This window comes from Leifsonia sp. Ger2509 (assembly GCF_055231915.1).
In genome coordinates this window covers 1,188,848-1,244,880 of record NZ_JBUYVB010000003.1, presented here as the reverse complement: position 1 = coordinate 1,244,880, position 56,033 = coordinate 1,188,848, and the positions used below count along the sequence as shown (strand labels likewise).

The 56,033-nt window shown below is 68.1% G+C and carries 53 protein-coding genes, 1 tRNA gene, 1 pseudogene and 1 riboswitch (2 of these 56 running past the window's edge); of the genes and pseudogenes, 34 read left to right on the top strand and 21 right to left on the bottom strand.

The features are described from left to right. A protein-coding gene (gene acs, locus ACV7NN_RS06245; protein WP_463348711.1) for an acetate--CoA ligase crosses the window boundary here: on the bottom strand, window positions 1–634 show its start. Its footprint begins 1,316 nt before the window's first position; 634 of the gene's 1,950 nt are visible here — the first part of the coding sequence; it begins with the start codon at window positions 632–634; the stop codon falls past the left edge of the window. A 346-nt stretch (window positions 635–980) separates the two neighbouring features. Between acs and ACV7NN_RS06240 the strand changes: the two genes are divergently transcribed. From ACV7NN_RS06240 to ACV7NN_RS06220, 5 genes and pseudogenes are all read left to right on the top strand, one after another. Continuing rightward, window positions 981–2,009, top strand: a complete 1,029-nt coding sequence (locus ACV7NN_RS06240) for a TadA family conjugal transfer-associated ATPase (RefSeq protein WP_463348710.1) — start codon at window positions 981–983, stop codon at window positions 2,007–2,009. Further along, window positions 1,996–2,928, top strand: coding sequence for a type II secretion system F family protein (locus tag ACV7NN_RS06235; RefSeq protein WP_463348709.1), 933 nt, complete (start codon window positions 1,996–1,998; stop codon window positions 2,926–2,928). The genes ACV7NN_RS06240 and ACV7NN_RS06235 overlap by 14 nt, the downstream gene beginning before the upstream one ends. 99 nt (window positions 2,929–3,027) lie before the next feature. Next, entirely contained in the window at window positions 3,028–3,219 is a 192-nt protein-coding gene (locus ACV7NN_RS06230) for a DUF4244 domain-containing protein (RefSeq protein ID WP_463348708.1), read from the top strand. Continuing rightward, window positions 3,212–3,568 (top strand): TadE family type IV pilus minor pilin, encoded by a 357-nt coding sequence (locus ACV7NN_RS06225; RefSeq protein WP_463348707.1) that lies wholly within the window; start codon window positions 3,212–3,214, stop codon window positions 3,566–3,568. The genes ACV7NN_RS06230 and ACV7NN_RS06225 overlap by 8 nt, the downstream gene beginning before the upstream one ends. A 1-nt stretch (window position 3,569) precedes the next feature. Continuing rightward, window positions 3,570–3,938, top strand: a pseudogene (locus ACV7NN_RS06220) (Rv3654c family TadE-like protein); the annotation flags it as partial. Between the two features lie 33 nt (window positions 3,939–3,971). Here the strand turns inward: ACV7NN_RS06220 and ACV7NN_RS06215 are convergent. Next, a complete protein-coding gene (locus ACV7NN_RS06215; protein WP_463348706.1) occupies window positions 3,972–4,217 on the bottom strand; it encodes a hypothetical protein in 246 nt (81 codons plus the stop codon). Window positions 4,218–4,429: 212 nt separating this feature from the next. Between ACV7NN_RS06215 and topA the strand changes: the two genes are divergently transcribed. From topA to ACV7NN_RS06185, 6 genes are all read left to right on the top strand, one after another. Beyond that, window positions 4,430–7,264 (top strand): type I DNA topoisomerase, encoded by a 2,835-nt coding sequence (gene topA, locus ACV7NN_RS06210; protein WP_463348705.1) that lies wholly within the window; start codon window positions 4,430–4,432, stop codon window positions 7,262–7,264. Continuing rightward, entirely contained in the window at window positions 7,261–7,893 is a 633-nt protein-coding gene (tmk, locus tag ACV7NN_RS06205; RefSeq protein WP_463348704.1) for a dTMP kinase, read from the top strand. Before topA ends, tmk begins: the two co-directional genes overlap by 4 nt. Before the next feature lie 52 nt (window positions 7,894–7,945). Next, window positions 7,946–9,097 carry a DNA polymerase III subunit delta' gene (locus ACV7NN_RS06200; RefSeq protein ID WP_463348703.1) on the top strand — a complete coding sequence of 384 codons (1,152 nt, stop codon included), beginning with the start codon at window positions 7,946–7,948 and terminating at the stop codon, window positions 9,095–9,097. Window positions 9,098–9,122: 25 nt separating this feature from the next. Then, a complete protein-coding gene (locus ACV7NN_RS06195; RefSeq protein ID WP_463348702.1) occupies window positions 9,123–10,679 on the top strand; it encodes an alpha/beta hydrolase in 1,557 nt (518 codons plus the stop codon). A gap of 64 nt (window positions 10,680–10,743) precedes the next feature. Further along, the gene (locus ACV7NN_RS06190) at window positions 10,744–11,424 is read left to right on the top strand and encodes a TetR family transcriptional regulator (RefSeq protein WP_463348701.1); all 681 of its coding nucleotides are present in this window, start codon (window positions 10,744–10,746) and stop codon (window positions 11,422–11,424) included. Window positions 11,425–11,517: 93 nt separating this feature from the next. Then, window positions 11,518–11,590 (top strand) — tRNA-Thr (locus ACV7NN_RS06185). Between the two features lie 37 nt (window positions 11,591–11,627). Here ACV7NN_RS06185 and ACV7NN_RS06180 read toward each other — a convergent pair. Together ACV7NN_RS06180 and ACV7NN_RS06175 are read right to left on the bottom strand one after the other, a co-directional pair. Beyond that, entirely contained in the window at window positions 11,628–13,223 is a 1,596-nt protein-coding gene (locus ACV7NN_RS06180; protein ID WP_463348700.1) for a hypothetical protein, read from the bottom strand. Further along, the gene (locus ACV7NN_RS06175; RefSeq protein WP_463348699.1) at window positions 13,220–13,807 is read right to left on the bottom strand and encodes an RNA polymerase sigma factor; all 588 of its coding nucleotides are present in this window, start codon (window positions 13,805–13,807) and stop codon (window positions 13,220–13,222) included. Before ACV7NN_RS06175 ends, ACV7NN_RS06180 begins: the two co-directional genes overlap by 4 nt. A 172-nt stretch (window positions 13,808–13,979) precedes the next feature. On the opposite strand from ACV7NN_RS06175, the gene ACV7NN_RS06170 reads away from it, so the two are divergent. After that, complete coding sequence (locus ACV7NN_RS06170) at window positions 13,980–15,200, top strand: acyltransferase family protein (RefSeq protein ID WP_463348698.1); 1,221 nt, start codon at window positions 13,980–13,982, stop codon at window positions 15,198–15,200. A gap of 34 nt (window positions 15,201–15,234) precedes the next feature. Here ACV7NN_RS06170 and ACV7NN_RS06165 read toward each other — a convergent pair whose 3' ends face one another. Next, complete coding sequence (locus tag ACV7NN_RS06165) at window positions 15,235–15,942, bottom strand: alpha/beta fold hydrolase (RefSeq protein ID WP_463348697.1); 708 nt, start codon at window positions 15,940–15,942, stop codon at window positions 15,235–15,237. Window positions 15,943–16,082: 140 nt separating this feature from the next. Between ACV7NN_RS06165 and ACV7NN_RS06160 the strand changes: the two genes are divergently transcribed. The 9 genes from ACV7NN_RS06160 to ACV7NN_RS06120 all read left to right on the top strand — a co-directional run bounded on the left by ACV7NN_RS06160 (window position 16,083) and on the right by ACV7NN_RS06120 (window position 25,462). Then, window positions 16,083–17,078, top strand: coding sequence for a Gfo/Idh/MocA family protein (locus tag ACV7NN_RS06160; protein ID WP_463348696.1), 996 nt, complete (start codon window positions 16,083–16,085; stop codon window positions 17,076–17,078). Between the two features lie 58 nt (window positions 17,079–17,136). Continuing rightward, window positions 17,137–18,621, top strand: a complete 1,485-nt coding sequence (locus ACV7NN_RS06155) for a D-alanyl-D-alanine carboxypeptidase/D-alanyl-D-alanine-endopeptidase (protein ID WP_463348695.1) — start codon at window positions 17,137–17,139, stop codon at window positions 18,619–18,621. A gap of 32 nt (window positions 18,622–18,653) precedes the next feature. Continuing rightward, window positions 18,654–19,235 (top strand): isochorismatase family protein, encoded by a 582-nt coding sequence (locus ACV7NN_RS06150; RefSeq protein ID WP_463348694.1) that lies wholly within the window; start codon window positions 18,654–18,656, stop codon window positions 19,233–19,235. A gap of 59 nt (window positions 19,236–19,294) precedes the next feature. After that, a complete protein-coding gene (locus ACV7NN_RS06145) occupies window positions 19,295–21,478 on the top strand; it encodes an MMPL family transporter (protein ID WP_463348693.1) in 2,184 nt (727 codons plus the stop codon). Between the two features lie 337 nt (window positions 21,479–21,815). After that, window positions 21,816–22,859, top strand: a complete 1,044-nt coding sequence (locus ACV7NN_RS06140; RefSeq protein WP_463348692.1) for a thiamine pyrophosphate-dependent enzyme — start codon at window positions 21,816–21,818, stop codon at window positions 22,857–22,859. A 10-nt stretch (window positions 22,860–22,869) separates the two neighbouring features. Beyond that, window positions 22,870–23,844 carry an alpha-ketoacid dehydrogenase subunit beta gene (locus tag ACV7NN_RS06135; RefSeq protein ID WP_463351247.1) on the top strand — a complete coding sequence of 325 codons (975 nt, stop codon included), beginning with the start codon at window positions 22,870–22,872 and terminating at the stop codon, window positions 23,842–23,844. After that, window positions 23,837–24,160 carry a biotin/lipoyl-containing protein gene (locus tag ACV7NN_RS06130; RefSeq protein ID WP_463348691.1) on the top strand — a complete coding sequence of 108 codons (324 nt, stop codon included), beginning with the start codon at window positions 23,837–23,839 and terminating at the stop codon, window positions 24,158–24,160. The genes ACV7NN_RS06135 and ACV7NN_RS06130 overlap by 8 nt, the downstream gene beginning before the upstream one ends. After that, the gene (locus ACV7NN_RS06125) at window positions 24,160–24,936 is read left to right on the top strand and encodes an alpha/beta fold hydrolase (RefSeq protein WP_463348690.1); all 777 of its coding nucleotides are present in this window, start codon (window positions 24,160–24,162) and stop codon (window positions 24,934–24,936) included. The genes ACV7NN_RS06130 and ACV7NN_RS06125 overlap by 1 nt, the downstream gene beginning before the upstream one ends. Window positions 24,937–24,997: 61 nt before the next feature. Beyond that, complete coding sequence (locus tag ACV7NN_RS06120) at window positions 24,998–25,462, top strand: Lrp/AsnC family transcriptional regulator (protein ID WP_463348689.1); 465 nt, start codon at window positions 24,998–25,000, stop codon at window positions 25,460–25,462. Between the two features lie 18 nt (window positions 25,463–25,480). On the opposite strand, the gene hpaD is transcribed toward ACV7NN_RS06120, so the two are convergent. The 6 genes from hpaD to ACV7NN_RS06090 form a co-directional block, all read right to left on the bottom strand. Beyond that, window positions 25,481–26,536: a 3,4-dihydroxyphenylacetate 2,3-dioxygenase gene (hpaD, locus tag ACV7NN_RS06115; protein ID WP_463348688.1), complete on the bottom strand. Its 1,056-nt coding sequence runs from the start codon at window positions 26,534–26,536 to the stop codon at window positions 25,481–25,483. A gap of 31 nt (window positions 26,537–26,567) precedes the next feature. After that, entirely contained in the window at window positions 26,568–28,067 is a 1,500-nt protein-coding gene (gene hpaE, locus ACV7NN_RS06110; RefSeq protein WP_463348687.1) for a 5-carboxymethyl-2-hydroxymuconate semialdehyde dehydrogenase, read from the bottom strand. Further along, window positions 28,064–29,014, bottom strand: a complete 951-nt coding sequence (gene dapA / locus ACV7NN_RS06105; protein WP_463348686.1) for a 4-hydroxy-tetrahydrodipicolinate synthase — start codon at window positions 29,012–29,014, stop codon at window positions 28,064–28,066. The genes hpaE and dapA overlap by 4 nt, the downstream gene beginning before the upstream one ends. Next, entirely contained in the window at window positions 29,011–29,721 is a 711-nt protein-coding gene (locus ACV7NN_RS06100) for a GntR family transcriptional regulator (protein WP_463348685.1), read from the bottom strand. Before ACV7NN_RS06100 ends, dapA begins: the two co-directional genes overlap by 4 nt. Continuing rightward, on the bottom strand, window positions 29,718–31,187 hold the full coding sequence (locus ACV7NN_RS06095) for a fumarylacetoacetate hydrolase family protein (RefSeq protein ID WP_463348684.1): 1,470 nt from the start codon (window positions 31,185–31,187) through the stop codon (window positions 29,718–29,720). The genes ACV7NN_RS06100 and ACV7NN_RS06095 overlap by 4 nt, the downstream gene beginning before the upstream one ends. 94 nt (window positions 31,188–31,281) lie before the next feature. Beyond that, on the bottom strand, window positions 31,282–31,983 hold the full coding sequence (locus ACV7NN_RS06090) for an IclR family transcriptional regulator (RefSeq protein ID WP_463348683.1): 702 nt from the start codon (window positions 31,981–31,983) through the stop codon (window positions 31,282–31,284). A 94-nt stretch (window positions 31,984–32,077) separates the two neighbouring features. On the opposite strand from ACV7NN_RS06090, the gene ACV7NN_RS06085 reads away from it, so the two are divergent. From ACV7NN_RS06085 to ACV7NN_RS06065, 5 genes are all read left to right on the top strand, one after another. Then, window positions 32,078–32,632, top strand: a complete 555-nt coding sequence (locus tag ACV7NN_RS06085) for a flavin reductase family protein (RefSeq protein WP_463348682.1) — start codon at window positions 32,078–32,080, stop codon at window positions 32,630–32,632. Between the two features lie 56 nt (window positions 32,633–32,688). Further along, window positions 32,689–34,143, top strand: coding sequence for a 4-hydroxyphenylacetate 3-monooxygenase, oxygenase component (gene hpaB, locus ACV7NN_RS06080; RefSeq protein ID WP_463348681.1), 1,455 nt, complete (start codon window positions 32,689–32,691; stop codon window positions 34,141–34,143). Window positions 34,144–34,281: 138 nt separating this feature from the next. Further along, entirely contained in the window at window positions 34,282–35,757 is a 1,476-nt protein-coding gene (locus ACV7NN_RS06075) for an NAD-dependent succinate-semialdehyde dehydrogenase (RefSeq protein ID WP_463351246.1), read from the top strand. A 22-nt stretch (window positions 35,758–35,779) separates the two neighbouring features. Continuing rightward, window positions 35,780–36,964: a thiolase family protein gene (locus tag ACV7NN_RS06070; RefSeq protein WP_463348680.1), complete on the top strand. Its 1,185-nt coding sequence runs from the start codon at window positions 35,780–35,782 to the stop codon at window positions 36,962–36,964. A 62-nt stretch (window positions 36,965–37,026) separates the two neighbouring features. Then, a complete protein-coding gene (locus ACV7NN_RS06065) occupies window positions 37,027–37,788 on the top strand; it encodes a 3-hydroxyacyl-CoA dehydrogenase (RefSeq protein ID WP_463348679.1) in 762 nt (253 codons plus the stop codon). Between the two features lie 221 nt (window positions 37,789–38,009). Here ACV7NN_RS06065 and ACV7NN_RS06060 read toward each other — a convergent pair whose 3' ends face one another. After that, entirely contained in the window at window positions 38,010–39,452 is a 1,443-nt protein-coding gene (locus ACV7NN_RS06060; RefSeq protein ID WP_463348678.1) for a helix-turn-helix domain-containing protein, read from the bottom strand. A gap of 113 nt (window positions 39,453–39,565) precedes the next feature. Here ACV7NN_RS06060 and ACV7NN_RS06055 point away from each other — a divergent pair, with 113 nt between their 5' ends. Beyond that, entirely contained in the window at window positions 39,566–41,416 is a 1,851-nt protein-coding gene (locus ACV7NN_RS06055; protein ID WP_463348677.1) for a phosphoenolpyruvate carboxykinase (GTP), read from the top strand. A gap of 105 nt (window positions 41,417–41,521) precedes the next feature. Here ACV7NN_RS06055 and ACV7NN_RS06050 read toward each other — a convergent pair whose 3' ends face one another. Continuing rightward, entirely contained in the window at window positions 41,522–43,504 is a 1,983-nt protein-coding gene (locus tag ACV7NN_RS06050) for an ABC transporter ATP-binding protein (protein ID WP_463348676.1), read from the bottom strand. Between the two features lie 131 nt (window positions 43,505–43,635). On the opposite strand from ACV7NN_RS06050, the gene ACV7NN_RS06045 reads away from it, so the two are divergent. The 4 genes from ACV7NN_RS06045 to ACV7NN_RS06030 are packed head-to-tail and all read left to right on the top strand — an operon-like array spanning window position 43,636 to window position 46,956. Beyond that, a complete protein-coding gene (locus ACV7NN_RS06045; RefSeq protein ID WP_463348675.1) occupies window positions 43,636–44,307 on the top strand; it encodes a GAP family protein in 672 nt (223 codons plus the stop codon). Between the two features lie 53 nt (window positions 44,308–44,360). Next, on the top strand, window positions 44,361–45,287 hold the full coding sequence (locus tag ACV7NN_RS06040; RefSeq protein ID WP_463348674.1) for an ABC transporter ATP-binding protein: 927 nt from the start codon (window positions 44,361–44,363) through the stop codon (window positions 45,285–45,287). Continuing rightward, entirely contained in the window at window positions 45,284–46,129 is an 846-nt protein-coding gene (locus ACV7NN_RS06035) for an ABC transporter permease (protein WP_463348673.1), read from the top strand. Before ACV7NN_RS06040 ends, ACV7NN_RS06035 begins: the two co-directional genes overlap by 4 nt. Next, window positions 46,126–46,956, top strand: coding sequence for an ABC transporter permease (locus ACV7NN_RS06030; protein WP_463348672.1), 831 nt, complete (start codon window positions 46,126–46,128; stop codon window positions 46,954–46,956). The genes ACV7NN_RS06035 and ACV7NN_RS06030 overlap by 4 nt, the downstream gene beginning before the upstream one ends. On the opposite strand, the gene ACV7NN_RS06025 is transcribed toward ACV7NN_RS06030, so the two are convergent. Genes ACV7NN_RS06025 through ACV7NN_RS06015 form a run of 3 tightly spaced genes read right to left on the bottom strand, consistent with a single transcriptional unit; the run spans window position 46,919 to window position 48,089 of the window. After that, the gene (locus ACV7NN_RS06025) at window positions 46,919–47,239 is read right to left on the bottom strand and encodes a hypothetical protein (RefSeq protein ID WP_463348671.1); all 321 of its coding nucleotides are present in this window, start codon (window positions 47,237–47,239) and stop codon (window positions 46,919–46,921) included. The two genes, ACV7NN_RS06030 and ACV7NN_RS06025, sit on opposite strands and share 38 nt — an antisense overlap. Next, window positions 47,239–47,733 (bottom strand): SRPBCC domain-containing protein, encoded by a 495-nt coding sequence (locus ACV7NN_RS06020; RefSeq protein ID WP_463348670.1) that lies wholly within the window; start codon window positions 47,731–47,733, stop codon window positions 47,239–47,241. The genes ACV7NN_RS06025 and ACV7NN_RS06020 overlap by 1 nt, the downstream gene beginning before the upstream one ends. Continuing rightward, a complete protein-coding gene (locus ACV7NN_RS06015; RefSeq protein WP_463348669.1) occupies window positions 47,730–48,089 on the bottom strand; it encodes an ArsR/SmtB family transcription factor in 360 nt (119 codons plus the stop codon). Before ACV7NN_RS06015 ends, ACV7NN_RS06020 begins: the two co-directional genes overlap by 4 nt. Before the next feature lie 56 nt (window positions 48,090–48,145). Between ACV7NN_RS06015 and ACV7NN_RS06010 the strand changes: the two genes are divergently transcribed. Continuing rightward, the gene (locus ACV7NN_RS06010; protein WP_463348668.1) at window positions 48,146–48,616 is read left to right on the top strand and encodes a DUF2269 family protein; all 471 of its coding nucleotides are present in this window, start codon (window positions 48,146–48,148) and stop codon (window positions 48,614–48,616) included. Between the two features lie 97 nt (window positions 48,617–48,713). Here ACV7NN_RS06010 and ribH read toward each other — a convergent pair whose 3' ends face one another. From ribH to ACV7NN_RS05985, 5 genes are all read right to left on the bottom strand, one after another. Then, a complete protein-coding gene (ribH, locus tag ACV7NN_RS06005) occupies window positions 48,714–49,190 on the bottom strand; it encodes a 6,7-dimethyl-8-ribityllumazine synthase (protein WP_463348667.1) in 477 nt (158 codons plus the stop codon). Next, window positions 49,187–50,473, bottom strand: a complete 1,287-nt coding sequence (gene ribA / locus ACV7NN_RS06000) for a GTP cyclohydrolase II (RefSeq protein WP_463348666.1) — start codon at window positions 50,471–50,473, stop codon at window positions 49,187–49,189. Before ribA ends, ribH begins: the two co-directional genes overlap by 4 nt. After that, a complete protein-coding gene (locus ACV7NN_RS05995) occupies window positions 50,470–51,123 on the bottom strand; it encodes a riboflavin synthase (RefSeq protein WP_463348665.1) in 654 nt (217 codons plus the stop codon). Before ACV7NN_RS05995 ends, ribA begins: the two co-directional genes overlap by 4 nt. Continuing rightward, window positions 51,123–52,172, bottom strand: coding sequence for a bifunctional diaminohydroxyphosphoribosylaminopyrimidine deaminase/5-amino-6-(5-phosphoribosylamino)uracil reductase RibD (gene ribD, locus ACV7NN_RS05990; protein ID WP_463348664.1), 1,050 nt, complete (start codon window positions 52,170–52,172; stop codon window positions 51,123–51,125). The genes ACV7NN_RS05995 and ribD overlap by 1 nt, the downstream gene beginning before the upstream one ends. Before the next feature lie 88 nt (window positions 52,173–52,260). Beyond that, window positions 52,261–52,423, bottom strand: a riboswitch (FMN riboswitch). A gap of 88 nt (window positions 52,424–52,511) precedes the next feature. Continuing rightward, a complete protein-coding gene (locus ACV7NN_RS05985) occupies window positions 52,512–53,492 on the bottom strand; it encodes a sugar-binding transcriptional regulator (RefSeq protein ID WP_463348663.1) in 981 nt (326 codons plus the stop codon). 116 nt (window positions 53,493–53,608) lie between these two features. On the opposite strand from ACV7NN_RS05985, the gene ACV7NN_RS05980 reads away from it, so the two are divergent. Together ACV7NN_RS05980 and ACV7NN_RS05975 are read left to right on the top strand one after the other, a co-directional pair. After that, entirely contained in the window at window positions 53,609–55,354 is a 1,746-nt protein-coding gene (locus tag ACV7NN_RS05980) for a glycerol-3-phosphate dehydrogenase/oxidase (protein ID WP_463348662.1), read from the top strand. A 177-nt stretch (window positions 55,355–55,531) separates the two neighbouring features. Beyond that, window positions 55,532–56,033, top strand: partial view of an MIP/aquaporin family protein gene (locus ACV7NN_RS05975; RefSeq protein WP_463351245.1) — the 5' portion only. Its footprint extends 224 nt past the window's final position; 502 of the gene's 726 nt are visible here — the first part of the coding sequence; it begins with the start codon at window positions 55,532–55,534; its stop codon lies off the right edge, out of view.

Sequence of the window (56,033 nt, the reverse complement as noted above, 5' to 3'; positions counted from 1 at the left end):
CGCCTGCGGCCAGTGCCGCGTCGACCGCTGCCTTGAGCGGGAACACCTTGCCCTTGCGCCAGCCGCCGTCGGCCGTGATCACGAGTTTGGCGCTCGCGTCGTCGATGCGGGAACGCAGGCTTTCGGCGCTGAAGCCGCCGAAGACGACGGAATGGACGGCTCCGATGCGGGCGACGGCCAGCATGGCGACGACGGCCTCCGGGATCATCGGAAGGTAGATGGCCACCCGGTCACCGGCCTCGATCCCGAGGCTGGTGAGCAGGTTCGCGGCGCGCTTGACATCGGCGGTCAGCTCGGCGTAGGTGATCGAGCGGCTGTCGCCCGGCTCGCCTTCCCAGTGGATGGCGATGCGGTCGCCGTTGCCGGCCAGCACGTGACGGTCGAGGCAGTTGTATGCGACGTTCAGTTCGCCGTCGTCGAACCACTTCGCGAACGGCGGGTTCGACCAGTCGAGCGTCTTCGTGAACGGCTTGTGCCAGTGGAGGAGCTGCCGGGACTGGTCCGCCCAGAAGGCCGGCCGGTCTGACGCCGCTCGTTCATAGAGGTCGGCGCCGGCGACGGCCTGGGCAGCGAATTCCCCGGTGGGTGGAAAACGTCGATCCTCGTGCAGCAGGTTGTCGATTGTGTTGCTCATGGGGAGTGTTCTCGCTCCTTTGCGATGCTGGTTCTGCAGGTGTCGTGGCGCGACTTGTACAGACATTACCGTGCGCCGGTGACCCCGTAATCGGAGACTTGCGAAACCAGTTATTAGGCGTACACTAATACCCGGCCGAATGTAAATTCTGGCGTGCGGCGCGAACGATTCCCCCCAATCACGCGTCGCTGTGGCGGCACCTGTTCCCCCCAATAGGTGCCGCCCCCCTTTGTTTAACGGGTGGTGTCTGTGGGCCGCCTCTTTCACAACCGACGACGACCCGCAGCAGTCCACAACTCGGGCTTCGGGTCGTCGTGCGCGAGGAGCGCCCACCTAGCCTCGCTGCATGGGACCCAACACCTCGGAGAACTCCGCCCACGTTCCTTTCGTGCCCGTTCCGGTGCGCGCGAGTCCCGCTGCCGAGACGGCGCCCGTCGACTGGACCGTGTTCGGACCGCTTGCGCCGCACGTCGCACGCGCCGGCGTCACCGATGTCTTCGTGAACGGCGCGGAGCTCTGGTGCGATGGCGACAGCGGGGTGCATCGACTAGGGGGATGGTCCGCCGACGAGCGCGCCACCCGCGACCTCGCGGTTCGGCTCATCGGCCTGGGCGGGCGCCACATCGACGAAGCGACACCGTTCGTCGATGTGCGTCTGGCCGGGGGAGTCAGAGTGCATGCGGTGCTCCCTCCGGTCTCGACGACCGGCACGCTGCTGTCCATTCGCATCCCGCGGCGCGAACGCCTCACCATCGAGGGACTCGTCTCTGCGGGTTCCGCATCCGAGCAGCAGGCGGTCATCCTGAGGAGCGCGGTCGCGCAGCGCGTGAACCTCCTGGTGACGGGCGCGGCCGGAGCGGGGAAGACGACGTTGCTCGCCGCGATGCTCTCCGCGTCGGCCCATGACGAGCGGATCGTACTCATCGAGGATGTCGCGGAACTCCGGATCGACCATCCGCACGTCGTGGGTCTCCAGGCTCGCCAGTCCAACCTCGAGGGCGCAGGAGGAGTCGGACTGCCGCAGCTGGTCCGGGAGGCGCTTCGGATGCGGCCGGACCGACTCGTCCTGGGCGAGTGCCGAGGTGCCGAGGTGCAGGATCTGCTGAGCGCACTCAACACCGGTCACGACGGAGGCGCGGGAACGCTGCATGCCAACTCCCTCAGCGACGTTCCTGCGCGTCTCGAAGCGCTCGGAGCGCTGGCAGGGATGCCGGACCGCTCGATCGCTCGGCAGGCCGTGAGCGCGATCGGACTCGTCATCCACGTCGCGCACGTCCACGGCAATCGTCGCATCGTCGGCTTCGGGCGATTGCGGGTGGATGAACGGTTCCGGCTCACAATCGACGAGCTCGGGATGCCCGATGCGAGGAGGTAGGGCCGGCCGGTCATTCGAGATCGAACGGTTGGCCGCGCTGGCCGAATCACTCGCGACGCTTCTCGAGGCCGGGATCGCACCCGCGTCCGCGTGGTCATACCTCTCTGAGAGCACCGATGATCCCCTCGCTGCGCAGGTCGGCCGCGATGTGGCACGCGGAGGAGACGTCGTTTCAGCGATCATGCACGCTCGCGCTGGGCCCGCAGGCGCAGAGGGGGCGCTCGCCGCGCTCGCCGCATCGTGGTGGGTCGCATCCGAGTCCGGCGCGCCGCTCGCCGATTGTCTTCGGGCCTCTGCGGAGTCGTTCCGCAGGCAGGCGGACACCGAGCGTGACATCGCTGTGGCTCTCGCCGGTCCTGTCCTGACCGCCCGGCTGGTCTCATTCCTTCCCCTTGTCGGGCTGCTCTTCGGAGCGATGCTCGGTTTCGACACCGTCGGGGCGCTCGTGGGGAATCCGATCGGATGGGCCCTCCTCGCGGCCGGCGTGCTGCTCATGGCCGCGGGTGCGGCATGGAATCGCCGGCTCACGCGGCGCGCGACCCCGTCCGGATCAGCCGCGGCGATCGAGCTCGAACTCCTGTCGGTCGCGCTGTCCGGGGGTGCGGCGATACCGGTTGCGCGGAGCGTCGTCACGGATGCGCGTCGCCGCTTCCTCTCTGCGATCGGTGACGGCTCCGCGTCCGATGTCGAACGAATTCTCGCACTGTCTGCGCGTGCGGGGGTCCCTGCCGGCGGCCTGCTCCGCAGCGAGGCCGACCGTCGACGACGGGAATCGCGCAGTGCCGGGCAGGCGGCCGCTGCTTCGCTGGCCGTGCGGCTGATGCTCCCGCTCGGGATCTGCGTCCTGCCGTCCTTCATGCTCCTGGGGGTCGCGCCGCTCGTGCTTGTCATCGTCTCGTCCACATTCGCCGCTATGTAGCCCCTTTCCCCAGAAGCCGGCGAGGGCGCCCGAAGGGATGGGGGACCGCGAAGGATGGATGAAAGGGGCGCGTTGCTCCCGAAGCGAAAGGAACGAGATATGAATCGGATGAGGCGTACACGAATCGTGGCTTTGTTATCGGACGAGCGAGGATCGGCGACCGCCGAGTACGCCGTCGCGACGATGGCGGCGGTGGGATTCGCTGGGCTCCTCGTGGTGATCCTCCGCGGCGACGAGGTCAGGCAAGTGCTCACAGACCTCGTGCGTCGAGCGCTCTCCATCGATGTGTGACACGTCATCAGCGCTGTCCGAGCGCGGGAGCGTCACGGCGGAGTTCGCGGCGGTCGCGCCTGCGATCGTCCTCGTCCTCGCGCTCTGCGTGGGCGCGCTGCAGGCGGTGACGCACCAATTGCGGGTCACCGATGCAGCCGCCGACGCCGCCCGGGGGCTCGGACGAGGGGATGACATCGCAGCGGTCACGGCTCATGCAAGGACCGCGCTCGGCGACGTCGCACTCATCACGGACACCGAGGGCGACTTCATCTGCGCGCAGCTTCGTTCGCCGCTCCCGTCGGGGCCATTCGGCGCCCTCGGGCTTGCGGGCGCCGCGCGGTCCTGCGCTCTCGCGGGCGGGCTCTGAGATGCACGCGTTCAAGCGCACGCCCAGTCCCGGTGCCGACGATGTGAGAACGCGTGGGGGTAGCGGTGAACGCGGTTCGGTCTCCATCGTCGCCGTCGCGATGATGGCGGGAGTCCTCGCGCTGACCGGGTGCATTGCAGGACTGTCGGCGGCATTCGTCGCCAAGCAGCGCGTCGTGGGGGCTGCCGATGCCGCAGCGGTCGCTGCGGCCGACGTCGGATCGGGGGCGGTCTCCGGCTATCCCTGCACCCGGGCAGCAGACGCTGCACGTGTCAACGGTGCCGCACTCGTCGACTGCACGCTCGACGGCCCCGTGGCGTCCGTCCTCGTCGCGGCGCAGGTTCTCGCCATCGAGGTCCGTGCGCGTGCCAGAGCCGGACCGCCGCGTGCGGCGGGGCAGGGGTCAGTCGAAGACGGCTTCGAGGTAGCGGTATTCGACAGCGCTCGGCCTGCTGTCGAGGGCGTCCTCCGAGGCGTACTCGACGCCGCCGCTCCGAGTGTAGAGGTACCGCTTGCCGCCGGACTCCGCCTTGATCTCGATTCGCGGACGGGGGTCGCCGGACTCCAGGAACTCGGAAGTGATGGTCTTACCCTCGAGCGGGCCATCGGTCAGTTTGGCAGTGTACGTCCCCATTGATGTTGTAGCCATGAATGCCATTTTCCTCAGCCACAGCGCCACCGCAAGGGCTGCGCTGCAGGCGAACGAGCACGGAACGATTAGGTGTAAAAGCAGTAGAGGTGTGTATGGTGTGCCTTGATGAGCGGCGCTGCTCACAATCAGAGCTGAGGGAAGCGCCGGGGGAGCGCATCGACGGGGACCCAGCTGTTTCTTCACAGACGCGTATATATAAGAGGAGTCAGGTGCCAGACACGAAGAAGCTGGTCATCGTCGAGTCACCGACGAAGGTGAAGTCGATCGCCCAGTATCTGGGAGAAGGGTACGAGGTCATGGCCTCGGTGGGTCACATCCGTGATCTGATCGAGCCCAAGAACCTTCCGCCGGAGCTCAAGAAGGGCTCGCTCGGCAAGTTCTCCGTGGACGTCGAAAATGGTTTCGAGCCGTACTACGTCGTCTCCGACCAGAAGAAGAAGACGGTCGCCGACCTCAAACGGGCACTCAAAGACGCAGACGAACTCCTGCTCGCAACTGATGAAGACCGCGAAGGCGAAGCCATCGCGTGGCACCTCATCGAGGTTCTGAAGCCCAAAGTTCCGGTACGCCGCATGGTCTTCCACGAGATCACCCGCGAAGCCATCGAGCAGGCACGCGACAACACCCGCGAGATCGACAGTGCACTCGTCGACGCCCAGGAGACCAGGCGCATCCTCGACCGCCTCTACGGTTATGAAGTTTCGCCCGTGCTGTGGCGCAAGGTCGGTCCCGGTCTGTCCGCAGGACGCGTGCAGTCCGCCGCCACCCGACTCGTCGTCGACCGGGAGCGGGAGCGCCTCGCGTTCGTCGCGGCCGGCTACTGGGACCTCATCGCGCAGCTCGCGCCGAGTGCCGCGCCAGATTCCGCTGCCACCTCGTTCGAAGCGCGGCTGGTCAGGCTCTCGGGTGAGCGCATCGCCACCGGACGCGACTTCGACGACCGCGGCCAGCTGAAGAGCGGTGCACGCACCCTCGACGAAGCGGCCGCCTCGGCGTTGGCTGAAGCCATCGCCCGACCGAGCACGGTCGTCGCTGTGAGCAAGGTCGAGTCCAAGCCGTACTCGCGTCGTCCCGCAGCCCCGTTCACCACGTCGACACTCCAGCAGGAAGCCGCTCGCAAGCTGCGCTTCTCCGCGCGCCAGACGATGAGTGTGGCGCAGTCGCTCTACGAGAACGGCTACATCACCTATATGCGCACCGACTCGCCGTCGCTCTCGAAGCAGGCGACCGACGCGGCGCGCAAGCAGGCGGCCGACCTCTACGGCGCCGAGACGGTGCCCGACAAGCCGCGCACGTACGCAGGCAAGAACAAGAGCGCCCAGGAAGCCCACGAAGCCATCCGGCCATCGGGTGAGACGTTCCGAACCCCTGCCCAGCTGTCCTCCGTGCTCCGCGGAAACGACATGCGTCTCTACGACCTCATCTGGAAGCGCACCGTCGCATCCCAGATGGCCGATGCCAAGGGCCAGACCGCTTCGGTGACGATCGAAGCATCGGTCGCAGAAGGCGACAACGCCGGGTCTGTGGCCGAATTCTCGGCGAGCGGCACGGTCATCACGTTCCGTGGATTCCTCCAGGCCTACGAAGAAGGCCGTGACGAAGAACGCAACGCGTCGACGGAGCCTGCCGAAGCCAAGCTTCCCCCGCTCGAAGCGGGGCAGAAACTCGATGTGGTGGATGTCGAGGCCAAGGGGCACGAGACGACCCCACCGCCTCGATATACCGAAGCGAGCCTCGTCAAGACGCTCGAAGAGCTGGGAGTCGGCCGGCCTTCGACGTACGCGTCGATCATCTCCACGATCGTCGACCGCGGCTACGTCACGCCCCGCGGCCAGGCGCTCGTTCCCAGCTGGGTGGCGTTCTCGGTAGTGCGGCTGCTCGAGGACTACTTCGGAGATCTCGTCGAATACGACTTCACCGCCGAGATGGAAGACGACCTCGACCGCATCGCCGGCGGAGAAGCCGAGCGCAATGACTGGCTCAACAGCTTCTACTTCGGCAGCGAACGCCACAAAGGTCTCCGCCAGGTCATCGACAACCTCGGCGACATCGATGCGCGCACGATCAACTCGATCCGCATCGACGACGACATCACCCTGCGCATCGGCAAGTACGGCCCGTACCTCGAGGTCGTCGACCCGGATGCGGCCGAGGGTGCGACTCCGCGCCGTGTGAACATCCCGCAAGACCTGGCGCCCGACGAGCTCACCCCCGCGAGAGCGCTCGAGCTCATCGACGCGCCGGTGCAGACCGATCGAGTACTCGGCGTGAACCCGTCGAACGGGAAGCAGATCGTCGCTAAAGACGGCCGGTTCGGACCCTACGTCACCGAGCTCGAACCGGAAGAGCCGGAAGCACTGACCGTCGACGGCGCGAGCGTCGACCCCGAGACGGGCGAAATCGTCGAGGCGCCGGCAGCACCGTCTGCCACGGCGACCTCGGGAGCCAAAAAGGCCGCGTCGAAGAAGCCGGCTACAAAGAAGCCCGCGGCGCCCAAGCCGCGCACCGCCTCGCTCTTCAAATCGATGGACCTCGCGACCATCGACATGGACACGGCCATGCAGCTGCTCGACCTTCCCCGCGTCGTCGGCGCCGATCCGACCACCGGCGATGAGATCCAGGCACAGAACGGACGCTACGGCCCCTACCTGAAGAAGGGGACGGACACGCGCTCGCTCACCGCGGAAGACGAGATCTTCTCGATCGACCTCGCAGGCGCTCTCGACCTCTTCGCTCAGCCGAAGTACGGTGCGCGACGCGCGTCGAGCGCTCTCAAAGAGTTCGACGCGGACCCGGTGAGCGGAAAGCCGATCAAGATCAAAGACGGACGCTTCGGTCCGTACGTGACCGACGGTGTGACGAACGCCACGATCCCCAAGAGCGAAATGGTCGAAGAGGTCGACTTCGAGCGTGCGGTTCAACTGCTCGCGGACAAGCGTGCCAAGGGACCCGCGAAGAAGCCCGCCGCAAAGAAGGCGACCACGACGAGGAAAGCGCCGGCGAAGAAGGCGACAACGACGCGCAAGGCCCCGACGACCAAGTGAGCGAACGGAGCGACCAGGGCCTGTTCATCACACTCGAAGGCGGCGACGGCTCGGGCAAATCGACGCAGGCGGAACACCTCGCGAGCTGGCTGCGCGAACGCGGGCGGACGGTCGTCAGGACGCGCGAACCCGGCGGCACGGAAGTCGGCGTCGAGATCCGCGAGATCGTCCTGCACCACCGCGGCGACATCGCACCACGCGCCGAAGCGCTCCTCTACGCGGCCGATCGCGCCCACCACATCTCGACGTTGGTCCGCCCGGCACTCGCGCGCGGTGAGGTCGTCATCCAGGACCGCTACCTCGACTCATCCGTCGCCTACCAGGGCGTCGGCCGGGTGCTCGACCCGGGCGAGATCCGCAGCCTCTCCCTGTGGGCGGCCGAAGGGCTGCTGCCCGATCTCACGATCCTGCTCGACCTCGACGAGACCATCGCACGAACCCGTCTGGACAGCGCGCGGACCCGCTACGACCGCCTCGAAGCCGAGAAGGCCGAGTTCCACGCGCGCGTCCGCGCCGCCTACCTCGGGCTGGCGGCCGACGAGCCGGAGCGATTCCTCGTCCTCGACGCCGCACAGCCGGTCGAAACGATCTCGGCGTCGATCCGGGAACGCGTCGGCACCCTTCTCTGAACGGCCTGTGGACATCGTCAGCGACGTCGGCGGCAGACGATAGCCTTGGACAATGGCAGTGTGGGACGACCTGACAGGTCAGGCTGAAGCCATTGCCATCTTCGAGGCAGCGGCAAGCGCGCGCGACGGCGGCGCGATGACGCATTCGTGGCTCATCACAGGCCCCCCAGGGTCCGGGCGGTCCAACCTCGCGTTCGCGTTCGCCACCGCCCTGCTCAGCCCAGGAGACCCCGAAGGCGACCTGGCGACCCGCAGGCAGGTCGAAGCGCGAACGCACCCCGACCTCGCCGTGCTCAGCACCGAACGCGTGATCATCTCGATCGAAGAGGTGCGCAGCCTCGTCGCGAGCTCCCAGTTCTCCCCATCCGCAAGCCACTACCGGGTGATGATCATCGAAGACGCCGACCGCATGAGCGAACGCACCTCGAACGTCCTGCTCAAGGCGCTCGAAGAACCGCCGGAGCGGACGGTCTGGATCCTGTGCGCGCCCAGCGACGCCGACCTCATCCCCACGATCCGGTCGCGGGTGCGCACCGTCCGGCTTCGCGTCCCCAGCACCACAGACGTCGCCGAGCTGATCCAGCGCAGAGACGGCGTCGACCCGGTCGTCGCCGAGCGCGCCGCCCGCGAGGCCCAGAGCCACATCGGCATGGCCCACCGTCTGGCGACCAACGCAGAAGCCCGGCGACGACGCGAAGAGACCATCGAGATCGCCCTCGGAATCCGGTCCGTCTCCGACGCGGTGCTGGCAGCCGCGCGTCTGCTCGAGATCGCGGGCGCGGACGCGAAAGCGATCACCGAAGAACGCGACGCCGAAGAGCGAGAACACACGCTGCGGTCGCTCGGGATCGAACCGGGCGGAACCATCCCACCTGCGCTCCGCGGTCAGCTCAGGCAGCTCGAAGAAGACCAGAAGCGCCGGGCCACCCGCAGCCTCCGCGACGGCATCGATCGCATCCTCGTCGACCTGCTCTCCCTCTACCGCGACGTGATGATGCTGCAGTTGGGCAGCACGAGCGAACTGGTCAACAAAGAACGCCACGATCAGCTCGAGCTTCTCAGCACCCATTCGACTCCAGCAGATACCCTCGCTGCAATGGACTCGATCGCCACCGCGCGCGAGCGAATCGACGGCAACGTCGCTCCAGCGCTCGCGCTCGAGGCGATGCTCGTTTCGATCGTGCGCGGCTCGACGCGATCCTGAACACGATCGTCAACAAGGAGAAGGTGTGACAACAGGCACGACAGCACGCGGCAGACGTGGTGCGACCCGCTTGGCGCTGCTCGCCGCCGTCACCGCCGTGTCGCTCACGCTCAGCGGATGCGTCGGACTCTTCCTGCCGTCGAAGACGACCGCGACGTCGACGCCCGTCGCCGAGAACGTTGCAGCCGACCTCCAGCCGTTCTACCAGCAGAAGCTCGTGTGGACCAGTTGTGCGAGCGGGATGCAATGCACGACCGCCAAAGCGCCGCTCGACTGGTCGAACCCGTCCGCCGGCCAGATCAAGCTGGCGCTCATCCGTCACCAGGCCACGGGTACCCGGCTCGGGTCCCTCCTGGTCAACCCGGGCGGCCCGGGCGCGTCGGGCTACGACTTCATCAAAGACTCGCTCGACTTCGCGGTCGACAAGAAGCTGCAGGCCTCCTACGACATCGTGGGATTCGATCCGCGCGGTGTCGGCCGTTCCTCCGCCGTCACGTGCTACGCCCCGGCGCAGATGGATGCGTACCTGTACGACATCACTCCGGGCGTGCGCGGTTCAGATGAATGGATCGCCAACAATGTGAGGACCGCCAAAGACTTCGGGACGGCCTGCGCCAGCAACACCGGTGCGCTGCTCGACCACGTCGATACCGTGTCGGCCGCCCGCGACCTCGACCTCCTGCGTGCCACGCTCGGCGACGAGAAGCTCAACTATCTCGGCTACTCCTACGGGACGTATCTCGGCACGGTCTTCGCCGACATGTACCCCCAGAAGGCCGGACGACTCGTCCTCGACGGCGCACTCGATCCGGCTTCGGACAACAACGAGGTCACCACGATCCAGGCAAAGGGATTCGAAAGCGCCCTCCGTGCCTACCTCAGGGATTGCCTTGCTCACAGCCACTGCCCGTTCACGGGAACCGTCGCGGATGGAATGGCGACCATCACCGCTCTCCTCGCGTCGGTCGAGGCGAGTCCGATCCGAAACAACGACGGCCGCGAGCTCGGGGCCAACACTCTCGTCACGGCGATCATCTTCCCGCTCTACGACCGCGCCAGCTGGACCTACCTCAGCAAGATGTTCAGCTCGGTCATGCGAGGCTCTGCGGCGTTCGCCTTCCAGCTGGCAGACGCCTACAACAACAGGAATGACGACGGAACGTACGCTGACAACTCCATGGAGGCCTTCACGGCGGTCAACTGCCTCGACTTCAGCTACAACGCCGATCCGGCCGTCATGCGGCAGCAGGCGGCCGAACTCGCCAAAGCGGCACCGGTGATCGGGCCCTACCTCTCGTACGGCGACGTCGGATGCGCGAACTGGCCATACAAGTCGACTCTGAAGCGTGGCCCGATCGCTGCGGCGGGGTCCGCGCCGATCATGGTGGTGGGAACGACCAACGACCCCGCGACCCCGTACGTCTGGGCGCAGAACCTCTCCCGCGAACTCGAGAACGGTCACCTCGTCACGTACAAGGGCGAGGGGCACACGGCATACAACAAGTCGAATTCCTGTGTGAACAATACGGTCGACGACTTCCTGGTTCACGGAACCGTGCCGAGCGCAGACCCGAAATGCTGAATTCCTCGCAGGAAAGATGAAACGAAAAGTGGTGCAAGTTTGCAGAGAACGCAATAATTAGCCCATGAGTGTGATTGAGGAAGAACTCGGCCTGCGCGAACGCAAGCGCCTGGCCACGCGTCGTGCGATCCAGCTTGCGGCAGTCGAGCTCGCGAGCGAGCGAGGCTTCGACAAAGTCACAATCGACGAGATCAGCCATCTGGCGAACGTCTCGCCGCGAACATTCTTCAACTACTTCCCGTCGAAAGAGTCGGCGATCATCGGAGAGCTGCCCCTCATGCCCGACGCGCTCACCGTCCAGGACTTCGTCGAAGCCGGACCGGGTGAGCCCATCCTCGAGGGCATCCGCAGGCTACTCGTCGCCGCGATCGACATGGGCGAACTCGACACCGGCGGTCCCGCGGCCGACGCGGGGGAAGCGCGAACCGTTCACAACCTGCACAAGATGCGGCGCGCGCTTCTGAAAGACAATCCTGAACTGTTCGCGCAGCGCATGGCGAGCATGCACCAGTTCGAGGATGCGCTCAGCGCGGTCATCCAGCAGCGCCTGGCCCACGACACTCCAGCGCTCAGCGAAGACCCGGAGACGCTGCACCAGCGGGCGCGGCTCGTCACCTACGTCGCGTTCGCCGGGATGCGCCATGCCTGGTCGTGCTGGGCCGACCACGGCGGGGTCGAACCCCTCGCGGATCGCCTGCGGAGTTCGTTCGAGCAGCTTCAGACGCTCAGCAGCATCGTCCGCTGAACATCGCGCGGACAACGTCGGGAGTGTGCGAATGCGCCCGCGCCATCAGGTAAGCTATCTAGCTGTGCGTCGCGCTCGTAGAGCAAGGCCCACGCCGCCCTAGCTCAGTCGGCAGAGCATCTCACTCGTAATGAGAAGGTCAAGGGTTCGATTCCCTTGGGCGGCTCCGAAGAAGCGTCCGCACGCACGCGACAGACGGTGTTTCAGCCGATCGACTCGAGGTGGTTGCCCACCGTCCGCACGAGGTATCCGCCGGCGAACAGCCATTCCTCGCCTGACACCTTGGGCAGTGACCACAGGGGCCGGCCCGTCGCATTGTCGTATGCCGTGCCTTTGTGGCCGACGAGGGCGCCATCGTAGGTGTTCGTCACTCCCCAGAGGGCGAAGTCGTCGAAGGGGATGCCGACGCTTCCGAGTGGACTGCCCGTGTTCTTGTCGAACGAGCATGCCGTGTCCTGGGGGTATCGCACGGTCAGCGCGTTCCTGGCGACATCGGAGATCACCGTCGGAACCCCGAGGAAGTCCTTTGTCGCGCATCCCTTCGCCGTCCAGACGACCGCACCGGTGAGCTGATCGAGCACCGTGACCGTGTTCCGGTCGACGATGGCGAGCTGACCAGTGGATGGCCGCCCGAACCTCGTCCCCGGCCTCGTTCCGGGTGACACCACTTCGACGGCCGCGCTGCCAGGCATCGAGGGACGCGACCATAGCTGCGCCCCGGAACCGTCGATCCCGACGATCGACGATGAGCCGTCCGCCGCCTGCCGGCTCCACACGGTCACGAAATACATCGGCGTTTGATAGTTCGACGTGCCCGGGTATTTCGTCACAGCCCCGGTGGCGAGATCGACCGACGCGCGTGACGGGGTTCCAGGTGCGCCAGGAGCGACGAAGGAGGCCGGCAGCGTGGTGGGATCCGCGGTGCCGTCGAACACGTCGACGTAGTCGGCGGTGACCCGCGTCGTCCAGCCGGGGTGGTCGGGATCGCGGGGATCGACGCGGGTGATCGTAGCCATCCCGTTTCCCGACGGTGCCGACGTCAGCACGACGTCCCCGGACCCGCCCGGCACCGAGGTTGCGTTGACGTAGGTGCCGTGATCGAACTCCGCGACGGTCTTGCCAGTGGTCACATCGATCACGTCGTGGGGTCCCGACTGTCCGGCCCCGTAATCCAGCAGGGCGCGGCCGGACGTGCCGAGGAGCTGGAATTGATGGCGGGTCGATATGCCCGCGGGTGGGGTGAAGGCCCACGTGCGGCTCCAGAGTGCTTCGCCGCGCGAGGTGTCGACAAGAGTGAGTCCGATGTTCTCGTCGCGGTGCTGCCAGCAGGTTCCGCCGTCCTCATACTCCTTCGGTCGGGTGCCGGTCAGGAACACGGTGAGACCGTTCGCGAGGTCATAGCTGAGTGGGCGCATCCTGCACTCGTCGTCGGCGCCGGGCAGATCGAGCGACCAGCGAGTCCCCGCGCCCAGTGCGCTGACGTCGTGGGGGACCACCGGAAACGGTTGCACCTGCACCCCTGCGCCGCTCTGACTGGGCGTCGGTGTCGGTGTCGGAGTCGGTGTCACAGAGACGGTGGGCGACGGCGCGGGAGCCGGTGCCGGTGCGCCGAAATGGATGACGCCGGTGAGCGCGAGCGCTGCGGTGCCACCGGCGAGCGCCAGCGCGAGCGCGGTGAGCCCGGCGATGATCGCGAAATTGGTGCGCTGGGGGCGACGCCGGTCGGTCGCGACGGTCTCTGCGAGCAGTTCGCGGATGGCGGCGCTGCGTGCGGGGTCGAAGACGGGCTGGGTGGTCATTCTGCACCCCCTTCGAGGATATTGGGGAGGGCGGTCGTTGTGAGCTCGGCAAGTCGTTGCCTGGCCCGAGAGAGCCGGGACTTCACTGTTCCGACAGGCACACCGAGCAGTTCGGCCGCTTCGGAGAGCGGAAGCTCCTCGAGCACGCAGAGCGTGATGACGTCCTGGTCGCGCGGCGTGAGTCGGGCGAAGGCATCGCGGACCCGTTTGTTGTCTGCATCGTTGTCGATGGATGCGTCGATGTCGGGCGCGTGGTCATCCTGCTCAGTCGGCCGGGGGAGGCGCGCGAGCGCCAGGCGGTAGCGGCGGATGCTGCGGTCGTGGTTGCGGACCGTGTAATTGGTTGTGACCAGCAGCCACGGGATGATCGACCCGTTCACCAGGCGGACCGCGTCGCGGCGACGCCACGCCTCGAGAAAGACGATGGCTGTGACGTCCTCGGCGTCGTGGGAGTGCCGAAGGAGCCTTAGGGCTTGTCCGAAGACACGATCGCGGTGTACGTCGAAAAGGGAGGCGAACGCCGCCCCGTCGCCATCGCGCGCTTTCGACCAGGCCTCCGCCTCGTCGAACTCAGCTCTGCTCATATCCCCTAATGTCCGAACACGAGGAAAGGTTCCATCGTGTTCGGCACCCGGAGCCTATCGGGTCGAGGCGGAAGGAGACGCGCGTGCCTGCAGGAGTCGGCTCCGAAACGGCGCCTCGATCGGTGCCCGCACGGATGGTGGGATCCGCGTTCCCGATCTACCATTGACTAATATGAGGCAAACTCATCTTGCTTCGGAAGGTCAACGCTACGAATCCCTCGACGGGCTCCGCGGCGTCGCTGCGCTCACCGTCATCGGTTATCACGCGCTGCTGATCATTCCCAGCATCAGCAGCCTGTACATCGAGAAGACCCAACCCGCGCGGTTCAGCGTGGAATGGTGGCTGTTCGCGACACCCCTTCGCGCGTTCACGGCCGGCCACGAAGCCGTCCTCGTGTTCTTCGTGCTCTCTGGGTTCGTACTCACGCTCCCATTCCTCCACCGGGCGCCCACCCGCAAGAGCGTCCTCGCCTACTATCCCCGCCGCATCATCCGCCTGTACGCCCCGGTCTGGGGTGCTGTCGCTCTGGCCCTCGTCCTGGCGATCGTCGTGCCGAGGAACGGGCTGGGATCCTCATGGCTGCAGACACACCACAACCCCACGCCGACCGATGTGATCCACGATCTGCTGCTCATCGGCGGAACATCCAATCTCGACTCGCCACTGTGGTCACTGACCTGGGAGGTCTGGTTCTCCCTGCTCATGCCCGTCATGTTCCTGCTCATCCGGTTGCTGCGAGTCGACAAGTGGTGGATCGGTGGGGTCGCACTCCTCGCCGCCGTATCCGTCATCGCGCGCTTCCCCGCGGTCGAGCGCCATCTGCCGATGGCATGGTTGACCGCCGGAATGCTCCAGTATCTGCCCGTCTTCGGTATCGGCATGCTGCTCGCGTTCAACCGGGAACGACTGAGGGTCGCCCGCTGGGCATGGCCGCTGGCGGGTGCGCTCGTCTTCACTCTTGCACCGACACTGTTCGCTCCCAACGGCGCGTACGGCGTGCCGCAGGCGGTCACCTATTTGCTCTCGCTCATCGGCGTGACCGGCATCGTCACCCTGGCATTCGGGTCACCGCTGAAACGCCACCTCGAGACGAGGGTTCCGCAATGGGCGGGCAAGCGGTCGTTCAGCATCTACCTCGTGCACGAGCCGATCATCGTCGCGGTGGCCATTCTCACCGGGATCACGTCGTGGTGGTGGCTGCTCGTGTTCGCCGTCCTGGTACCGGTCATCCTCGGCGTCGCAGAGCTGTTCTACCGCTTCATCGAACGGCCCTCGATCCGCGCATCCCGCGCAGTAGGCAGGCGGATCAACCCCGCCCCGTCTCCCTCGGCGGCGCCGGTCGCGGAGCAAGCGGGCACTGCGCCGCTCCCCGGAATCGACTCGCTCGGCTAGACCCGGTCACCGGTCACCGGTCACCGGTCACCGGTCACCGGTCGTCGCGCGCGACCGCCGCGGCGATCGCGGCGCCGAGCTCTGCAGGACGAGTGAACTGGGGCCAGTGACCGGTCGGCAGGTCGACGAGCTCCACGTCGTGCATCCGCGACAGTTCTGCGACGAAGGGCGCGCCCCCGTCCATCCACTGCCGGAGCTGCTGGGTGGTGAACTCGCAGGCGATGACGGTCGACGGCACGTCGTAGCGGCGGTCGTCGTGGAGTTCCTGCGGGTCGGTCATCACCCGGTACGGCTCAGGTACCGCACGTGCCCGGAAGCCGGCGCGCAGGTCGTCTGTGAGGTCGACCAGATCCTCGGGCTCGAACCCGCCCCATTCGGGCAGTGGCACGCTGTCGCCGGTGGGCGGGTAGTCGTCGGTGATGAAGCCGCCTTCGCCGAGGGGGACGCTGTCGACGTAGATAGCCCGAGCGACCCGGCCGGGTCGCGCATCCGCCGCCGCATGGATCATCGCACCCGCGCCTGAGTGACCGACGAGCACGACAGGGGCGGTGGCCGCATCGATGGCGGCGGTGACGGCGTCGACGTGGTCGCGCAGGCCGATACCGCTGCGGTCGGCGTCGACGGCTTCGAGTCCGGGCAGCGTGAGTGCCTTCACATCGTGCCCTGCCTCCACGAGCGCGGGGGCCACCCCCGACCAGGACGATGCATCGAGCCAGAACCCGGGAACCAGGATGATGTTCATGCCCGCGATCGTACTCGCGCCCTCCGACACGCCCCTGACCACTGGACGGCCTCATCATCAGCGGCTCCCTCGCATCGGCGCACCCGTCCGCGCTAGCATCGCAGACGGCGCCCGGCGCGTGCCGGCCCGGAGGGAGACGCGTGTCCGCTGCATCCGAAAGCCCGATCCGGTGGGGAATTCTCGCGACAGGATGGATCGCTGCCGCGTTCACGAAAGACCTGGTCCTGACAGGGCACGACGTGCGCGCGGTCGGATCTCGGAGCCTCGAGAGCGCGCGGGCGTTCGCGGGTGAGTTCGGCATCCCGACCGCGCACGGCAGCTACGAAGAGCTCGCCGCCGATCCCGATGTCGACATCGTCTACGTCTCGACGCCGCACACCTTCCACGCCGAGAACGCCAGCCTTCTGCTGAACGCCGGCAAGCACGTGCTCGTCGAGAAACCGTTCACCCTCAATGCCGCCGAGGCGCGCGCGATCGTCGACCTCGCGGCCTCCAAGGGGCTTCTCGTGCTCGAGGCGATGTGGACGCGGTTCCTGCCGCACGTGGTCCGCATCCGCGAGATCATCGCTGCCGGAACCCTCGGCGACCTCCGCCAGTTCACCGCCGATCACCGGCAGAAGGCGCCGACGGATCCGCGGCACCGGATGAACGACCTCGCCCTCGGCGGCGGCGCCCTGCTTGATCTCGGCATCTACCCGATCTCGTTCGCTGCGCACCTGTTCGGAACCCCGGAGTCGGTCCTCGCCTCAGCACGTTTCCAGGCGGGCGGCGCCGATTCGCAGGTGGCAACGATCTTCCACTACGCGGACGGACAGCTCGCCACGTCGATCTCCGCTCTCGACACGCTCGGTCCCAACGTCGCCTCGATCGTAGGAACAGAGGGCCGGATCGACATCGACGCCGTCTGGTACAGCCCGACGACCTTCCGGGTGCTGAACAGTTCCGGCGACGTCGTGGAGTCGTACGACGAGCCCGTGGAGGGGCGGGGGATGCAGTTCCAGGCCGACGAGGCCGAGCGGCTGATCCGCGCCGGCGAGATCGCCAGCCCCATCCTGTCGCCCGAGGAGTCGGTCTCGATCATGGCGACCATGGACGAGATCCGCAGCCAGATCGGTCTCGTGTACCCAGGCGAGTAGCAGGAGACCCGGGAAAATGCTGGTAAAGCCACTCAGATTCGGCGGGTAACATACTCGGATGCGGAAATCGGACACGACAGGACGCGCGGGCGATACGCCTGCCGCTTCGCCGTTCGACGGCTTCCTGACCGGCATGCGCAAGCACCCTGTGGCCTGGATCGCCGCCGGTGCGGCGGCCGCTCTCGTCGTGCTCGGGTCCGGTGCGGTCGCGCTCGGCGCGTCCGTCGGGAGTTCGGCATCCGCCGCTACGCTGCCAAGCGCGAGCTCGAGCGCCACCGCGACGCCGCCCGCTCCCCGGCCCACTGCAGCGCCCACCCGGCCCGTCCCGGTGGCGGCGCCCGCGGCGACGAAGCTCCGCACCTGCTCGGTGAGCGGCCTTGCGCAGGACGGCCGGCTCGGCAACCTCGAAGCGCAGGTCGTCAACGCCAAGACGGGCGCCGTGCTGTTCGACCGGAACGGCGCCAAACCCGGTCCGACCGCGAGCGTGCTGAAGACGCTGACGTCGGCCGCGGCCCTCAAAGTCCTGGGCCCCGACTATCGGGTTTCGACGACGGTCGTGAAGGGGAGCGCCCCGGGACAGATCGTGCTGGTCGGCGGCGGGGACGTGACACTCTCGCGCCTCCCGGACGGCCAGGCCTCGTTCTACACGGGCGCACCCAAGATCCAGGATCTCGCGAACCAGGCGAGGCGGGCGATGGGCGGCCAGCAGATCACCTCGATCGTCGTGGACACCTCGCTGTTCGGCGGCCCTGTGTGGCAGCCGAGCTGGGATGAGCACGAGGAGCGTGTGGTCGAAGGCTCCACCTCGTACATCACGGCACTTCAGGTCGATGGAGACCGCAACGATCCGACCGCGATCGAGTCGCCGCGGAGCACAGACCCTGTCGGCCGTGCCGTGCAGTACTTCCAGCAGTACCTCGGAACGAACGTCCCGGTCACCCAGGGCACGGCGCCGGCGGGAGCCCAGCAGCTCGCGGCGGTACAGTCGCAGCCCGTCACTGCTCTGATCGACCAGGCGATGTCGGTCTCGGACAACACGATCATGGAGGAGCTCGCGCGGCTCGTCGCCATCAAGACGGGCGCGGGCAACACGTTCGCTGCCGAGAACGCCGGTGTGATCGCGGGCCTGAAGGGGTACGGGATCGATACGACGGGCATCCACATCGCCGACGGTTCCGGTCTGAGCGGCGACAATGCCGTTCCTCCGTCGTACCTCACGCGACTGTTCGTGAAGGTGCTGAATCGCGAGAACGGGCTCGGCGTCGTCTACGACGGGCTGCCGGTCGCCGGACAGTCCGGCACCCTCGGCCCGGGCTACTCGCGGTTCACCGGGGCGAACTCGGCAGCACGCGGCGCCGTGCACGCCAAAACCGGCTGGATCAACAACGGCTACACCCTGTCCGGCATCGTCACCGCGGCCGACGGCACGCCGCTCACCTTCGCCGTGTTCGCTCTCGGCCCCGTGAGCGACAATGCGAAGCAGGCGATCGATACGCTGGTGACGGGGTTCTACCACTGCGGGGACAACCTCACGAACAACTAGGGTCGGTGTTCGCCGACCGGACGGAGGCGCTCATGAGCAAGGCCCTGTTCATCATCGACGTGCAGAACGACTTCACCGAGGGCGGAGCTCTCGGCGTCGAAGGCGGTGCGGCCGTCGCAGCCGGGATCACGCGATTCCTCGAAACGCACGCGGGCGACTACAACACGATCTTCGCCTCCCGCGACTGGCACGACGCCGACAACGACAACGGCGGCCATTTCGCGACGGATGCGCCGCCCGATTTCGTGCGCACCTGGCCGGTTCACTGCGTCGCGGGCACCACGGGGGCCGAATATCATCCGGCGCTCGCCACCGGCGCGGTGACGTTCCATATCCGCAAGGGGCAGGGTGTGCCGGCGTACTCGATCTTCGAGGGGCGGACGGAAGCGGGCTCGACCGTCCACAATCTGCTCGACGAGCACGGGATCACCGATATCGACGTCGTCGGGATCGCCACCGACTACTGCGTGCGGGCATCGGCGAAGGATGCGCTCGAGCACGGCCAGCGCGTGCGCGTCTTCACCGATCTCGTCGCCGGTGTCGACCCGGAGTCGAGTGCTGCGGCGCTGGCGGAGCTCGCCCATCTCGGTGCAAAGCTCGAATCCTCGGAGTGACCGTCCGACAATTTGTTTGCTAAGTTAGTTGCTAACTTAGCTAGATAAATGGAGGACTCGTGGATCGGCGAACCGACTGGAACCCTGCCCGCTGGCTGAGGATCCTCCTGCCCACGGTGGTCATCCTGATCTGGTTCGCCGCAGCGGGCTTCGGTGGGCCGACCTTCGGAAAGCTCTCATCCGTCTCGAGCAACGACCAGGCGTCCTTCCTGCCTGCGAGCGCCGAATCCACCGAGGTGCGGGACTGGCAGCAGAAGTTCACCGACTCGAACGCCATCCCCGCGATCGTCGTGATCGAGTCGGGCTCCGCCATCGCACCGAGCGACCTGGTGGCCTACGCGGCACTGGGCGAGAAGCTCGGCGCGGTCGACGGTGTGCAGCAGCCGACAGGCTCGGCGACCACCTCCGTCGCGGGGCCCATCCCGTCGAAAGACGGACGTGCGGTCGAGTTCCTCGTTCCCGTGGCAGACGCCAACGGAGTGAAGACCGTCGTCGCCGACCTGCGGACGGTCGTCGACGACAATCTCCCGGCGGATGCGCACGGCTGGGTAACCGGACCCGCCGGCCTCACCGCCGACCTCGTCAACGCCTTCGGGGGGATCGACGGCATCCTTCTCCTCGTCGCGGTCGGGGCCGTCTTCATCATCCTGCTGCTGGTCTATCGCTCATTCGTCCTCCCGTTCCTGGTGCTGCTGACCTCGATCTTCGCGTTGACGGCGGCGATCCTCCTGGTCTACGCGTTCGCGAGCTGGGGTTGGATCAAACTCAGCGGGCAGAGCCAGGGCATCCTGTCCATCCTGGTCATCGGTGCAGCGACCGACTACGCGCTGCTCCTGGTCGCGCGCTTCCGGGAGGCGCTCGGCGAAGTGGAGTCGCGGTGGACGGCCATGGGCCGCGCCTGGCGCGCCTCGCTCGAGCCGATCGTCGCATCCGGTGCGACCGTGATCATCGCGCTGCTCTGCCTGCTGTTCTCCGACCTGAACTCGAACCGGAGCCTCGGGCCGATCGCAGCGATCGGGATCGTCTTCTCGCTGCTGTCGGCGCTCACCCTCCTGCCGATGCTGCTCGTCCTGTTCGGTCGCACGGCGTTCTGGCCGTTCCGCCCGAAGTACGTCGGGGAGGCCCATCACGAACCCGAGCACGCGGACGTCGCACGCATCGGGGGACTCGAGGGCATCACCGGCCTCTGGCGGCGCGTGGGAACGCTCATCGCGCGCCGTCCCCGCATCACCTGGATCGCGGCGCTCGTCCTCCTCGGCGTGTGCATCGCCTGGCTGCCGCAGCTCCAGGCGAACGGCGTCTCCCAGACCGATGTGATCCTCAGCCAGTCCGACGCGGTCGACGGGCAGAAGGTCGTGGCCCGGCATTTCGACGCAGGGTCGGGCAGCCCTGTCGTCATCGTCACCGATGAGGCGAAGGCGGATGCGACGCTGGCAGCGGTCGAGCGCACGCCCGGCATCAGCACGGGGTCGCTCTATGTGGGCCCGGTCGACCCGACGGCGCGGACCACGGGGCCCGCGCCCGCACCCATCGTCAAGGAGGGTCGTGTCCTGATCAATGCGACGCTCTCGTCGCAGGCCGATTCGGATGCGGCGGAGCAGGTGGTGCGCGACCTGCGCGACACGCTTCCCTCCAGCGATCCCGGCGTGCTCGTGGGCGGCGTGACCGCGATCGCGCTCGACACGAACGACACCGCGCAGAGCGACCTGGCGAAGATCATCCCGATCGTGCTGGCCGTGATCCTCGTGATCCTGATGCTGCTGCTCCGTTCGATCCTGGCGCCGGTCCTGCTGATCGCGAGCGTCGTCGTCTCGTACGCCGCAGCCCTCGGGGTGTCGGCCTTCGTCTTCAACGACGTTCTCCGGTTTCCCGGTGCCGACGCTGCGGTGCCGCTCTTCGGCTTCGTCTTCCTCGTCGCCCTCGGGGTCGACTACAACATCTTCCTGATGACGCGGGTGCGTGAGGAGTCGCTGCGTCTGGGCACCAGGCCGGGCATCCTCCGCGGGCTCGGTGTGACGGGAAGCGTCATCACCTCGGCAGGCGTGGTGCTGGCGGCGACCTTCGCGGCACTCGCGGTCATCCCGATCCTCTTCCTCGTACAGATCGCGTTCATCGTCGCGTTCGGCGTGCTCCTCGACACGGTCGTGGTGCGATCGCTGCTGGTTCCGGCCCTGTCGTACGACATCGGCACACCGATCTGGTGGCCGTCGCGGCTCTGGCGCGAGAGCCGTGCGCGACGCTAGCGAGCGCAGGTCAGCAATTCAGGACCTTCCGGGGTGGATGCGCGCAGGCGACGCGCCTGATCAGGGATTTCAGTGCTCGTCCGGCTGCCGCAGTCACGCCCGTCACACGGATTCCTGAATTCCGAACACGATCGGGCAGGGTTCGTGGCGCAGGACACGTCACCCGTGGTTGTGCATCCTGCGCAGAACAACCAGCCGACACCGCGCCTGAATGTACAGGGTGATCAAGGTTCAGTGTGCTTGTTGCCCACTGCGGCCGCCCGTGGGACAGTGGCCTCGCGGGCCCGCGGATGCCGCGCCTGCAGCCCTACGGCGCCCCGAGACGAAACGAGACCCGATGGCGATGACCACCCCCGACCGGCAGAAGCACCCCGAGGAGGTGGACGACGCGAGCGCCGACGCTCGCCTCCTGAGCGGACTGTACGAGACGATGGTCGCGGTGCGTCACCTCGACCTCGACGCGGTCGCAATGCAGCGGCAGGGGATCATCCCGGGCTACGCTCCGATGCGCGGGCAGGAGGCGGCGCAGGTCGGCAGCGCGGCAGCGCTCGACCGCAGCGCCGACTTCGCCTTCCCGACCTACCGCGAGCTCGGCGTCGCCATCGCGCTCGGAGTCGACCCCGTCGCGTACCTCGCGTCCCACCAGGGTGCCTGGCACGGTGGTCTGTGGAACCCGGCCGAGACCCACCTCGCTCCGCTCAACGCTGTCGTCGGCGGCCCCGTCACCCACGCGGTCGGCTGGGCGATGGGCGCACGCCTCGACCACACCGACGGGGTCGCCATCGCCTACTTCGGCGACGGCGCCAGCTCGCAGGGCGACGTGCACGAAGCGATGAACTTCGCGGGCATCTACAGCCTCCCCGTCGTCTTCTTCTGCCAGAACAACGGATGGGCGATCTCGGTGCCGACGGAATCCCAGGTCGCGGGAGGCTCGGTCGCCGCCCGCGCCGAAGGATACGGACTGGTCGGCAACCGTGTCGACGGCAACGATGTCCTGGCCGTCCACCGCGCGACGGAGGCGGCCGTCCTCCGCGCAAGGTCGGGCGGCGGCGCGACCGTCATCGAAGCGATGACGTACCGGGCAGGACCGCACTCGACGTCGGACGATCCCGGCCGCTACCGCACCCTCGCCGAGGAGCAGGACTGGCTGGCGCGCGACCCGCTCACGCTCGCCGAGGCGCGGCTGCGCGGGCTCGGCTACCTCGACGACTACTTCGCCGGGGTCGACGTGCGGGCGCGCGAGCTCGCCGCCGGGGTGCGCGACGGCGTCGCCGCGCTCGGCACGCGGCCGGGCGAGGAGTTGTTCGATTTCGTGTTCGCCGAGCCGACCGCATCCCTTCTCGAGCAGAAGCGCGCCTGGCAGGAGGCCGCGCGTGGCTGAGACGACGACGATGCAGCGAGCCCTCAACCGCGCGCTCGACGACGCCCTCGCTGCCGACGAGCGGACACTCGTCTTCGGCCAGGATGTCGGAGCGCTCGGCGGTGTCTTCCGGGTCACGGACGGGCTGAACGCCAAATACGGTGACGAGCGCGTCTTCGACACGCCGCTCGCCGAGTCCGGGATCATGGGCATGGCCGTCGGCCTGGCGATGGCCGGCTGGCGCCCCGTGCCCGAGATCCAGTTCGATGGATTCTCGTATCCGGCGATCGACCAGCTCGTGAACCAGGTCGGGCGGATGCACTACCGCAGCCGGGGAACGCTGCCCATGCCGATCACGCTGCGGCTGCCGAGTTTCGGCGGCATCCGCGCTCCCGAGCACCACGGCGAGAGCCTCGAGGCGTTGTTCGCGCATGTGCCCGGTCTCAAGGTCGTCTCGCCGTCGAGCCCGTCGGAGGCGTACGCCCTGCTGCGGCAGGCGATCGACGATCCTGACCCCGTCGTCTTCATGGAGCCGAAGTCGCGCTACTGGCATAAGTCCGGGTTCGACGAGGCCGTGGCGGCAGAACGGCTGCCCGTGGGGACCTCGCGGATCGTACGACCAGGCAAGCATGTGACCTTGATCGCCTGGGGTGCGATGGTCGCGCGCTGCCTCCAGGCGGCCGACCTCGGTGCCGAGGACGGCGTCGAGATCGAGGTGGTCGACCTGCGCTGGCTGAAACCGATCGACGCGGTCGGCGTCGCCGAGTCCGTCTCCCGCACCCGACGCGCCGTCGTGGTGCACGAAGCGCCCCTCACGGCCGGACTCGGGGCCGAGGTGAGCGCCCTCCTGATGGAGCGCTGCTTCGCCGACCTGCGCGCACCCGTCGGCCGGGTGACCGGTTTCGACGTGCCGTACCCGTCGCCGGTGCTCGAAGACGAGTACCTGCCCAGCATCGACCGCATCCTCGACGCGGTCCAGCGAACCCTGGAGTACCGCCGTGGCTGAGATCACGTTCGACCTTCCCGACCTCGGCGAGGGGCTGCAGGAGGCGACCATCCTCGAATGGCTCGTCGCCGAAGGAGACTACGTCGAGCGGAACGCGCCGCTCGTGGAGGTCGAGACGACCAAGTCGGCGGTCGAACTCCCGTCGCCGCAGTCGGGAACGGTCGCACGCTTCCATGTCGCCGAGGGGGACGCCCTGGACGTCGGGAAGCCGCTGATAACCTTCGTGGTCTCCGACGATGCCGCAGGAATCGTCGGGACCGTCCCGGAGGAGGTCGCGCCGACCCGGCGCGTGCGCCTCCAGCTTCCGGAGGACTGATGACGGCGTTCGCCCTCACCTCCCACACGCAGACGAGCGACGGCCACCGGATCGCGTACGAACGCACAGCAGGCGAGCATCCGGTGCTGCTCGTGCACGGTTTCGCCACCACCGGCGCTCTGACCTGGGAGGCGACCGGGTGGGTCCGCGCGCTCGCCGAAGCCGGTCGCGGAGCGATCGTCGTCGATCTGCGCGGCCACGGGGAGAGCTCAGGGCCGCACGACGCCGCCGGGTACTCGCCCGCGATCCTCGCCGGTGATCTCGTCGCGGTCCTCGACGCCGAGGGGCTCGACCGGGTGGACGTCATCGGCTACTCGATGGGCGGTTACGCGTCACTCGCGCTCGCTCAGAACGCGCCGGGACGCGTTCGGCGGCTGGTCATCGGTGGCATCGGAACGGAGGAGCAGTTCGGGCGGTGGGGCGTGGAGGTCGTGCGCTCCGCACTGCTCCAGCCCGGCGACGACTGGGCCGGTCTCGCGGATTCGCCGATCGGCCCGCTGGTGGCCTCACTTCGCCAGGCGCCGGGGCTCGACCGCGATGCCCTCGCTGCCTGCGTGGCGGGCATGGCCGCGCATCCGCTCGAACTGTCGTCGCCGGTCCCGACGATGCTGGTCGTCGGGGACGCCGACCCGGTCACGCAGGGGCGCGACGAGGCGGCCCGGATGCTCGGGGCCGAGCTCGTGGTCGTTCCGAACCGCAACCACGTGACCACCCTCAGTGCGCGCGCCTTCAAGCAGGCCGCACTGCCGTTCCTCGACCGGGCGAGCACGTCGTAGGGTCGTGTGCGCATCCGCTCTACACTGTGCATGACGGCACGGTGGTGAGGCAGGAGAGACGATGATCGACGCGCTCGACTCGGCGCTGATCGCGCTGCTCACCGACGAGCCCCGCATCGGCGTGTTCGAAGCATCACGGCGCCTCGGCGTCGCCCGGGGAACGGTCCAGGCGCGGCTCGACCGGCTCCAGCGCGACGGAGTGATCCGGGACTTCGCTCCGACGATCGACACCGATGCGCTGGGATACCCGGTCACGGCCTTCATCACTGCGGAGATCACCCAGGGCGCAGGAGACCGCTCGGTCATCGAGCACCTCGACGGCATCCCCGAAGTGCTGGAGGTGTACACAATCACCGGTCAGGGCGACCTCATGGTCCGCGTGGTCGCGCGCTCCAACGCGGACCTGCAGCGGGTGATCGACGGCATCGTGAGCGATCCCGGCATTACGCGCACGTCGACGGTCATCGTGCTGGAGACGAAGATCCCGCACCGGGCTGTCCCGCTGGTGCGCGCATCCCTCGGCTGACCCTGCCCGGCCGCGGCCTCAGACCTGAGTGCCCAGCTTGAAGCCCGCCTCGGCATCGTCGCGGCGCGTGTAGGAGAACCCGTCCGCGCCGATCGTCACGTCGGACTCGGCCGCCTCTGTGCGCTCCGTCTGCGCGACAGGCCTTCCGTCGAGGTCGAGCACGGCCGACGCGTTCGCATACCAGCTCGGCACCACCGGATTGCCCCACCAGTCGCGCCGCTGGTTGTCGTGGACGTCCCAGGTCACCACCGGGTTGTCCGGGTCGCCCGTGTAGTAGTCGTGCGTGTAGATCTCGATGCGGTGCCCGTCAGGGTCGAGCACGTACAGGTAGAACGCGTTGGAGACGCCGTGGCGGCCGGGTCCGCGTTCGATGCGGTCGGACTGGCGCAACGCTCCCAGGGCGTCGCAGATGTGCAGGATCTGGCTGCGCTCATGCGTCGCGAACGCGATGTGGTGGAGGCGGGGACCCGCGCCGCCGGTGAGGGCGATGTCGTGCACGGTCGCCTTGCGGAACATCCAGGCGGCGTAGACCACGCCCGCGTCGTCCTGGATGTCCTCGGAGACCCGGAAGCCGAGCCCGGCGTAGTAGTCGCGGGCGGCGGGGACGTCGGGGGTGACGACGTTGAAGTGGTCGAGCCGGGAGATCGCCCCCGCGCCCTGGACGTCGTAGCGCCGCGTCATCCGTTCGACGTGTTCGGCGTCGTAGAAGAACTCGATGGGGAAGCCCAGGGGGTCGGTCACACGGACCGCTTCGCCGATGCCGCGGGTCGCGCCGGGCTCGCGGCGCTCGACGCGCATCCCGAGTTCCTCGAAGAACCGCGCGGCTTTCGGCACCTCCTCGGCCGAGCGCACACGGTACGCGAGAGCTGCGAGCGCGGGGACCGGCCCACGGCGGAGCACCAGCGAATGGTGCAGGTACTCCTCGAACGCGCGGAGGTGGATGGCCTCGTCGTCCTCGTACGTCACCACCAGGCCGAGCACCCCGACGTAGAACGCGCGCGACGCGGCCAGGTCGCTCACGATCAGTTCGGCGTAGGCCGAGCGGATGATGTCAGGGGGCGGGGTCGTGTTCACCAGGTTCTCCTCAGTGCGGGTCGGGCGCAGGTCAGTGGATGCCGAACCGCGGCGTGTGCACCGGCCCGAGCGTGATGTGCACGGCCTGCTGGTTCGTGTAGAAGTCGATCGACCGGTAGCCGCCTTCGTGGCCGAGCCCGCTCGCCTTGACGCCGCCGAACGGAGTGCGCAGGTCGCGCACGTTGTGCGAGTTCAGCCAGACCATGCCGGCGTCGATGCTCTGGGCGAAGGTGTGGGCGCGCACGAGGTCGGAGGTCCAGAGGTAGGCGGCCAGCCCGTACCGCACGCCGTTGGCCAGCTGCAGCGCCTCCTCATCGGAATCGAACGGCGTGATCGTCACCACGGGCCCGAAGATCTCCTCCTGGAAGATGCGCGCGCCCGGCGCGACGTCGGCGAAGACGGTGGGCGCGACGTAGTTCCCCTCCGGCAGGTTCTCCGGTCGGCCGCCGCCGGCGAGCAGCCGGCCCTCGTTCCGCCCGATGTCGATGTAGCCCATGACTTTCGCGAAGTGCTCGGGATGCACGAGTGCCCCGACCTCGGTCGCAGGGTCGTGCGGATCGCCCACGACGATGTTCTTCGCCCGTGCGGCGTAGCGGGCGCAGAAGTCTTCGTAGGTCGAGCGTTCGACCAGGATGCGGCTCCCCGCTGTGCAGCGCTCGCCGTTGAGCGAGAACACCCCGAACAGCGTGGAGTCGATGGCGGCATCGAGGTCGGCGTCGGCGAAGACGATGGCGGGGGACTTGCCGCCGAGCTCCATCGAGAGCCCTTTGAGGTTCGGAGCCGCGTTAGCGAAGATCAGCTGACCGGTGCTGCTCTCCCCGGTGAAGGAGATGAGCGGAACGTCCGGATGCTTGACCAGCGCGTCGCCGGCCTCCTCGCCGAGCCCGTTGACCAGGTTGAACACGCCGTCCGGCAGCCCGGCGTCGCGGAAGATGCCGGCCCAGAGGCTGGCCGACAACGGCGTGAACTCGGCCGGCTTGAGCACGACCGTGCAGCCGGAGGCGAGCGCGGGCGCGAGTTTCCAGCTCTCGAGCATGAACGGCGTGTTCCACGGCGTGATGAGGCCGGCGACTCCGACGGGCTTGCGGTTCACGTAGTTCAGCTGCGACCCAGGGACCTTGTACGCGTCGTCGGCCTGGGCGACGATCAGGTCGGCGAAGAAGCGGAAGTTCTCCGCCGCACGCTGGGCCTGGCCGAGCGCCTGCCGGATGGGGAGGCCGGTGTCGAAGGTCTCGAGTTCGGCCAGCCGTGCATCCTGGCCCTCCACCGCATCCGCGACCCTGTTGAGAACCCGCGCACGCTCGCGCGGCTTGAGGCGCGGCCACGGTCCGTCGGCGAAGGCGCGCGACGCGGCTGCGACCGCCAGGTCGACGTCTTCGGCGCGACCGGCCGCCGCCGTCGCGTACGCCCGGTTCGTCACCGGGTCGAGCACGTCGAACGTCGCACCGGAGATGCTGTCGACCGATTCGCCGTCGATGTAATGGCTGAGGTGCGTGGCCAGCTCGTCGGGCACGTGGTGTTCGGCGATCATCGGTGCGCTCCTTTCACAGTGAAGCCGTCGACCGGGCTCAGGTACGCGCTGCCCTCGTCGAGCAGGGCGCGCACCCGCACTTCGCCGGATGCGGTGAGGGGGATCAGAGGCGGCCGCACGAACCCGGAGGCGATCAGCCCGCGCTGTTCGAGCACCCACTTTCCCGGCGCGGGATTCGTCTCGACGAAGAGCAGGTCGACGAGCGGATGCAGGCCGTAGTGCAGTTCGCGCGCTCGGTCGAGGTCGCCGGCCTCCCACGCTTCGAACATCTGGGCCACGGCGACCGGTGCGATGTTCGCGACCGCGCTGACGAATCCCGAGCCGCCGAGCGCCATGAGCGGAAGGCTGAGGAGCTCGATGCCCGACCAGACGACGAGGTCGGGACCGCACGCATGGAGCACGCGCGAGAAGTGCTCGAAGTCCTTCGTGGTCTCTTTGATGCCGACGAAGTTCTCGACGTCGCGGTAGAGCCGCGCGACCGTCTCCGGGGCGATGTCGACCGCGGTGCGGCTGGGCACGTTGTAGGCGAGGATCGGCAGGTCGGGGAACTCTTCGGCGACCGTGCGGTACCAGGTGTAGAGCGCTTCCTGCGTCGGCCGGGCGTAGTAGGGGGTGATGATCAGCGCGGCGTCGGCGCCGGCTTCACGCGCGGCCGCGGTCAGTTCGATGGTCTCGTCGAGCTTCGCGGATCCGGTGCCCGGCACGAATGGAACCCGGTCGCCGACCGCCGCAGCGACGGTGCGGATGGCCGTGGCCCGCTCCTGGATCGTCTGGGAGCTCGGCTCTCCCGTCGACCCGCCGAGGGAGACGCCGTGCGAGCCGCACGCGAGCTGCCAGTGCACGAGATTCGCAAGGCCCGCATGGTCGACTGCGCCATCCGCGGTGAACGGCGTCATCAGGGGTGCGATGGAGCCGCGGATGCGCGCAGGGTCGGTGCGGAACTTCATGAGGGGACCTCCTCGGTCCGGCTGCGGTGGGCGATGAACGCGTCGAGCGTCGCGAGCCGGTGGTTGCGGGCGGCCAGCTCGAGGTCGAGCGCGTCGGCGCCCGAGTCGATCAGGTCGAGGATCGTGTTGTGCTCGACCACCGATTCGCGTGCGCGCCCGGGGACGAAGCTGAAGGTCGATTCGCGCAGGACCGCCAGCCTGCTCCAGCCGCGATGGACGAGGTCGAGGATGTGCGCGTTCGGGCAGGTCTCGAACAGCACGGCATGGAAATCGAGGTTGAGCCTGGTGAAGCTCGCCGGGTCGAAGTGCTCGAGCGTCGCGGACATCCGGGCGTTGATGGCACGAGCCCGCTTGATCGCCCCCGCCGGAAGGCTCGGCGCCGACAGCGCCGTCGCATAGCCTTCGACCAGCGCGAGCGTCTGCATCGTCACCACGTACTCGGTCGCGTCGAGCATCGCGACCTGCGCCCCGACGTTGCGCTCGAACGTGACGAGACCTTCGGCTTCGAGCATCCGCACCGCCTCCCGCACGGGCACGGCGCTCACGCCCAGTTCGCGGGCGATCTGGTCCAGCACCAGGCGATAGCCGGCGGTGTAGCGGCCGTCGGCGATGCGCTCGCGGATCCACTGGTAGGCGAGCTGCGACTTGCCCGCCGCGCCCGGCTGCACGGTGGCCGGGGCGGATGCGCGGATGTCGGGGACGCTCATCCGTCCACCTCGCCGTCCGCCCACGCGCGATAGCGTTCGCGCCACGCGGCGTTCATCGGGTACAGGCCGTCGACGCTCTCGCCGGCCGCCACCTGTCCGGCGATGAACGTCTCCTGTCTTTCCTGCTCGATCGCGTCGTCGACGACGGACTCGACGAGGCCGGGAGGGATGACCAGCAGGCCGTCCGCGTCGCCGACGATCACGTCGCCCGGCTGCACGGCGGCTCCGCCGCACGCGATCGTGAGATCGGTGTCCCAGGGCACGTGCCGCCTGCCGAGCACAGCCGGATGTGGCGCCGCATAGTAGGTGGGGATGTCGAGGGCCGCCACCGCGTCGAGGTCACGGAGTCCGCCATCCGTCACGAGTCCTGCAGCTCCCCGCACCTGCGCACGCAGGGCGAGGATGTCTCCGAGGGTCCCGCTTCCGCGCTCGCCGCGTGCTTCGATGACGAGCACATCGCCCGCCTCCAGAGTGTCGAACGCCCGCTTCTGGGCGTTGTAGCCCCCGCCGTGGGTCTCGAACAGGTCCTCGCGGGCGGGGATGAAGCGGAGCGTTCGCGCCCGGCCGATCAGCCGCGTGTCCGGACGGGTCGGCTGCAGGCCGTCGATCGAGGCGTTGTCGAGCCCGCGCTTGCGCAGCTGGGAGCTGAGCGTCGCCGTGCTGACCGACGCGATCTTCGCACGCAGCTCCGCCGTGAGCGCGAAGGCGGGCTCGACCGCGGGCAGCCCTGCCGCCTCGCGGGAGCCCCAGGCTTCTTCGCGCTGCAGGTCGTCGGCCAGCGGTGCGGCGCCGAAGTCGGCGAGCGGGGTCGTGCCGTCGACGACCGGGGTGACGAGCCGCCCGGTGCTGCGGCCTCCTGCCACCGTGTCGACTTCGACTTCGACCGTGTTGCCCGGGTGCACGACGGATGCGCCCGCCGGCGTTCCGGTGAGGATCACGTCCCCGGGCTCCAGGGTGATGAGCTGGGAGAGGTCGGCGACGAGGCGCGCGAACGGGAAAAGGAGGGTCGCCGTCGTGTCCTCCTGCACGAGCACGCCGTCGATCCAGGTGCGGATGCGTAGACCGGCCGGGTCGACCTCGGCGGCCGGAATGACCGTCGGCCCGAGCGGCGTGAAGCCGTCCCCGCCCTTGGAGCGCAGGTTGGAGCCTTTGTCCGCGTAGCGCAGGTCGTATACCCCGAAGTCGTTCGCGGCCGTGATCCCGGAGACGGCCGACCACGCATCGGCGATCGGGGCGTGCCGGGTTCGGCGGCCGATGATGAGGGCGATCTCGCCTTCGAAGGCGAGGAGTTCGCAGCCGAGCGGGCGCTCGATCGGCGACCCCGACATCGCAACGCTCGAGGACGGCTTGAGGAAATACGAGGGCTGGGAGGGGGTGCGACCGCGCTGGGCGGCGCGCGACGGGTAGTTGAGGTGGACGGCGACGACTTTGCCGGGGGAGAGGTGCACGGGTCGTTCCTCGTTCATCGCCTGATCGCTCCTCTCGGCCGCGGTGCCGAACATATCGCAAATCATATACGATCTCGGGGCCAGGCGCCAGAGTGGTCGTGCCGCTGGACCCTCAGGTCAATTCGCGGGCCACGGCTTCGGCGGCGAGCCGCAGGCGTGCTCCGATCGTCTCCACGTCTCGGCCGTTCGCGACGTAGACGACGGCGACGGCCGCGGGCGCCTGGCCGGGAACGGTGAGCGCCACAGCGACGGATGCGAGTCCGGGGATGACCTCGTCATGGCTCGTCGCGAAGCCGCGCTCGCGAGCCAGCGCTGCTTCGGCCCGTGGATGCTCGGATCCGAGGGCACGCCACTGCGCTTCGGTGAGGTCGGCCTGGATGGCGATGCCCGGTGCCCCGGATGCGAGCGGGTGCCGCGTGCCGGGCCGCTGCGCCACCGCAGCGTGCGCGTGGGTCGGCTCGACGCTCACGAGTGTGACGACATCGTGCCGGTCGAGGACAGTCAGGAAGGCGGTCATGCCCAGCTCGTTCGCTACCGCCGTGAGGGCGGGAAGTGCCGCCGACTGGAGGTCGTGGGCGACGGAGCGGGCGAGCGCGGCCATCCGCGGGCCGAGCTGCACGGCCCCCGCCTGGTCCCTGACGACGAGCCCGTGGTCTTCGAGCGTCCGGAGGATGCGGTAGGCGATGGAGCGGTGGACGCCGAGCGCCGTCGCCAGCTCGGCGATCGTCAGCGGCCGGTCCGCCTCGGCCAGGATCTCGAGCACCCGGATGCCCCGCGACAGCGTCTGCGAGTGCGGCTGGTCTTGTGCATCCATGCCGTTCAGCCTAGTGTTCTTTATAAGAACCACGCGTTCGAATATCGAACGACACACCCACCCACGGCATGGTTGCCGGAGGGAGGCCCGCATCATGATCGCCTCAGCGCCGCAGCGAGGCGCTTTCGGGCCGGAGTCCAGGCTGTACCGGCCACCGCAGCACTTCTTCCGGGGGAGCCTCGGCCGGTTCGCGACCGGAGTCGCTGTCGTCACCTTCGAGGGTCCGCCGACGTCAGCCGGTCGGGGCACCCGCCACGGTATCACCGTGAACTCCTTCACTTCCGTCTCGATGGAACCACCGCTCGTGCTGGTCGGCATCGCCCGGGCCGCCCGGGCACACGACGAGCTCGCTAACCGCCCGTTCACGGTGAACGTGCTCGGCGCGGAGCAGGAGAAGATCGCAATCCACTTCTCCGGCCACCCGGGCGACGAGCCGGTCTGGGTCGAAGGCGGGCTCGCGCCACGGCTCGCCGGCGTGCTGTCGTACTTCGAGTGCGCGCCCTGGGCTGCGTACGACGGCGGCGACCACACGCTCTACCTCGGCGAGGTGAAGGACTTCGACTACCGCACCGGTGACGCCCTCGGGTTCGTCAACGGACGCTTCACCGCCATCCCCGAATACCTGCTCGGCGTCGAGGACCTGCTCTAGACGCTTCCGTACCATCCGCTCGCGATCCGCCCATCCACTCACAAGGAGTCGACCTCATGGGAATCCGCACCGGCCAGCAGTACCTCGACAAACTCAACGCCATGCGACCGCACCTGACCATCGACGGCGAGGTGGTCAGCGAGAACGTGGCCGAACATCCCGCGTTCCGCAATGTCGCACGCACCTACGCGAAGCTCTTCGACATGCAGCACGACCCCGCGTACCAGGAGGCACTCACCTACGTCTCGCCCTCGAGCGGAGACCGCGTGGGTGCCTCGTTCCTCGTGCCGCGCACGCTCGCCGACCTCGAGCACCGCAGGGCCGCCACGCAGACCTGGGCGGAGTACACGAACGGCTTCCTCGGCCGGACGGGCGACTACATGAACAGCGCCCTGACGGCGCTGTCGGCGGCCGACATGTGGTTCTCGCAAGCCGACCCGAGGTACGGCGAGAACATCCGCACCTACTACGAGTACGCCCGCGAGAACGACCTGCTCGCGACCCACACGCTCATCCCGCCCCAGGTGAACCGCTCCGTGTCCGGCAGCGAACAGCTGGGCGGGCAGCTCTCGGCGCGCATCGTCGAGGAACGGCCGGACGGGATCGTCATCCGCGGCGCGCGAATGCTGGCCACGATCGCCCCGATCGCCGACGAACTGCTGGTGTTCCCGTCGACGGTGCTGCGCGGGACCCCGGAGGACGCGCCGTACTCGTACGCGTTCGCGATCCAGAACGACGCCCCAGGCCTGCGGTACCTGTGCCGCACCTCCCTCCACAACGGCGGGAGCGTGTTCGACGAGCCGCTCGCGGCCCGCTTCGAGGAGATGGACGCTGTCGCGATCTTCGACAACGTGTTCGTGCCCAACGAGCGCATCTTCATGCTCGGCCACCCGGAGCTGTGCAACAACTTCTACGCGGAGACCGGTGCCGCAGCCCTGATGACGCACCAGGTCGTGACGCGCACGATCGCGAAGAGCGAGTTCTTCCTCGGGCTGGCCAGCGAGATCGCGGCGTCGATCGGCATCGACGGGTTCCAGCACATCCAGGAGCAGCTGGCCGAGCTGGTCCTCGACGTCGAGATCGGCAAGGCGCTGATGCGCGCGGCAGAGGTGGATGCTGCGGTCAACGAGTACGGGATGCTCCAGCCGAAATGGAGCACGCTCAACGCGGCCCGCAATTGGTACCCGAAGACGGCGCAGCGCTTTCCGCAGATCATCCGCACGTTTTGCGCGAGCGGGCTCATGGCGCTCCCCGGCGAGGCGGACCTCCACAGCGACGCGCTCGGCGACATCGAACTGTACCTGCAGGGCAAGACGCTCACCGGTCCCGAACGGGTGCGCCTGTTCAAGCTCGCCTACGACGCGTCGATCTCGGGTTTCTCGAGCCGCCAGGCACTGTACGAGTACTTCTTCTTCGGCGACCCGGTTCGCATGGCCGGCGCCCTGGTCAACAGCTACGACCGCGAACCGGCCCGCGCCCGCGTGCGCGAGTTCCTCGCCCGAGACGACTGAGCGACCCTCCGGCCGCCGAGCACAGGAGAATCGGGCCTTCAGCGCATCCAATCACCCGGTTCTCCTGTGCTCGCGCGGTCGGGCGGCCGCGTGGTTATGCTCGAAGGTGGTCGGTCGATGACGAAGGAGCCCGAAGCGATGAGTGAAGCGCGCGAACACGAACTGCTGGCGAAAGTGCCGCACCAGCTCTACATCGGCGGCGAGTGGGTCGACGGGACGAGCGGGCGCGTCATCCATGTCGGTGACCCGGCGACGGATGCGACGATCAAGACGATCGCGGACGCGTCGGTCGACGACGGCCTCCGCGCGCTCGACGCGGCGGTCGAAGCCGCGGATGCGTGGGCGGCGACCGCGCCGCGCGCCCGTGGGGAGATCCTGCGCCGCGCTTTCGACCTGCTGCAGGAGCGGCGCGACGACTTCGCACTGCTCATGACGCTGGAGATGGGCAAGCCGCTGGCCGAGGCCAACGGGGAGGTCACCTATGGTGGCGAGTTCCTGCGCTGGTTCAGCGAGGAGGCGGTGCGGATCGCCGGCCGCTACGGCACGAACCCGGAAGGCACCGGGCGCATGATCGTCTCGCAGCATCCGGTGGGGCCGTGCTTCCTGATCACGCCGTGGAACTTTCCGCTGGCGATGGCGACCCGCAAGATCGCGCCCGCCCTGGCGGCTGGCTGCACCGTCGTCATCAAGCCGGCCGAACTCACCCCGCTCACCACCCTCTATTTCGCGAAGCTCCTCGAAGACTCCAGCCTGCCCGGTGGCGTCGTCAACGTCATTACGACGTCGACGTCCGGGGCGGTCTCGGCTCCGATCATCGCTGACCCGCGGCTGCGCAAGCTGAGCTTCACCGGCTCCACCGAGGTCGGTCGCAGGCTGATCGAGCAGTCCGCGAAGAACGTTCTGCGAACGTCGATGGAGCTGGGCGGCAACGCACCGTTCGTCGTGTTCGACGACGCCGACCTCGACAAGGCGGTCGACGGTGCGATGCTCGCGAAGTTCCGCAATATCGGTGAGGCCTGCACGGCGGCCAACCGCTTCATCGTGCACGACGCGGTCGCCGACGAGTTCGCCCGCCGGGTGACGGAGCGGGTCAACCGCTTCCGCGTCGGCCGCGGCACGGAAGACGGGGTCACCATCGGACCCCTCATCAACGAGGACGCGGTCGCCAAAGCCGCGGAGCTCGTCGACGACGCCGTGGCGCGGGGCGCGCGGGTGCTGACCGGCGGCGGCGAGATCGACGGCGACGGAAACTTCTTCGAGCCCACCGTGGTCACCGACGTCGTCGCGGGCAGCAGGATCCTGGCCGAGGAGATCTTCGGCCCTGTGCTCTCCATCGTGCGGTTCACCGACGAGGACGAGGCGATCCGGATGGCGAACGACACGGAGTACGGACTGGTCGGCTATGTCTTCACGAAAGACCTCGCCCGCGGCCAGCGTCTCATCGACAAGCTTCAGACGGGCATGATGGGCCTGAACGTGGGCGTCGTCTCGAACGCCGCCGCGCCGTTCGGCGGTGTCAAGCAGTCCGGCCTCGGGCGCGAAGGCGGCCTGGAGGGCATCCACGAGTACCTGTACACGAAGTACACGCTGACGCCGGACCCGGCGACGGCGTGACGCAGCCGAGGAGTCACCAGCCATGAGCAGCGATGCTGTCATCGTCGACGTCATCCGGACACCCTCCGGGCGCGGCAAGCCCGGGGGCGCGCTGTCCGACGTGCATCCGGCCGACCTGCTCGCGGGCGTGCTCGCGGAGCTCGTGCGCCGCAACGACCTCGACCCGGCGCTCGTCGACGACGTGATCGGCGGATGCGTGACCCAGATCGGCGAGCAGTCGACGAACATCACGCGCACGGCCGTGCTGAGCGCCGGATTCCCGGACTCGGTTCCTGCGGTGACCGTCGATCGCCAGTGCGGGTCCAGCCAGCAGGCGGCGGCCTTCGCCGCGCAAGGCGTGCTCGCCGGGGCGTACGACATCGTCATCGCGTGCGGTGTCGAGTCGATGAGCCGCACGCCGATGCTGTCGAACCAGGCGGGCAGGTCGACGGCAGGCGCCCTGCTCGGGCACCGCTATCCGGAGGGGCTCGTCAACCAGGGCGTGTCTGCAGAGCTGATCGCTGCACGGTGGGGGTTCGGCCGGGAGGAACTGGATGCGTTCTCGGCGCGCTCGCACGCACGCGCGGCGGCGGCCGCCGCATCCGGAGCCTTCGACAGCGAGCTGGTCGCCGTCGGCACGCCGGACAGCGGCGCCGTGGTCGCGGACGAGACGATCCGCGCATCCACGACGGCCGAAGCGCTCGCGGGGCTGGCGCCGTCGTTCCGCACGGACGAGCTCGCGGCACGATACCCCGAGCTCGACTGGCGGATCACGCCGGGCAACTCGTCGCCCCTGACCGACGGGGCGTCGGCCGCCCTCATCATGAGCGCCGAGACGGCCGAGCGACTGGGCCTGCGCCCACGGGCGCGCTTCCACTCGTTCGGGGTCGCCGGCAGCGACCCGCTGCTGATGCTCACCGGCATCATCCCGGCGACCGAGAAGGTCCTCGCGCGCACCGGGCTCTCGATCGACGACATCGACGCGTACGAGGTCAACGAGGCGTTCGCTCCCATCCCGCTGCTCTGGCAGCGCGAATTCGAGGCGGACGACGCGCGCCTCAACCCCCTTGGGGGAGCGATCGCGCTCGGCCATGCCCTCGGATCGTCTGGCACGCGCCTGCTGGCCACCCTGGTGAACCAGCTCGAAGCCACCCGTGGTCGATTCGGCCTGCAGACGATGTGCGAAGGCGGCGGGACCGCCAACGCCACCATCATCGAGCGGCTGTAGCCGCGGGCCATCCGCTCTATCCGTTCCACCTCTTCAGCCTGCAGATCGCGAAAGGACCTCCCATGCAGATCGATGGATGCTCGGCACTCGTCACCGGCGGCGCCTCAGGACTCGGCCACGCCACCGCCCAGGTGCTGACTGCAGCGGGTGCGTCCGTGGTTCTCCTCGACCTCCCGTCGTCGGAGGGCGAGAAAGCGGCGGTCGCGCTCGGGCCCACCGCACGCTTCGTGGCCGCGGACGTCACCGATGAGCAGCAGGTTCAGGCAGCCATCGACGAGGCGGGCCGGCTCGCGCCGCTGCGCATCGTGGTCAACTGCGCGGGCATCGCCACCCCTGGGAAGGTTCTCGGGCGGGACGGGGTGCTGGCGCTCAGCCAGTTCGAACGGGTGGTGCGGGTCAACCTGATCGGCACCTTCAATGTGATCCGGCTGGCCGCAGCCGCCATGGTGAAGACCGAACCGGCGGGCGAGGAACGCGGGGTCATCGTGAACACCGCCTCGGTCGCGGCCTTCGACGGGCAGATCGGGCAGCCGGCGTATTCGGCGTCCAAGGGGGGCGTCGCGGCGATGACCCTTCCGATCGCGCGGGAGCTGGCGCGGGACCTCGTCCGGGTCATGACGATCGCGCCAGGGATCTTCGAGACGCCGATGATGGCCGGCCTGCCGCAGGCGGCGCAGGATTCGCTCGCCGCCCAGGTCCCGCATCCCTCGCGCCTCGGCAGACCCGCGGAGTACGCCGCGCTGGTGCGCCACATCGTCGAGAATCCGATGCTGAACGGCGAGGTCATCCGCCTCGACGGTGCCATCCGCATGCAGCCGAAGTAGCCGCGCGCCCCGACGCAGCCCATCCCCCCGCCGATTGCCCGCCAAACTTTTGGCGACCAACCGGCGTTGCGCCCCGTTTTGTGGCGACCAACCGGCCTGCCACTGGGCCCGGCCCGATTGCTCGCCAAAAGATTGGAGGGCAATCGGGTTCGGCGCCAAAAGATTGGCGAGCGGCCGTCACGCGCATCCCGCGCTGGACGGGCCGCCGCGGGATGCGCCGCCTACTCCGCCGAGTGCGCTTCCAGGAAGGCGTACACCTCGTTGTCGTCGACGCCCGGGAAGCTGCCGGACGGCAGCGGCGACAGGATGTGCGCGTGCAGCCGCGCGCTCGGCCACGCCTTGCCGGCCCACCGGTCCTCCAGATCGTGCGCCGGCCGCTTGCAGCACGACTCGTCGGGGCAGCGCGACACGGCCCGCACTGTCGTCTCACGACCACGGAACCATTTCGCCTCCGCGAACGGCACCCCGACGCTGATGGAGAATCCCCCGGCCGACGTCGACCCCGTCTGCGTCGCGCACCAGTAGGTCCCGGCAGGCGTGTCCGTGTACTGGTAGAGCTCCGTCGTGCGGTTGGTGTGGGTGAACGCACTGCGCGCACTCCACTGGCGGCACACGAGCTGGCCTTCGATCGCGCCGGTCACGTCTGTCGGCAGCGGCAGCCCGTCGTTCTCGTACCCCTTGTAGAGTGCGCCGTCGTCCCCGACCCGGAGGAAGTGGAGGGTCATGTCGAGGTGACTGGTGGCCAGGTTGGTGAGTCTCAGCGCGGCCGCCTCGTGGGTGACGCCGAACGCGTCCCGGAAGTCTTCGACGGCGAGGTCCTTGTCGCGCTTGCGTTCCTGGAGGAACCCGACGGCGGCCTCTCGCGGCATGAGACAGCACGCGGCGAAGTAGTTGATCTCCAGTCGCTGCCGCAGGAAGTCCGCGTAGCTCTCTGGGCGCTCATGCCGGAGCAGCCGGTGCGCCATCGCCTGCAACGCCATCGAGCGCAGGCCGTGACCGCCGGGGATCGACGCGGGCGGCAGGTAGATGCGCCCGTTCGCGAGGTCGGTGACCGACCGTGCCGAGTGCGGCAGGTCGTTGACGTAGATCAGGCGGAGCCCCAGCTGCTCCGCCATCACGCTCACCTCGCGGTGGGTGAGCGCACCGCGCGTGTGCCCGGCGGCGCGCACGCGCTCTTCGGCGAGTTCTTCGATCTCGGGGATGTAGTTGTTCTGCGCGCGCATCCGCTCACGGAGTTCGTTGTTCGCCCTCCGTGCCTCTTCCGGAGTCGCGATCGCCTGGCTTGCCCGCCGAGCGAGCTCGCGGTGCAGTCCGACGAGCGCTTCGAGGGTCTCGGTCGGCGTCCCTTTGGTGGGTTTGATCGGCGGCAGTCCGAGTGAGGCGTACAGCGAGCCGCGTTGTGCCCGCGCGAGTTCGATCTCGAGGGCGGCACGCGTGTTCGGCGCCTCGCTGCTGAGCAGGTCGGCGAGGTCGACGTCGAGCGCTGTCGCGACGGACTGGAGCAGCGAGAGCCGCGGCTCGCGTTTGCCGTTCTCGATCAGGGAGAGCTGGCTTCCCGCGACGCCGGCTTCGGCGCCCAGCTCATCGAGGGTGAGCCCGCGCTGGGTGCGGTAGTGGCGGATGCGGTGGCCGAGGGTCGCGATATCGGCGCTGACGGTGTCCATCTCTTCACACTATCGAAAGAATTGCGATTCTTGCCAATCATTTTCCGGTTGTGGAGGTGATTTTGTAGCTCAGACTGGCAGTGGCGGAAGATTTTTCAGCGAAAGGACACACGATGACGATCACTGAGCTGCCGAGGACCGGGGGAGACACCGGTGGAGATCCCGCCGCTGCGACCACCGACCGGGCTCTTCGCGACTGGGTCGACCGGATCGCGGGCCTCACACAGCCCGACCGGGTCGTCTGGTGCGACGGCTCGATGCGCGAAGCCGACCAGCTGACCAAGCAGCTCGTGGCCGAGGGCAAGTTCATCCGGCTGAACCCCGAATGGCGCCCCAACAGCTTCCTGGCCCGCACCGACGCGAGCGACGTGGCCCGCGTCGAGGACCGCACGTTCATCTGCTCGACCGACCCCGACGACGCCGGCCCGACCAACAACTGGCGCGACCCCGCGCAGATGCGCTCCGAGCTCGACGGCGTCTTCGCCGGAAGCATGCGCGGCCGCACGATGTACGTCGTCCCGTTCTCGATGGGTCCGCTCGGCGGCCCGATCTCGCAGCTCGGCGTCGAGATCACCGATTCGCCCTACGTCGTGGTCAGCATGGGCATCATGACCCGCACGGGACGCCCCGTCCTCGACCTCATCGAGTCGGGAACGCCGTGGGTGGCGACCGTGCACAGCGTCGGCGCACCGCTCATCGACGATGACGGCGTGCGCCACGACGATGTGCTGTGGCCGTGCAACGAGACCAAGTACATCGTGCAGTTCCCCGAGACGCGGGAGGTCTGGTCGTACGGTTCCGGCTACGGCGGCAACGCCCTGCTCGCCAAGAAGTGCTTCGCGCTCCGGATCGCGTCGGTGATGGCACGCGACGAGGGCTGGCTGGCCGAGCACATGCTCATCATCAAGGTCACCGCGCCGGAGGGTCGCGCGTACCACCTGGCCGCAGCGTTCCCGTCGGCGTGCGGCAAGACGAACCTGGCGATGCTGCGTCCGACGATCCCCGGGTGGAAGGTCGAGACCATCGGCGACGACATCGCGTGGCTTCGCCGTGGCCGTGACGGCCGGCTCCGTGCGATCAACCCCGAGGCGGGCTTCTTCGGCGTCGCGCCCGGAACCGGCATCACGACCAACGCGACCGCCGTCGACACCCTGTGGGGCAACACGATCTTCACCAACGTCGCTCTCCGCGACGACGGCGACGTCTGGTGGGAGGGGCTCACCCCCGAACCGCCCCAGCACCTGATCGACTGGGAGGGCAACGACTGGACGCCGGATTCGGGGCGCCCGGCCGCGCATCCGAACTCCCGCTTCACCGTGTCGGCCGCCCAGTGCCCGTCGATCGCCGACGACTGGGATGCGCTCGACGGCGTGCCCATCGACGCGATCCTCTTCGGTGGACGGCGCGCGACGAACGTTCCGCTGGTCGCCCAGGCACGCGACTGGCGCCACGGAGTCTTCATGGGTGCCACGATCTCCTCGGAGAAGACGGCGGCGGCCGAGGGGACGGTCGGCGAGCTCCGCCGCGATCCGTTCGCCATGCTCCCGTTCTGCGGGTACAACATGGCCGACTACTGGGCGCACTGGCTGCACGTCGGCGACCGTCTGGGCTCGGATGCTCCGAAGATCTTCCAGGTGAACTGGTTCCGCAAGGGCGCCGACGGCGAGTTCCTGTGGCCGGGGTTCGGCGAGAACTCCCGGGTGATCGAGTGGATCGTCCGTCGTATCGAGGGCACAGCGGATGCGGTGGACACCCCGATCGGGCGTCTCCCCGTCCCCTCGCAGCTCGATCTCGACGGCCTCGACATCACCGATGACGACCTCGACGCCCTGTTCGAGGTCGACGCGCAGTCCTGGCTCGACGAGTGCGACCTGACCGAGGAGTACTTCGAGCAGTTCGGCGCGCGCGTTCCCGCGGCGCTCCGGGCCGAGCTTGCTTCGCTCCGCTACCACCTCCGCGCCTGACCGCGGCCCCGCTCACGCCACTCGGCGCCGAGCACAGGAAAAGGCACCCCATCCAACGGGAATGGGGCGCCTTTTCCTGTGCTCGGCCGCTGTGCTCGGCCACCTTCAGACGAGCAGTTGGTGCTTGGCGAGGTCCCGGTAGAGGGGTGTCGTCTGCACGAGCTCGGAGTGGGTGCCGGTGCCGACGACCTCGCCGTGATCGATGACGACGATCTGGTCGGAGTCGACCACCGTGGACAGCCGGTGAGCGATCACGACGAGGGTGCGGTCCTCTGCGACAGCGTCGATGGCCTCGCGCATGAGCTGCTCGTTGCGGCCGTCGAGGCTCGAGGTCGACTCGTCGAGCAACAGCACGGGCGGTGCCGCGAGCAGCGCGCGTGCGATGGCGAGCCGTTGGCGTTCCCCGCCGGAGAGCATGATCCCGTCTTCGCCGACCGGCGCTGAGAGGCCGAGCTCGTTGCGCTCGAGAACCTCGGTGAGGTTGACCGCGTGCAGCACGTCGATGCACTCGTCGTCGGTCGCGTCGGGCGCGCCGAGCGTGAGGTTGTCGCGCAGCGAGCCGGCGAGCACCGGCGCGTCCTGTTCGACGTACCCGATCTGCGACCGAAGGGTCGCGCGGTCGAGCGTGCGTACGTCGAGGCCGCCGAAGTTCACGACGCCCTCTGTCGGGTCGTAGAACCGCTCGATCAGGGCGAGGATGGTCGACTTGCCGGCACCGGACGGCCCGACGAGCGCGGTGCGCTTTCCGCGCGGCGCCTCGAAGCTCACGCCGCGGAGCACTCCACCCGGCGGCAGCAGTTCGTCGACACCGTGGTCCAGCGGAAGACCCGCGGCCGCTTCGGCTTCGGCGACGATGTCGACGCCACCCAGCGCCTCCACCGCGTCGCGCCGGGTCTCGTTCCGGCGCGTACGCGCCCGTCCGGATTCCGCATCCGTCTGATCGCGCTCGTCTGGCGCGATCGCCGAGTCGGGGTACGAGAAGCGCACGTCCACGAAGGAGATGGCCGGCGCATCCGGTGCCATCGCCTCGTTGGCAGCACCGACCGTGATCGCCAGTGGTGCGAGTTCGCGGTCGAACTGATCCTCAGCGGGAAGGTCGACGATCTCCTGGATGCGACCCAGCGCTCCGAGTGCGGCGTTCACGGCGGTGACCGCACCGAACGCCTGGCCGAGCGGCAGGATCATCATGAACAGGAACAGGATGAAGGTGACCAGGTTCGCGACCGTGATCGCGCCGCTCGCCACCCGGAAGCCGCCGACGCCGAGCACGACCAGGAAGGAGACCTGCATCGCGATGCCCGCGACCGGGACGACGAGGGCCGAGATCTTCGCGACCTGGATGCCCATCTTCCACGCGCCGACGGCATCCGCGTCGATGGCCGCGATCTCACGGTCGGTCGCGTTGGCCGCCCGGATCGTGCGCACCGAGCTGATCGCACGCTCGACCGACGCCGCGAGGTCGCCGACCTTGGTCTGCGCCCGCTGGCTGGCGACGCGGATGCGGCCCGAGAGCCCGACCACGACGACGATCGACACCGCGATCACCAGCACGGTGAGGCCGAGGAGCACCGGGTCGATGATCGCCATCGCGACGAGTGCGCCGAGGAACGTCAGTGCGCCACCGATCGCCTCGACGAGGCCCTGGGTGAGCACGGCACGCAGCAGCGTCGTGTCCGAGCCGACACGGGAGACCAGGTCGCCGGTCCGGCGGGTGTCGAACTCGCTGATCGGAAGCCGCAGCATCCGCCCCACGAGCCTCCGACGGGAGGAGAGGACGACACCCTCGCCGGTGCGCTGCAGAAGATAGTGCTGGTAGCCGGAGATGAGGCCGGAGACGATAACCAGGATGACGAGCAGCCAGACCAGCGGGCCGAGCGGCTTCTGCGACTCCACGGTGGAGATCACCTGGCCGACCAGAAGCGGCTGTGCGAGGCTCGCCGCGGCGCCGAGGATGCTCAGCACGACGACGACGGACAGGACGCCCTTGTGCTCGAACAGGTAGGGGAGCAGCTGCGTGAACCGGGCCCGGGGTCCTTCGTCTGCTGTCGGACGCCCGAAACGACGGCGTCGGGTGGGTGCGTTGGTCATGTTCTTCTTCGATCGATGTCGGGTCGGATGCGCGGCGAACCGCTACCTTCGACCGTACTTCGTGCTGGCCGCACGTTGTGACCTGCGTGTAGGTTCGCAGGAGAAAGGCAGACCTGATTGGGGTGGGTTGCATGAACGGTGTCATCGGCGAGATCCTTCCGAGCGCTGTCGGGATCGCGATCAGCCCGATCCCGATCATCGCGGCCATCCTCATGCTCCTGTCGCCGCGGGCGAAGGGCACGAGCATCGGCTTCCTGCTCGGCTGGGCGGTCGGGATCATCGTCGCCCTCGTCGCCTTCACGCTGCTGTCGTCGATCATCCCTGCCAGCGATCCGTCGGCGGCGAAGCCGATCGCCGGCTGGATCACGATCATCCTGGGCGTGCTGCTGCTGCTCCTGGCGGTGCAGCAGTGGCGCAAGCGGCCCCACCCCGGCCAGGAGCCGGCGCTGCCGGGCTGGATGAGGTCCATCGACTCGATGAACGCGGGCAAGGGCTTCGGCCTCGGCTTCCTGCTCGCGGCCGTCAACCCCAAGAACCTCCTGCTGGCCATCGCAGGCGGTCTCGCCATCGGCTCGGCGCAGCTCGCGATCGGCCAGACGGTGATCGTTTCCGCCATCTTCGTCCTGATCGCCGCGAGCACCGTGCTCGTGCCCGTCGTCGCGTACCTTGTCGCCTCCAAGCAGATGGCCGCGCCGCTGGAGCGGCTGCGGGTCTGGCTGATCTCCCACAACGCGGCCATCATGGCGACTCTTCTGCTCGTCATCGGCGTCGTCCTCATCGGCAAGGGGATCGCGAACTTCTAGCGAGCGCTGTGGGCCGTCGACGGTGTCGGAGGTCTGGTCTACAGTTGTGCACTGTGCCAACGCCAGTCATCACCGCCTCCAACCTCGTCAAGAAGTACAAGGGCTTTCCGGCCGTCGACGGGATCAGCTTCGAGGTCGCGCCGGGGGAGTCGTTCGGCCTCCTCGGGCCGAACGGTGCAGGCAAGTCGACCACCATGCGCATGGTGGGAGCCGTCTCGGCGCGCACCGAAGGCGATCTCAGCATCCTGGGGCTCGATCCCGACCGGTACGGTCCGGAGATCCGGTCGCAGCTCGGCGTCGTGCCGCAGACCGACAACCTCGACATCGAGCTCCGTGTTCGCGAGAACCTCATCGTGTACGGGCGCTATTTCGGGCTGCCGACCGCCCGGGTGAAGGAGCGGGCCGACGAGTTGCTCGCTTTCGCCCAGCTCGAAGACAAGGCGAAGTCGAAGGTCGATGACCTGTCGGGTGGAATGAAGCGGCGGCTGACCATCGCGCGGGCCCTGATCAACGATCCGCGCATCCTGCTGCTCGACGAGCCGACCACGGGACTCGACCCGCAGGCGCGGCACATCCTCTGGGACCGGCTGTTCCGTCTCAAGGAGCAGGGCACCACGCTCGTGCTCACCACGCACTACATGGACGAAGCCGAACAGCTGTGCGACCGGCTGGTCGTCGTCGACAAGGGCCGCATCATGGCAGAGGGGACGCCGGCAGCACTCATCCGCCAGTACTCCTCGCGCGAAGTGCTCGAGGTGCGGTTCGGGTCGGAGAAGAACGTCGAGGTAGCCGAACAACTCGGCGGCGTCGGTGAGCGCATCGAGGTGCTTCCCGACCGCATCCTCGTCTACAGCTCCGACGGCGAAGCCGAGCTCGTGCGGATCACCGAGCGTGGTCTGCACCCGATCACGAGCCTCGTGCGGCGCTCGAGCCTCGAAGACGTCTTCCTGCGCCTGACCGGCCGGAGCCTGATCGAATGACCGGGACGCTCAGCTCCCTCAGCGACGCGGACAGGGCGCGCCTGGCTGCGGTCCGGCCGCGCCGCTTCGGCGGATGGTATGTCGCGGAGCACCGCTTCCGCGTCATGCGTTCCTACCTGCAGACCGTGCTCGTCACGGGCATCGGCAACCCGTTCCTCTACCTGTTCGCGATGGGTGTCGGTCTCGGCAGCCTCGTCAGCAGCAACCTCGGACCGAACGCGGTCGACGGCGTCAGCTATCTCGAGTTCGTCGCGCCGGCACTCCTGTGCACAGCGGCCGTCACGGTCGCCAGCGAAGAGTTCACCTACCCGATCATGCTCGGCTTCAAGTGGAACCCGACGTTCTTCGGCATGAACTCCGCGCCGATCGTGCCCGGCCAGATCATCGACGGCGTCGTGATCTCCGTGACCGCCCGCCTGGTCGGCACCTCAGTGCTGTACTTCGTGTTCATGCTGCTGTTCGGGGCCGTCCCGTCGCCGATCGGCTTCCTGGCCGTCTTCGTCGCGGTGCTCACCGGCCTCGCGTTCGGTACACCGGTGATGACCTACGTCTCCACGCTCGAGCAGGACACCGGCCAGATCGCCATGCTGATGCGCTTCGTCCTTCTGCCGATGACGCTGTTCTCCGGCACGTTCTTCCCGCTCAGCTCGATGCCCCCGTACCTGCAGTGGATCGGCTGGCTGTCCCCGCTCTGGCACGGCACCGAGCTGGCCCGTATCTTCACTTACGGCGCCGTCGAGCCGATCTGGCTGACCATCGTGCACGTGCTGTACCTCGGAGCCCTGGTCGTCGTCGGATGGATGTGGACCAGGCGCATCGCCGCCCGGAGGCTGAATAAATGAGCTCGACCGACTCCGACCTCATCGCCACCGTGCCGCAACTACGGCCGATGCGCTCCCTCTACGCGGGCAATGCCTCATCGGTGATGCAGCGCGGCTGGACGGCGACCAGGAGCACCAACTGGCTGGTCGTCGTGAGCGGCTTCTTCGAGCCGATCTTCTACCTGCTCTCGCTCGGCATCGGGCTGGGCAGGTTCGTCGGCGAGGTCACGACCGCGAGCGGGCAGTCCATTCCGTATGCGGCATTCATCGCGCCGGCCTTGCTGGCGACGGCCGCGATGAACGGTGCGGTGTACGACTCCACCTGGAACGTCTTCTTCAAGATGCACTTCGCCAAGCTCTACGAAGGGATGCTCTCCACCTCCCTCGGGCCGCTCGACGTCGCTCTCGGTGAGATCCTGCTCGCGCTGCTGCGCGGCGCTCTCTATGCGGTCGGCTTCATGATCGTCATGCAGGTGCTGGGGCTCAACCTCTCGTGGTGGGCACTTCTCGCGCTGCCCGCCGTTCTGCTGATCGCCTTCGGCTTCGCCAGCTTCGGGATGGGCATCACCAGTTACATGAAGACGTTCCAGCAGATGGACTGGATCAACTTCGTCATGCTGCCGATGTTCCTTCTGTCGGCGACCTTCTACCCGATCACTGTGTACCCGGACTGGATCCAGGTCATCATCCGCGCCATGCCGCTCTGGCAGGGTGTCGATCTCGTACGCGGTCTCACGACCGGCGATGTGAACGTCGGGATGCTGCTCCACGTGCTCTACTTCGTCGTGATGATCGCCATCGGGCTCGTCATCACGACCCGTCGGCTGCGCGCTCTCTTCCTCGACTGAGCGCGTCCGACTCGAGGTAGATCGTCTCCGGAGGGGACGCCCACCACACGTCGAACGGGTCGCCCGCGACGGCCGCGAAGATCCTGCCCGCGGCCGCCTCGAACGCTTCGCGCGATTCCCAGATCGCGATGCCGACGAGCCGGTCGCCGTCGATCTCCGCCCAGTCGTCGATGCGGATGAGGCCGGCGCAACCGCGGGCGGCCGCATCCACCCTCCGCATGGATGCGCGGAGCGCCTCGTGATGTTCGGGATGCGGGTGGTGGATGGCGAGGTGGGTGAACATCAGGCGGGCGCACCGACCCCGCGAGCCGCATCCGCGTACCAGCCGAGGAGTTCGTTCCAGCCTTGCTGGTAGCCGCGGTCGTAGCCGTCGCTTCCGTGCCCGACCCGCTCCCAGCCGGAGTGCGCCACGGTGACGAGGGTGCCGTCGTCGACCCGCGCGAACCGGATGTCGACCTGGGTGGAGGTCCCTTCCTCCCAGCCGGCCTCCCGCCAGGTGTATGCCAGGTGCTCGCCGGGAACCCACTCGGTGATCCGGCCGATCTCGAGCGCCTCGTCCCCGGCTTCGTCGTACACCTCGCGGAGGGCGCCGCCCGGACCCGGTTCGAATTCGAGGCGCAGGCCGCGCTCGGAGTCGTTCCAGTAGTGGGTGCCGCGCCGCCACCAGGTGGCGATCTCCTCGGTGAACACCCGGAACGCGGTCGCTTCGTCGACGTGGACGACGATGGATGCGGTCGCCACCGCGCTCGCGTCGCTCTGTGCCTGTTCTTCGGTCATGATGCTTTCCCTTCCTGCGTTCCTGCCGCATCCGCCTGCCGGGCCACTTCGGCCGCGAAGGACTCGAGTTGGTCGCGCCAGAACGCCTGGACCTGGTCGAGCCAGGCGCCGAGGTCGCCGAACGGTTCGCGGCGGAGGCGGTACAGCTTGACCCGGGCGTCGTCGTCGACCCGGGTCTCTTCGATGAGGCCGGCCTTGCGCAGGACGCGCAGGTGCCGGCTGATGGTCGGTGCAGCGACGGGAAAGGCGTCGGCCACGGCTCCGGCGCGCATCGGCTCCTGCACGAGGAGTTCGACGATGCGCCGGCGGGTCGGGTCGGCGAGGGCATCCCACGCCGCATCCAATTGTGTAGCCATAGAGATAATATATAGCTGTTCGGCTAATGGAACAAGGGCCTCGCTAGGCTGAAAGCATGGATACTCTGTTTGCCGTTCTCCATGTCGTCGGGGCCGTCTTCATCGTCGGCCCCATGGCGATTCTTCCGATGAGCGCCATGCGCGCCGTGCGCGCGGGCAACTCCGCCCAGGTCGCCACGCTCGCGAAGTCGACCAACCTCTTCGCGCTGCTGTCGCTGATCGTCTTCCTTCTCGGATTCGCCCTCGTCGGCATGGCGGACCCGAAGTACGACCTCTCGGTGGGGACGCCGTGGGTGCTCTGGTCGATCGTGCTCTACATCGTCGCGCTGGGACTCACGCTCTTCCTCGTCGTGCCGACCATGCGACGCGCCTCGGAGGCGATCGAACCGTCGCCCGCCCCAGTGGGCGGCTCGCCGGAAGAGGTTGCCGCCCCGTCGCGGGCCGGCTACCCGGCGATCGCGGCCGGCTCCGGCATCGCGTCGCTGCTCCTCGTCGCCGTGGTGGTCCTCATGGTCTGGAAGCCCTGACCGGACGTGAACGCCGCGTGCCCGCCCGCTCGGGCCGTCCCCGCCCGTTCAACCGGGTGGGAATGCGCCGAACGGGCGGGCACACGTCTGCGCGCCGTCAGCGTATGAGGTTCCGCAGCACGACGGCGGTAGCCAGGGCGGCATGCGCTGCCTCAGCGCCCTTGTCCTCCTTCGACCCCGGCAGCCCGGCCCGGTCGATGCCCTGCTGTTCGTCGTCGAGGGTGAGCACGCCGAAGCCTACGGGCTTGCCGGTGTCGAGGGCGACGCGGGTCAGCCCGTCCGTCGCCGCCGAGCTCACGTACTCGAAGTGGGGCGTACCGCCGCGGATGATCACGCCGAGCGCGACCACCGCATCCGCCCCGCTCTCGAGCGCCGTCTTGCTCACCACGGGGAGTTCGAAGCTGCCGGGAACGCGCACGACCGAGTAGGCGGCCCCCGCGTCGGTGAGCACGCGCTCGGCGCCGGCGATCAGGCCGTCGGTGATCTCTTCGTGCCAGGTGCCGGCGACGACGACGACCGAGAGTCCGGTCCCGTCGATCTTCTCCAGGGTCTCCGGTGCTCCGGCTCCGCTCATCGCAGTGTTCCTTCCGCAGACGCCCGCACCGTGTCGGCGAGCTGGCTGTCCGTGATCGAGTGACCCATGCGGTCACGTTTGGTTTCGAGGTAGCTCTCGTTGAACGCGCCGACACCGACGACCAGCGGAACACGCTCGGTCACTTCGATGCCCCGCTCCTCGAGCTGGCGCACCTTCTCGGGGTTGTTCGTCAGCAGGCGCACCGAGTCGATACCGAGGTCCTGCAGGATCGCCGTGGCCGCCCCGTAGTCGCGGGCGTCGATCGGAAGCCCGAGCGCGAGGTTCGCGTCGAGCGTGTCGAGCCCTTCCTCCTGGAGCCGGTAGGCGCGGAGCTTGTTGATCAGGCCGATCCCGCGTCCTTCGTGGCCACGGAGGTAGATCACGACGCCGCCGTCGCGCTGGATGGTCTCCAGCGCCGCGTCCAGCTGGGGCCCGCACTCGCACTTGAGCGAGCCGAACGCCTCGCCGGTCAGGCACTCGGAGTGCACGCGCACCAGTGCGCCGGTGGACAAGGGATGCCCGGAGACGATGGCGACGTGGTCGGCGCCGGTCATCCGGTCGCGGTAGGCGCGCATCGTGAACGGCCCGTGCTCGGTGGGCACCGTCGTCTCCACCTCGAAGATGACGCGCGACGACTCCGGGATCGGGGTGACGGTTTCCAGCTGCTGGTCGCAGTGGAATTCCTGCAGATAGGCGATCAGCGCCTCGATGGTGATGACGAGCACGCCGTCGCGTTCTCCGAGCTCGATGAGCCCGGGCAGCCGCATCATCTCGCCGTCGTCTGCGACGATCTCGGCGATCGCGGCGACCGGGGTGAGACCGGCGAGCTTGAGCAGGTCGACCGCGGCCTCGGTGTGACCGTCGCGTTCGCGGACACCGCCGTCCACGGCACGCAGCGGGAGGATGTGGCCGGGGCGGTGCAGGCTCTCGGGAGTGGAGTCGAGGTCGGCGAGAACGCGGAGGGTGTGGGCGCGATCGGCGGCGCTGATCCCGGTGCTGAGCCGGTCGGCAGCGTCCACGCTGACGGTGTAGTTCGTGCCCCTCGCATCCTCGTTGTTGGCGACCATGACCGGCAGCTCGAGCCGGTCGGCGATCTCGTTCGTCATCGGGGCGCAGATGAAGCCGGACGAGTTGCGCACGGTCCACGCGATCCATTCCTGGCTCGCCAGCTCCGCGGCGATGATCACGTCGCCCTCGTTCTCGCGGCTCTCGTTGTCCGCGACGATGACGGGCCGGCCGGCGCGCAGCTCGGTGAGGGCCTGGGGGATGGTGGCGAGACTCATGCGTCACTCCTCGATGTTTCGGTTTCGGTTCCGAGCGCTGGTGCGGCATAGCCGAGGCTCAGCATGCGCTCCACGTGCCGTGCCAGGATGTCTGTTTCGATGTTGACGCGGTCGCCGACGATGCGGTCGCCGAGCGTGGTCGCCTGCAGCGTTTCGGGGATGAGGGACACCTCGAACCAGCCGTCGTCGATTCCGCCGCCGATGGCGCTCACGGTCAGCGAGACGCCGTCGATCGCGATGGACCCCTTGCGCACGACGAGAGCCGCGTGCTCGGGGTCGAGGCTGAACCGGACCACGCGCCACGCGCTGCCGTCGGTGATCGAGAGCACCGTCGCCGTGCCGTCGATGTGTCCCTGCACGATGTGTCCGCCGAGGCGGTCCCCGACCTGGGCCGCCCGCTCGAGGTTCACGCGCCGGCCGGGCTGGACGCCGTCGAGCGTGCTCATCGCGAGCGTCTCGGCCATGACGTCTGCGGTGAAGGACTCGTCGGTCTGGTCGATCACCGTCAGGCAGACGCCGCTCACCGAGATGGAGTCGCCGTGGCGAGCGCCGGTCACGGCGACCGGTCCGCGAACCGTGACGCGCGCTGCGTCGTCCGCCCAGTCGACGGCCGTGATCTCGCCGAGTTCTTCGATGATGCCCGTGAACATTAGTTTCCTTCGCTCGAGGTGGATGCTGAGGCCTCACGCGGCCGCGCGGTGAGAAGCAGGTCGCTGCCGAGCTGCTCGACGGAGGTGATGTCGAGCCGCCGCTGCTCGCCGATGGTGCTGACCCCGATGTCGCCGAGCGCCAGCCGGTCGCCGCCGAGAAGCGACGGGGCGAGGTAGACGAGGTATTCGTCGACGAGTCGCGCAGCTACGAACGCACTGACCAGTGTCGGTCCTCCCTCGACGTACGCGCGCCGGAATCCACGGGCGCGGAGGTCGCGGAGGACCTCTGCGACATCGTGCGTCTGCAGGATGACCGGGGCGTGCGGGTGACGGAACACCGCGGCATCCGATGGGATGCTCCTGGTGCCGACAACCACGGGGGTCGGCTGGGAGGCGAGCAGTTCTCCGCCGTCTCCCCGTGCCGTGAGGCTCGGGTCGTCCGCGAGCACCGTGCCCGTGCCGACGATGATCGCATCGGAGGCCTCCCGCTGCTCGTGCACACGCTGACGGGCTGCCGTTCCGGTGATCCACTGGCTCGTTCCGTCGGCCGCCGCGATCCGCCCATCCAGGCTGCTCGCCCACTTGACCGTGACGAACGGCCTGCCGAGCCTGGCGGCCGTGAGCCAGTCGGCGAGGAACTCCTGCACGGCGTCCGCGAGCACTCCGCCGACGACGTCGACGCCGGCGGCTCGCAGCCGGGCCGCCCCGCCTCCGGAGGCGTGGCCGGGATCGCTCACCGCGTACACCACGCGTGCGATGCCGGCTTCGATGAGGGCGACCGAACAGGGACCGGTGTGACCGGTGTGGTTGCACGGCTCGAGGGTGACCACGGCCGTGGCGCCGCGCGCCGCTCCGTGCGTCAGCTTGCTGAGTGCATCCACTTCGGCGTGCGCGGTGCCGACGCCACGGTGCCAGCCTTCGGCGAGTGTCGAGCCGTCGCCGCCCACGATCACGCAGCCGACTCGCGGATTGATACCGGATGCGGGCCCGTTGTGCGCAAGCGCGAGCGCGCGCGACATCGCCGCTTCGTAGCCGCCTGGCTCGGGCATCCGGATCCCATCTCTCGCTCTCGAGACACTCCGGGGGTGATGACGTCGAACGGCACCGTCACAGGGGACCCGCTCGCGCGGTCCTCTGCTCGTGCTGCCTCCCATCCGGACTGAGGTCCACACGATCGCTCGTGCGAAACCATTACCGTCGGTGCCGGAATTCCACCGGCTCAGCAGGAGGACGACTGGTCGTCTTCCCGCTCGCGGACTATCACCGCCGGTTCGGACTTTCACCGACCCCGGAGCACGTTTTCTGCTTCTGAGTGTAGATCAACGCAGGAGGGGGCCCACTATTCCCGCCTTCCGCCGCAATGCAGTCGATCGCGTGCCGAGTCCGGCTCACGCCTCCGTCGACGCGACGAGAGCCCTGGCCGTGCCTTCGTCGACGATCAGGTCGGTGATCAGCTCGGCCGCGAGCGCCCCGCGGAGGCTGTGGACCTTCGATGGGCCGGACACGACGCACACGCGCCGGGGGACCTGCCTGATCAGGTCGATGTCCGGGCCGCTCGCGCGCTCGTTCAGCGGGATGCCGTGGTGGCTCCCGTCTTCGCGGAAGAACACCGTTGCGACGTCCCCGACCACGCCGGATTCGTTGAGCGACGCATAGTCCGCCGCCTCGAGGTAGCCCCCGGCATAGACGTGCGAGCGGACCTCTGAGAAGGGCGATCCGAGCCCGAAGATGGCGACCTCCATCCGGCTCTGGATGTCGAGGATGCGCCGGGTACTCCGCTCACGCCACATGGCCTCCTTGGTCAGCGGGTCGTCGAAGAGCGCGGGCACCGGGAACTCCTGGATCGTGCCGGCGAACGTGTCGCCGAACCGCCGCAGGATCTCGCTCGCATAGAGCACGCCGGTGGTGTTCGTGTTGCCTGCGCCGTTGAGCTGGACGAACTCGAGGTTGTGCAGGTCCTTCGGAATCAGGTGCCGGCTGAGGGCGCTGATCGTGGAGCCCCAGGCGATCCCGACGGTCATATTCGAGTCGATGAAGCGATCGAGAATTCGTGCAGCGGAGATGGCGACGCGCTCAAGCCGATCGACCTCGCTGATGTTCGCGGGGACGGGGACGATGTGCGCCGCGATGCCGTACCGCTCATGGATGTCCTGCTGCGTCCGGGAGGCGCCTTCGTTGGGCGTCGCGATCTGGATCGTGACGAGACCGGATGCCCGAGCATAGCTGAGAAGCCGGGAAACGCTGGACCGCGACGTGTGCATCTCGTGCGCGATCGCATCCATCGTGAGGTCCTGCATGTAGTACAGGTGCCCGGCTTTGAGGGCGTCCCTGACCTTCTCCGGCAGGTCCTCCGTCTCGGGTCGAGCCATCGGTTCCTCCTGTGCACGTATGTGCAGTCCGCTTGAACAATCTTCTCAGACTTCCCAGACTATAGGTGCGCACACCGGTCGGCGTGCACCCGGCACAGGAAACACAGGTAGGAACAGTGGCCACGCAGTCTGGAGCGACAAGCGAAGTACGGAGCGACGTCGAGAGCATCCGCGAGCGTCCCGCGGCGCAGGTGCTCGTCATCGGCGGCGGCATCAACGGGCTCGGAACGTTCCGCGATCTCGCCCTCCAGGGTGTCGATGTGGTGCTGGTGGAGCGCAACGACTACGCCTCCGGAGCGTCCGCAGCATCGAGTCACATGATCCACGGTGGTATCCGGTACCTCGAGAACGGGGAGTTCCGTCTCGTCCGTGAATCGGTGACCGAGCGAAACGGACTGCTCAGGATCGCGCCGCATTACGTGAAGCCGCTGAAGACGACCATCCCCATCTTCTCGACGTTCTCGGGCATCCTGGCCGCTCCCCTGCGGTTCCTCACCCACAAGCAGGGCTCGACGAAAGAGCGCGGCGCCTTCCTGATCAAGACGGGCCTGGCGCTCTACGACGCGTTCTCGCGAGACGGCGGCTCCGTGCCCCGTCACCAGTTCGCCGGGCGCTCCTCCTCGCTCCGCACGCAGCCCGAGCTCAACCCGAACCTCAAGTACACCGCGACCTACTTCGATGCCTCGGTCCACGATCCGGAGCGGCTCGCCCTCGACGTGCTGGACGACGGCCGGGCAGCGAGTCCCCGCGCGCGTTCCGCGAACTACGTGGAGGCGATCGGCACCCGGGACGGCGGTGTGCTCGTTCGCGATCGCGTCTCCGGAGCCGAGTTCGTGATCACGGCCGAGGTCGTGGTGAACGCCTCCGGTCCGTGGACCGACCTCACGAATCAGGCACTGGGGCAGCCCACGGAGTACATGGGCGGCACGAAGGGCTCCCACATCGTTCTCGACAACCCGGCCCTCCTCGACGCATGCAAGGGCCGCGAGATGTTCTTCGAGAACGACGACGGCCGGATCGTGCTGATCTACCCCCTGAAGGGCAAGGTCATGGTCGGCACCACCGACCTCGAAGCCGACATGTCCGTCCCTGCCGTCTGCACCGAGGACGAGATCGACTACTTCATCGAGTTGGTCGCGCACGTTTTCCCAGACATCGCGGTCGAACGGTCGCAGATCGTCTACACCTTCTCCGGGGTGCGCCCGCTGCCGCACCACGACGACACCCAGCCTGGATTCGTCTCGCGCGATTACCGCATCGTGCCAGGGACGCTTCCCGGACTCGGCGGCACGACGGTGCTCAGCCTGGTCGGCGGAAAGTGGACGACGTTCCGTGCCCTCAGCGAGCACCTCAGCGACAAGGTGCTCGCGGCTGTCGGTGTCGATCGGACCGTGCACACTGCGGGCCTCGCCATCGGTGGAGGAGTGGGATTCCCGGCCACGGAGGCCGCACGACGCGACTGGATCGCCCGCTATGGAGCAGATATCGGAACGGAACGCGCCGAGAGACTGCTCGACCGGTATGGAACCAAGGCGAAGGCCGTCATCGAGGCCCTTGCGGCCGTCGACGACGCACCTCTTGCGTCGGCTCCGTCGTACAGCACCGGCGAGCTCGCGCACATCATTCGCACCGAACATGTGGTCCATCTGGCCGACATCTTCCTCCGCCGCACGAGTCTCGCCTTCACAGGTTCAGTGACACGCCCGGTCGTGGCGGAAATCGGCGAAATTGCATCAACTGAGCTCGGATGGTCGCAATCAAGGCGGCGAGAGGAGGAAGATGCGTTTATAGGTGAACTCTCCACCGCACATGGGGTACACCTCGTGACCGGAAACGGGAGTGAGGCTGCTGCCCTCAGATAATGCACGAACGTGCATGGCCCGGTTCTTGTCGAGGACCGGCGGACGCGAATAGCGTTCAGTTGCCACCTCGACAAGCGCCACGAAAAGCGCACCGAGGGTGCGATTCAACTGAAGAACTGGAAGGTCAATGTGGACAATCTCGGCGTAGATTTCTTGTCGGAGATCGCGGGCACTGCGATGCTCGTCCTCCTCGGCACCTCAGTGGTCGCCAACGTAGCCCTGATCAAGACGAAGGGCTACAACGGCGGGTTCCTGATGGTGACCATCGGCTGGGGCCTCGCAGTGTATTCCGGTGTGATCGTCGCCTACAACTCGGGCGCGCACCTGAATCCTGCGGTCACCCTGGGTCTGGTGGCCAATGGCGCGAAGACGTTCGGATCCGCTGCGCTGCACACCCTGGTACCGGTCAATATCGGAACGATCCTGACTTATATCGGCGGCCAGTTCATCGGCGCGATCATCGGTGCTGTCATCACCTGGCTCGCGTATAAGCAGCACTTCGACGAGGAGCCCGAGCCGGCCAACAAGCTCGGTGTGTTCTCGACCGGGCCCGCCATCCGCAACTACGCGTGGAACCTGGTCACGGAGATCATCGGCACCTTCGTGCTGGTCTTCGTCGTGATCGCCTTCGGGCGTCAGGCTCCCGGTGGCGGTCTGGCTGCGCTGGGCGCCCTTCCGG

Coding starts and splice junctions, on each gene's coding strand:
- ACV7NN_RS06240 (WP_463348710.1), top strand. CDS start 981: ATGGGACCCAACACCTCGGAGAACTCCGCCCACGTTCCTTTCGTGCCC.
- ACV7NN_RS06235 (WP_463348709.1), top strand. CDS start 1,996: ATGCGAGGAGGTAGGGCCGGCCGGTCATTCGAGATCGAACGGTTGGCC.
- ACV7NN_RS06230 (WP_463348708.1), top strand. CDS start 3,028: ATGAATCGGATGAGGCGTACACGAATCGTGGCTTTGTTATCGGACGAG.
- ACV7NN_RS06225 (WP_463348707.1), top strand. CDS start 3,212: ATGTGTGACACGTCATCAGCGCTGTCCGAGCGCGGGAGCGTCACGGCG.
- ACV7NN_RS06215 (WP_463348706.1), bottom strand. CDS start 4,217: ATGGCTACAACATCAATGGGGACGTACACTGCCAAACTGACCGATGGC.
- ACV7NN_RS06200 (WP_463348703.1), top strand. CDS start 7,946: ATGGCAGTGTGGGACGACCTGACAGGTCAGGCTGAAGCCATTGCCATC.
- ACV7NN_RS06190 (WP_463348701.1), top strand. CDS start 10,744: ATGAGTGTGATTGAGGAAGAACTCGGCCTGCGCGAACGCAAGCGCCTG.
- ACV7NN_RS06180 (WP_463348700.1), bottom strand. CDS start 13,223: ATGACCACCCAGCCCGTCTTCGACCCCGCACGCAGCGCCGCCATCCGC.
- ACV7NN_RS06175 (WP_463348699.1), bottom strand. CDS start 13,807: ATGAGCAGAGCTGAGTTCGACGAGGCGGAGGCCTGGTCGAAAGCGCGC.
- ACV7NN_RS06170 (WP_463348698.1), top strand. CDS start 13,980: ATGAGGCAAACTCATCTTGCTTCGGAAGGTCAACGCTACGAATCCCTC.
- ACV7NN_RS06165 (WP_463348697.1), bottom strand. CDS start 15,942: ATGAACATCATCCTGGTTCCCGGGTTCTGGCTCGATGCATCGTCCTGG.
- ACV7NN_RS06155 (WP_463348695.1), top strand. CDS start 17,137: ATGCGGAAATCGGACACGACAGGACGCGCGGGCGATACGCCTGCCGCT.
- ACV7NN_RS06150 (WP_463348694.1), top strand. CDS start 18,654: ATGAGCAAGGCCCTGTTCATCATCGACGTGCAGAACGACTTCACCGAG.
- ACV7NN_RS06140 (WP_463348692.1), top strand. CDS start 21,816: ATGGCGATGACCACCCCCGACCGGCAGAAGCACCCCGAGGAGGTGGAC.
- ACV7NN_RS06135 (WP_463351247.1), top strand. CDS start 22,870: ATGCAGCGAGCCCTCAACCGCGCGCTCGACGACGCCCTCGCTGCCGAC.
- ACV7NN_RS06125 (WP_463348690.1), top strand. CDS start 24,160: ATGACGGCGTTCGCCCTCACCTCCCACACGCAGACGAGCGACGGCCAC.
- ACV7NN_RS06120 (WP_463348689.1), top strand. CDS start 24,998: ATGATCGACGCGCTCGACTCGGCGCTGATCGCGCTGCTCACCGACGAG.
- hpaE (WP_463348687.1), bottom strand. CDS start 28,067: ATGATCGCCGAACACCACGTGCCCGACGAGCTGGCCACGCACCTCAGC.
- dapA (WP_463348686.1), bottom strand. CDS start 29,014: ATGAAGTTCCGCACCGACCCTGCGCGCATCCGCGGCTCCATCGCACCC.
- ACV7NN_RS06100 (WP_463348685.1), bottom strand. CDS start 29,721: ATGAGCGTCCCCGACATCCGCGCATCCGCCCCGGCCACCGTGCAGCCG.
- ACV7NN_RS06095 (WP_463348684.1), bottom strand. CDS start 31,187: ATGAACGAGGAACGACCCGTGCACCTCTCCCCCGGCAAAGTCGTCGCC.
- ACV7NN_RS06090 (WP_463348683.1), bottom strand. CDS start 31,983: ATGGATGCACAAGACCAGCCGCACTCGCAGACGCTGTCGCGGGGCATC.
- ACV7NN_RS06085 (WP_463348682.1), top strand. CDS start 32,078: ATGATCGCCTCAGCGCCGCAGCGAGGCGCTTTCGGGCCGGAGTCCAGG.
- hpaB (WP_463348681.1), top strand. CDS start 32,689: ATGGGAATCCGCACCGGCCAGCAGTACCTCGACAAACTCAACGCCATG.
- ACV7NN_RS06075 (WP_463351246.1), top strand. CDS start 34,282: ATGAGTGAAGCGCGCGAACACGAACTGCTGGCGAAAGTGCCGCACCAG.
- ACV7NN_RS06070 (WP_463348680.1), top strand. CDS start 35,780: ATGAGCAGCGATGCTGTCATCGTCGACGTCATCCGGACACCCTCCGGG.
- ACV7NN_RS06065 (WP_463348679.1), top strand. CDS start 37,027: ATGCAGATCGATGGATGCTCGGCACTCGTCACCGGCGGCGCCTCAGGA.
- ACV7NN_RS06060 (WP_463348678.1), bottom strand. CDS start 39,452: ATGGACACCGTCAGCGCCGATATCGCGACCCTCGGCCACCGCATCCGC.
- ACV7NN_RS06055 (WP_463348677.1), top strand. CDS start 39,566: ATGACGATCACTGAGCTGCCGAGGACCGGGGGAGACACCGGTGGAGAT.
- ACV7NN_RS06050 (WP_463348676.1), bottom strand. CDS start 43,504: ATGACCAACGCACCCACCCGACGCCGTCGTTTCGGGCGTCCGACAGCA.
- ACV7NN_RS06045 (WP_463348675.1), top strand. CDS start 43,636: ATGAACGGTGTCATCGGCGAGATCCTTCCGAGCGCTGTCGGGATCGCG.
- ACV7NN_RS06035 (WP_463348673.1), top strand. CDS start 45,284: ATGACCGGGACGCTCAGCTCCCTCAGCGACGCGGACAGGGCGCGCCTG.
- ACV7NN_RS06030 (WP_463348672.1), top strand. CDS start 46,126: ATGAGCTCGACCGACTCCGACCTCATCGCCACCGTGCCGCAACTACGG.
- ACV7NN_RS06025 (WP_463348671.1), bottom strand. CDS start 47,239: ATGTTCACCCACCTCGCCATCCACCACCCGCATCCCGAACATCACGAG.
- ACV7NN_RS06020 (WP_463348670.1), bottom strand. CDS start 47,733: ATGACCGAAGAACAGGCACAGAGCGACGCGAGCGCGGTGGCGACCGCA.
- ACV7NN_RS06015 (WP_463348669.1), bottom strand. CDS start 48,089: ATGGCTACACAATTGGATGCGGCGTGGGATGCCCTCGCCGACCCGACC.
- ACV7NN_RS06010 (WP_463348668.1), top strand. CDS start 48,146: ATGGATACTCTGTTTGCCGTTCTCCATGTCGTCGGGGCCGTCTTCATC.
- ribH (WP_463348667.1), bottom strand. CDS start 49,190: ATGAGCGGAGCCGGAGCACCGGAGACCCTGGAGAAGATCGACGGGACC.
- ribA (WP_463348666.1), bottom strand. CDS start 50,473: ATGAGTCTCGCCACCATCCCCCAGGCCCTCACCGAGCTGCGCGCCGGC.
- ACV7NN_RS05995 (WP_463348665.1), bottom strand. CDS start 51,123: ATGTTCACGGGCATCATCGAAGAACTCGGCGAGATCACGGCCGTCGAC.
- ribD (WP_463348664.1), bottom strand. CDS start 52,172: ATGCCCGAGCCAGGCGGCTACGAAGCGGCGATGTCGCGCGCGCTCGCG.
- ACV7NN_RS05985 (WP_463348663.1), bottom strand. CDS start 53,492: ATGGCTCGACCCGAGACGGAGGACCTGCCGGAGAAGGTCAGGGACGCC.